We start from the raw sequence: 57,671 nt of genomic DNA on the forward strand, positions 1-57,671 counted from the left end.
TAACGTTTTCTTCAGCATATTTGCCACTAAAGCAAAATTAGGACGACGACCAATATGATAGGCAATAATCTCTCTATTCGCCAAATCCATCATAGGAGACAAATAGAGCTTTTCATCACCCACTATTTTACCACTTATGAAAATGCCTTCAGCTTGCAATTTAGCTCGAATCATCCAATAGCCATCTCGCCCATCATTTTCCTGATGAATAGCGAAAATGTTAGGTTGGCGAATAAGCCCATTGGTACCGTATTTTTCAAAACGTTGCAACCACATAACAACAGAGGAATGCAAAGAGATGGAGAAATAATCTGCCACTTCCCTAACACCCATACGGTTATCTAAAATATGTTGAATGACATGAAACTTAAAAGAAGATGTGTAATGTTTACCCATAACAAAATCTGCACCTTTAATTAGTTGGTTGGTTTGTCCAACTTTTAGGGTGCAGATCATATTTTATAAGCTTATCTTTTAACGCCACGCTTTAAATTGGTTAATTAAACCGTTAGTAGAGCTGTCGTGGCTGGTAATTTGTTCCGCATTTTGTAACTCAGGTAAGATACGATTTGCTAATTGTTTGCCTAACTCTACTCCCCATTGGTCAAAACTGTAGATATTGAAAATTACCCCTTGTACGAAGATCTTATGTTCATACATTGCAATCAGCGCTCCCAAAGTGAACGGTGTAATTTTTTGCACTAAAATTGAGTTTGTCGGTTTATTACCGGTAAATACTTTAAACGGTACGATGTCCGCAACGTCTGCTAAGTCCTTACCTGCCGCCACAAATTCCGCTTCAACAGTCTCTTTTGATTTACCGAACGCAAGTGCTTCTGTTTGTGCAAAGAAGTTAGATAATAGTTTTGCATGGTGATCGCCCACCGGATTATGTGTTTGTGCCGGTGCAATAAAATCACAAGGAACCAGTTTCGTACCTTGGTGAATTAATTGATAAAAAGCGTGCTGACCGTTAGTACCCGGTTCACCCCATACAATTGGGCCGGTTTGGTGTGTTACCGGACTACCGTCACGACCGACAAATTTACCGTTTGATTCCATATTACCTTGCTGGAAATATGCCGCAAAGCGATGTAAATATTGATCATAAGGTAATAATGCTTCGGTTTCCGCACCAAGGAAATTACTATTCCAAATACCAATTAACGCTAATGTTGTCGGGATATTTTGCTCAATCGGCGCAGTACGGAAATGGTTATCCATTGCATGAGCGCCCGAAAGCAATGCTTCAAAGTTCTCAAAGCCTAATGACAAGGCAATAGAAAGACCGATTGCAGACCATAAAGAATAGCGACCGCCTACCCAATCCCAGAATTCAAACATATTTGCCGTATCAATACCGAATTTCGCTACTTCCGCCGCATTTGTCGATAGTGCCGCAAAATGTTTTGCCACTGCCGCTTCATCTTTTGCCGCCGCTAATAACCACTCACGTGCGGTTAACGCATTGGTCATCGTTTCTTGGGTGGTAAAAGTTTTTGATGCAACTAAGACTAATGTTGTTTCAGGATTTACTTTTTTCAGTATTTCCGCAATATGCGTACCATCTACATTCGACACAAAATGCATATTTAAATGATTTTTATATGGCCGTAACGCTTCGGTTACCATATAAGGACCTAAATCCGAACCACCGATACCGATATTAATCACATCAGTAATCGCTGCACCAGTATAGCCTTTCCAGCTTCCAGAAATAATACGCTCACAGAAATCTTTCATTTTGACCAATACAGCATTCACTTCCGGCATCACATCTTTGCCATCCACTATTACTGGTGTATTTGAACGATTACGTAATGCCGTATGCAGTACCGCACGATTCTCGGTACGATTGATTTTTTGACCAGAGAACATAGCTTCAGTCGCAGAAGCTAAGCCACATTCACTTGCTAACTGACGTAATAAGTCTAATGTTTTTTGATTAATAGCATTTTTAGAAAAATCGACAAGAATTTGCTCTTCAAAATTTAAGTGATATTTATCAAAACGATTTGTATCTTCGGCAAATAGCTGAGGAATAGTTAAGTTATCTGCTTTATGCAGTTCTAAAGCAGACCAAGCTGCCGTTTGCGTTGGATTAATATTTTGCATATTAAAGGTCCTTTTGCTAATTAAAATTAAAAATGGGATTAATCTTTTGATTGATGTTTTTCAAGCTTTTCAAGACGTTTTTCTAATTCATTGAGCTTTTCACGTGTACGGAGTAATACTTGAGATTGAACGTCAAATTCTTCTCGGGTCACAATATCAAGTTTAGCTAATTGGGCTTGTAAAATTTGTCTAAATTTTTCTTCAAGATCATTACTGACATTTTTTAAAGGCTGAGGTAATGCATTATGGAGTTGCTGAGCCAAGGACTCAAGGTTCTTTGGATTTAACATTCACTTTCTCCTTATAGAATAGCATTTAATTTTAATTAATTTTTGGCTAAATCTAAAGGAGAGAATAAGAATAATTAGGAATAAATCAAAAATAAAAAACAAATATTAATAAGATAAGCTTTAGATAATAAGAAGGATGGCTGGGGTACTAGGATTCGAACCTAGGGATGCCGAGATCAAAACCCGGTGCCTTACCGCTTGGCGATACCCCAAAAGAAAAAAACTAACATTTAGTTAGCTTTATTATGCGAAATGAAATGGCTGGGGTACTAGGATTCGAACCTAGGGATGCCGAGATCAAAACCCGGTGCCTTACCGCTTGGCGATACCCCAACACTAATTTTTTGTAAGACCATGAATGGTGCGGGAAGAGGGACTTGAACCCACACACCTTGCGGCGCCAGAACCTAAATCTGGTGCGTCTACCAATTTCGCCATTCCCGCAAAATGGTGGCTACAGCGAGATTCGAACTTGCGACCCCAACATTATGAGTGTTGTGCTCTAACCAGCTGAGCTATGTAGCCATTTTTCATTTTTTGCGTTTACCTCATCGGCTTACGGGGTGTATTATGCTGATTTTATTCCGCTTCGTCAAACATTTTTTTAAGAAAAGTGGAGAAATTTGATTATTTGGCTACACATTGCTCACTTTGTCATAAAAACAACTAAAAACTGCTTATTTTATAATAAGTTATAGAATGCTACTTTGCATTTTTCATCTTAAATTTAAGCCTAACGAGAGCTGTGTCTATATCAGGAAATTCATTTTCCCATAGTTTAAAAGCAAAAGCAGCTTGTCCAACTAACATTCCTAGCCCATCTTGATAACGTAGAGCGCCGCAAATACGAGCATAATTTAAAAATGGTGTCTGCATATTAGGCGCATATTGCATATCATAAACTGCAGCGCCTTTTAAAAGGCGAGCAGCAATAGGTACATATTTTCCTTGTAAACCTAATGATGTTGCATTAATGACCAAATCAAACTCTTGTTCAGCGATTTGTTCTAGTGAAGCGGTCTGAATGTTTCCATATTTTACAAATTTTTCTGCTAAATGAACCGCTTTCTCTAAGGTTCGATTATAGATAGTAATCTGCTGTTTCGCTTTTAAAAGAGGAAAAAGTACACCTTTAGTCGCACCGCCAGCACCTAAGATAAGCACACGTTGATTAGGTTCTAGCCAACCTAAACGCTCCAAATCCGAGCAAAGCCCAAAGCCATCGGTATTATCTGCATATAAACGCCCGTCATCCAACTGCTTCAATGTATTACACGCCTCAGCTAATAAACACCCTTCACTATGCTCATCCGCTAATTTAAATGCACGCTCTTTAAATGGCGCTGTAATATTTGCACCTTTAGCACCCTCTGCAAAAAACAGCTTAAGTTGCATTTCAAATTGCTGCTCATCGCCTAACTTAGCCATATAACTAATATCACGCCCTGTCTGTTCCGCAAATAATCGATGAATTTGTGGAGATTTGCTTTGCGCAATCGGGTTTCCCCATACTGCATAATGATTCATGCTTATTATCCTTGTCTAAAAATATGTTGTGTAAAAATATCCCGAATTTCAGAAGGATTGGTTTTCCCTCCCGTATCAGCTTCTAATACCGGAAAATCCGTTCCGAATTGTAATTTTACTTCTTCTGCCGTTCGGCATGGTTCTTGTCCGGTTAAATTGCAACTGGTCGAAGTTAGAGCAAATCCGATACGTTCACAAAGCTCAACAACAGCCGACACACGGCATAAGCGTACAGCAATCGTATCAAATTGCCCGGTCAAATATTGAGGCACTCCCTTTTTAGCGGGCATCACCCAAGTAATCGCCTGCTCGGAAGGCGTTTCAAAAATTTGCCAATGCACTGCTGTTAACTTACTCTCATCAACATAAGGAAGTAATAGATCTTTGGTTGGAGCAATGAGAATAAGCCCTTTTTCTTCCGGGCGTTTTTTTAATTTTAATAAAGCTCGCACAGCTGACTCATTATTAGGATTGCAACCTAGACCAAATACTGCTTCAGTAGGATAAGCAACCACTCTATTCTGTTTTAATTGCTCAACAATATTTTCTAAGTTATTCATTTTCTTTACTAAATAGATATTGGCATGACTTATTCGCACATAGATACATTGATTTTCCACGCTGTTTTTTGAGTGTCACGATTGAACACTGGCACTGAGGACAAGCTTTTGCTATAGGTTTAGCTGCCAAAGTAAACTTACAGCTAGGAAATCCGCTACAGCCATAAAATGTTTTGCCTGAGCGTCCTTTTCGCGGCACTAATTTATGCGTTTTGCACTCTGGGCAATCAAATTCTTCTTGTTCTTCCGCCTCATCATGTACAGTAAAATGGCACTCTGGATAATGACTGCAGCCAATAAAAATCCCAAAATTACCCTGTTTTAATTGCAAAAAATGTCCACATTCAGGACAAATTTCCGTTAAATCTTTAATTACGTGGTTAGTCTGATGTAGTGGTTTTATATAGTTACATTGCGGATAACCGCTACAGCCTAAAAATAAACCTTGTTTCCCTCGCTTAATTTGTAATGCAGAACCACAATCAGGACAAAGTTCTACTTGTTTCGTTGATTTAAAAATACTCATTAAATTAATTCAAACTCAATCACAAAAAAGTCATTATCATTCGGATAAATATCTCTGATGACTTGCTTCAGCTCTGCTAGCGACATATTTTCTTGTTTAGCATGCTGTTCATTTAATTGCTCGAAATGAATTGGCGTAACGGAAATCACTCGAATATGCGCAAAGAAACGATTAGTTTCATTAGTAAAAACCTTTAGTTCTTGCTGAGGTTGAAAATAAGATTCGGATTTATCTCGAATGGTAATAGTTTTCTTACCGGCTAAAATATCAGCCTCGAAACGGCTAAAAAAAGTAATATTATTCATATTCTGCATCATTGTAGTCTATGTCCATTAAATGGCTAAAGTGATCATTATAAAAGCCTCTGCTAAGCATAAAACGCCACATTTTCTGTTTAGCTTTGATATCCCAGACAAGCGGTCGTTTTTTCTCAAAAATTTGCTCGGCAAGTATAAACCAATCAGTCTCGGCATTATCCAATTCTTGGCTTATCAGCCAATCTTTAATCCCTTTGAGCTTCAACTCTTGTTTTAAACGACGAGGCCCAATTCCTTGTTGTGAACGGTAACGAATAAAACTGGCACAATAGCGCTCATCGCTTTGCCAATTATTCGCTTGCGCTCGTTCGATAGCCTGTTCAATTTCCTCTTGATTATATTCCTTTTGAACTAATTTTCGTCGTAAATCCTGTTCACTATAATCACGTTTGGAGAGTAAATATAACAGATAATTTATTGCCGTGTAGTTAGCCATACTTAAAATCATTCAATATAAAAAACAAATGCGGTTTCTACCTTCGCAGAAACCGCATTTTTTACTATAGTTCTTCTTCGTTAAACTCTTCGTCTTCAAAGTCATTCACATCATCAGCATCTAGCACATTTTGTTCACCTGCTGATGTTTTTTCCGGTGTTGAAATGAGTAACTCACGAATTTCTTGTTCAATTTTGTTTGCAATCTCTGTGTTCTCTTTTAACCATTTGATTGCATTATTTTTACCTTGACCGACTTTCGTTCCTTCGTATGAGAACCATGCACCAGCTTTTTGGATAAAGCCGTTCGCTTCAGCCAGAATCAATAGTTCATTCATACGTGAAATACCTTCGCCATACATAATGTCGAATTGAACTTCACGGAACGGCGGTGCAACTTTATTTTTCACAATTTTCACTTTCGTTTCGCTACCAACCACTTCATCGCCATCTTTTACTACGCCTGAACGGCGAATATCTAAACGAACCGAAGCGTAGAATTTAAGTGCATTACCGCCGGTTGTTGTTTCCGGATTACCGAACATCACACCGATTTTCATACGAATTTGGTTGATAAACACCACTAAACAGTTAGTCGCCTTAATGTTTGCGGTTAACTTACGTAATGCTTGTGACATTAAACGTGCTTGTAAGCCCATATGAGAATCGCCCATATCACCTTCAATTTCCGCTTTCGGTGTTAATGCAGCAACCGAATCCACAATAATCACATCAACCGCACCGGAACGAACTAACGCATCACAAATCTCAAGCGCTTGTTCACCGTTATCCGGCTGAGAAATCAATAATGCATCGGTATCCACGCCTAATTTGCGTGCATAAACCGGATCAAGTGCGTGTTCCGCATCGATAAATGCACAAGTTTTACCTGATTTTTGTGCTTGCGCAATGACCGATAAAGTTAGCGTTGTTTTACCTGAAGATTCCGGACCATAGATCTCAACGATACGTCCCATCGGTAAACCACCGATACCTAACGCAGCATCTAAACCGATTGAACCGGTTGAAACCGCTTCAATATCAAGCGCTTGCGTATCACCTAAGCGCATGATAGAGCCTTTACCAAATTGTTTTTCAATTTGGGCAAGAGCAGCTGCTAATGCTTTTTCTTTTTGTTCCGGATCGATTTGTTTTGTTACTGTATTCTTTTGCGCTTTTTTATTGTCAGCTGCCATAGTATTGTCCTTTGCAAACTTTTTTGAAAAAACGACCGCTTGTCGTCAATTAACTGTGTATTATTATAGTGTTTACTTATACAGTTTCAAGCATTTTTTTACTGTTTTTCGATCTATCTAACAAAATTGATCGCCAAAATCGGTAAAGCTCTCTGTAAATCAAAAGGATTAAGCGCATTCACCATCATAATTTGTTCATACTGAGGCAAATCTTGCGGTGTTATTTGCACTAATTGAACTATACCCTCTTCAACCAGTTTGGTTAACTGCGTACCTTTTAATAGATAATCTTGCGAGCTGAACCATAGCCCTTTTCTGCTAAAAAGCAAATTTCCGATCGTACAATCGCTCACTTTGCCATTATTGATAATAATCACTTCATCCGCTTGCAGAGTTTTGAGCAAATCCAACCGCTTGCGATCGCTATATTTAAAACGGTAATCCAAATCCTCGACATAAACACATTGAAAAGTACTGATCTTACGTGGTGTATAAGGGAAAAATTGCTGCTGAAACTCGCTCGCATTGTAATCAATACGGCAGCGAACTCTTCCTTGCTGAAATTCATTCGGCACACAAAGCACATCGGCTAATTGCTGTTGCGGTTGTGTATGAAAATATTGCTTCATCGCACTTTCAAAGCGTTGCTGATGATAAGCTAAATTTTGCGGTTCGCCATTGATAATTGCAATCGTTTCAAACAATGGAAATCGGCACATAAACTTTCTCCAACAGCTCGTTATATTCATCACTTAATACGCTTTTCGCCGTAATGCCGCCACCACTACGAAACAGAAATTGTTCGCCGTTTTGCTCAATAAAACGAATCGCCACCGCACTTTCTAAATGTTTACCGTCAAAATAACCGAAAATACCGGTGTAATAACCTCGTTGCCCAATTTCTGCCTGTTGAATAATCTCTACAGTTTTCTCCTTCGGCGCACCGCTAATTGAACCTGCCGGCAAGAGTTTCGCTAGCAGTGATCCAATACTCGCTTGCCAATTTTCGTTTAGCTCGCCGCAAATTTCGGAACTGGTTTGATAAATCGCACCACGGTAGGTATTCACTTTTTCTAAATAACGATATTTCGTCACCTGAATATTCTGCGAAACTAACGCCAAATCATTGCGAATCAAATCTACAATCGTATTGTGCTCAGTAAATTCTTTGTCCGATTGCATCAGCTTTTCCGCCGCATTCGACTCATTCGCATTAATCGTGCCTTTCATCGGATAAGAGTAGATTTTATTTTGTTGAATCCGCACAAACGTTTCCGGCGAAAAACAGACAAACTGCCCTTTCAACCACAATTTATATTTTGCCGAACTAGCGAAAAACAACTCTTCTAAGCTGTAATTGGTCTGAATTTCAGTCGGGTAAGTCAAATTCAATAAATAACTGTTACCGGCTTGGATTTCCTTTTGAACAAGCTCAAAACCTTGCTGATAGGTTTCAAACGAAATGGGATTGATTTGAAATTCAAACGGTTTACGAACGTTTTGCGGCTGAACATTCGATTTGCAAAAAAAATCGAAAAACAGACCGCTTGTAGCGGTTTGTTCTAATGGGCAAATAATTGGCTTTTGCTGTTCAAAATCAATTAAAAAGAAAAACGGGCTTTTCTGTTGCCCGAGTTGATTGGCGGTTTGGATAAAATGTTGCATAAACTCAAAATGTGACAAATGTTGCTGTTATTCTAGGGGAATTTCCGCCAATTTAGCAACGTTCTTTCGCTTTTCATTTTTCGCCGGATTGCTATAATACTGTATATTTTTCTATTAGATTCAGGTTTACCTTTGTGATTATTGACGAAATATGGTTTTATGTGGCGATTGCCGTGTTACTGGTTATCGCTGTTTTTCTGTTTTTTCTGCAATCACGCTACCAACGTGATGCGTTTGAACTTTCGCAAGATTTGGCTAAAGCACAAGCCGATCTCACTCAAATTAACCAAAAACTTGAGCAACTTTCCGTTGAAAAAAATCAGATCGAACAATGGGCAATTCAATATAAAACCCAAGCCCAAGCCGGTATTGAACGAATCAACGAAAAAGAGGCACAAATTAACCGCTTACACGGCAAAATTGAAGAAGCGGAACAACAAGAACAGCAATTGGAACGCTATATCAATGAGCTGAAAGAGCGTATCGGTGCATTCCAAGCCAAGTCGGAAAGTTTAGAAGAGCAATTACAATTTAATCAAAATTTACTTTCGCATAAAGAGCATGAAAACCAATCGCTTGTTGCCCAACTTAGCCAAACACAAAATGAATTAACCGAATTGCGAACCTCACTTTCAGAAAAACAAGCGAATTTTGAAGCGCAACAACGTAATTTTATTGAGGTAAAACAACAGCTTAATGTTGAGTTTCAACATTTGGCACAGCAAATTTTGGAAGAAAAGGCCAAAAGTTTTACCGCCAGCAATCAATCTTCGTTAGATGCCTTGTTAAAACCGTTTAAAGAACAAATCGAGGGCTTCCAAAAACGGGTAAATGAAGTGCATAGCGAGTCGCTGAAAGGCACGGCAAGTTTAGAAGCTGAACTGAAACGGGTACTACAAATCGGTGTGTCGATGTCGGAAGAAGCACAAAACCTAACCAACGCACTGAAAGGCAACAATAAAATCGCAGGTAATTGGGGTGAAGTACAGCTTGAATCGGCACTACAGGCAGCAGGGCTATTAGCCGGTGAACACTATGTGGCTCAAGAAAGTTTCCGAAATCAGGAAGGCAAACGCTTTGCACCTGATTTTGTGGTGCATTTACCGGATCAAAAACACTTAATTATTGATAGTAAAGTGTCATTACTGGCTTATGATCAAGCGGTCAGATCCGAAGAAAATTTTGCAATTGCTCAAGCCCTAGATGAACATTGTAAATCGCTCCGTACCCACATTGACGGCTTATCGAAAAAGAATTACAGCAGTTTGCAAGGGGTGAAAAGCCCTGATTTCGTATTAATGTTCGTGCCGATTGAGCCAGCCTATATTGAAGCGATGAAGCACGATCCACAGCTGTTTAATTACGGTTATGAACGCAATGTAATTTTGGTTTCTTACACTACATTAATGCCGATTTTACGCACCGTAGCAAATTTATGGCGCATTGAACGAGGTAATGCAGAAGCACGCGAAATCAGCGAAAAAGCAGGCGAAATTTATAATCAAGTTTGTACCGTAGCCGACCGTTTAGCGAAATTGGGCAATACGCTGAATACGGTAAATAACCAATATAATCAGACCGTTACCTCATTGGTTGGTCGCCAAGGCTTAGTTGGTAAAGTAGAACGTTTCCAACAGCTTTCTGCTAAAGCTAGCCAAACGATGCCAGCGGTTGAAATGCTCACCAATGATTTTGATACCAATAAACTCACATTAATTGCAGAAAAGATTGAAGATAGTAATGAAGCAAACAATGATGAAAGCCACTAATTTATTAATTATCGATAACCACGATTCGTTTACTTTCAATCTGGTTGATCTGTTACGTAAAATCGGCGTGCCGGTGAAAGTGGTTTTAGTAGAACAATTAGTGCTTGATGAGGTGGAAAACTTTAGCCATATTCTGATTTCACCCGGCCCGGATGTACCGAGAGCTTATCCGCAAACTTTTGCAATGTTGGAACGTTTTCAGCAAACTAAATCGATTTTAGGCGTCTGTTTAGGTCATCAGACGCTGTGTAAATTTTTTGGTGGTGAGCTATACAATTTGAATGAAGTCAGACACGGGCAACAACGCCCTTTAATTCAAATTAGCGACAACCCGATTTTTAACGGTTTACCCGAGCGTTTTAATATTGGTTTATATCATTCGTGGGCTATTTCGCAAAAATCATTGGAAAATACACCGCTTGTTGCTACAGCAGTTTGTGATCAAGATATCTTAATGGCATTTAAACACCAACATTTGCCGATTTACGGCGTGCAATTCCACCCTGAATCTTTTATTACCGAATACGGTGAGCAAATGCTACGAAATTGGCTAAATGCATAACAGTGAAATTTTGATGTAAGAGAGATAATAGATTGCAGTCTAATATTAGCTTATTTTAACTGAGGACAATCCAATGAAATTAAAAGCTTTACTACTTACGTCTTTATTATTAGCTGCCGGTTATGCGAATGCAGAAACAGACCTGAAACCTGCGGTGTTTAAAAGTAAATTTAGCTTTCAGCAAACAGTAGAAACCTTAGAAGAGACATTTAAAGACAAAGGCATGATGGTCTTTGCAAAAATCGATCACCAAGCAGCGGCAAAAGCTGCCGGTCTTGAAATGCAACCGGCAACCGTGATTATTTACGGCACACCAAAAGCCGGAACACCGCTGATGGTGAAAGATCCAAGCTTAGCATTACAGTTACCTTTAAAAGTGTTAGTAACGGAGCCGAAAACAGGAGAAGTTGAAGTGATGTTAAATCGTGCGGAACAAGTTGTAGCCCATTCAAATACGTCATACCCATCGGTTGAAAACAGCTTAGCCAAAGCAGAAAAATTGATTGAAGCCACCGTAACAAAATAATGATTTATCTAAAAAATAAGGCAAACATACGTTTGCCTTATTTTTTTAACTTGAAAATTCAACCAAACCTGTCGGCTTACCTTCTTTGTTTATTGCTATCAATGAATGAATATGTTGTGCTTTCATCAATTCTTCCGCTTTGGCGATAAACAGATTTTCATCCACCGTTTTCGGATCACTAGTCATCAGTTCACCAGCTGTTTTATGCAGTGTTTCCGCACCAAATTTTGCTAACGCTCGGCGAATATCGCCATCGGTAATAATGCCTTCTAATTTATTATGCTGCATAATCACCGCAATACCCATTCTGCCTTCATTCATTATAGATAAACAATCGGAAAACGGGGTGTCTAATGTCGCTATTGGAAGCTGGCTATTCATCACATCACGCACACGATTCAGCAACTTACGTCCAAGACTACCACCCGGATGAAAACGAGCAAAATCCTCAGATTTAAAATCTCGTGCGTTGATCAAAGCGATTGCCAATGCATCGCCCAATGCCATTGTAACGATAGCTGAGCTTGTGGGCGCTAAATTGTTTGGGCAAGCCTCACGCTCTACATTGATATCAAGAATTACATCTGCGTGCTTACCTAACGTAGAAAGAGGATTTCCAATCATTGCAATAATCTTATTACCAAAGTTTTTCAGACTTGGAATCAGATTATTGACATCATCCGTTTCACCGCTGTTAGAAATCAAAATAACAACATCAATCGGCTTTAGCATTCCTAAATCGCCGTGAAATGCTTCCGTTGGATGTAAGAAAAAACTTGGCGTACCGGTTGAAGCGAGTGTTGCCACTATTTTCTGTCCCACTAGCCCTGATTTACCAATTCCTGTGACAACAACACGTCCTTCACAATTTAGTATCAACTTAATCGCATCATTAAATTCATCCGATAAGTGCTGTTGCAAGCGGTCAATTTCATAGCAATAATTACCAAGGGTTTGTTTCGCACTCTCTAAGTAATTCATAAAATCCTCTTAAACTATTAACAATTCAATATTTTTTGCTCGAATCTGCTCTCGCATTTCCTCGGGTAAATTGCTATCAGTAATAATCGTATGAATCTTATCTAGACCACAAACAATATTCGGGCTCTTACGTCCAAATTTGCTGGAATCGGCTAGCACGACCACTTTTTTTGCCGCATCACACATTAAAGAACTGACTTTATATACTTCATTAAATGTTGTTAAACCAACATCCAAATCAAAACCATCAGTACCAATAAACAATGTATCAAAAGTTGAGCTTTTGAATGCCAATTCCGCAAAATAGCCGTGAAACGATTCTGATTTTTCACGGTAAGAACCGCCGGAAATCAATAAATTATAGGATTTGTTCAGCTTTACAATTTCACGGAAGATGGTTAAACAATTCGTCATAATTGACAAATTGGTCAGATGCGTCAAGTGAGGAATTAATTGTAAAACCGTACTTCCTGCATCAAAAATAATAGAATCGCCTTCATTAATTAAACTCACGGCTTTTTTGCCAATTAACTGCTTTTTCACCAAATTAATTTCGGTCTTTTGCACTAAAGGCTTATCATCACGATCTTCCGCTTGTTTATTTTCAACGTGTTCTTCGCTCACTAATACCACACTGCCGTAAGTGCGTAACACTTTACCTTGGTTTTCAAGCGCAGTTAAGTCTTTGCGAATTGTCGCCCCTGTCAGCTGAAAATAATCTGATAATACATCAACATCTGTGCGACCATTTGAGGCTAAATAGGTTAAAATTTGTTGTCGTCTTTCATAGGGTTTCATTTTTATCTCCCAAACAAGCGGTCATTTTGATACATTTTTATTCAAGTTGCTTTAAATACTCAACCACATCAAGTAACGAGCTAAAACATCCGTCAGCAATGGCAAAACGCTCTTGTTGATAATTCGGATTGACGAGTAACGTTGTTAGGCTTGCCGCTTTAGCAGCAATCAGTCCCGTTACTGTGTCTTCAATCACTAAGCATTCGTGTTTTGGAACACCTAATTTTTCTACTGCTCGAAGATAAACTGCTGGGTGCGGTTTACCATATTCCTCATCGAAAGCTGTACATTGAATTTCAAAATAATTTGCAATATTTAAACGCTCAAATACGGCTTGAATCACTCGATTTGGTGAGGACGTTGCTACGGCTAAACGCAAATTTTTCGATTTTAAATAATCCAGTAGCTCATAAAGCCCTTCCATTGCAGTACCTTCTTGGGCTATTGCATAACAAATACGGTCTAAAATCGCTTCTACCAATACTGTGTTTTCAACTTTCAAATTAAAACGTTGTATCCAAATATCTGCAAGCTGATCAACTCGAGTCCCCCGAGTGTATTTTTCACAATCTTGTTCGGTAATCGTGACACCATATTTCGCCAGCTCGATGATTTGTGCTTCTGTCCATTGTGGTTCAGAATCAATCATCACGCCGTCCATATCAAAAATGACGCTTGTAATATTCATACCAATAAATCCTCGCTATTATCCCACGTTTAATTCTGTTTCAAAATGAAAACTTTTGCAAAATTTCATTTATTTTGAACCGCTATACGATGTTGAAAGTGCTATCTTTAAGGCAAATTGTGAACGCTTGTCAGTTGGAAATACCTTTTCAGGCACAATTTCATCTAAATGCAATCCGATTACTTCGACTAATTTTTGTGGACGAGCAAAAATAGAAAAGCCTTTCATACAAAGGCTATCAATCACTTTTTTATCATCATCAAAAGCAAGCACTACTACAGATTTAGGGTTAAATCGACCACTATTTCTACCGACAGTGATTTTACCTTTGCGGCTAATTTCCATAAATGCTTGATTAAACGCATTCACTTGTCGCCACCCTAAAAAAATTTGTAACAGCCACATTGCGATTGCAAGGGTTATCAGTGCTGTGGTTGAATCCATCTTTATTTCCTTTAAAAAAGTAAGCGGTCGGATTTTAACAAAACTTTACAAAAAATGGGTAAAGTCCAACCGCTTATTGGTTAAAACATTACCTGACCACCAGTAATATTAATTGATTGACCGGTGCAGTATGATGCTTCTTCACTCGCATAGAATTTCAACACATTCAATACATCTTGGTAATCACAACCACGTTTTAGTGGTACTTTGTCAATATAAACTTGCTCAACTTCACTTTCTGGAATCCCTAATTTTTTCGCATATTGTGGAATAAGAGATTGGAACATCGGTGATTTAAGCAGATTGCCTAACATTAACGAATGAACGGTAATACCTTTATCCGCTAAATCTAAAGCAAGCGACTGAGTTAAACCCACGCCACCAAATTTTGCCGCACTATAACCTGAGTTATATTTGCTACCCACTTTACCTGATTTTGAGTTAATTTGGATAATGCGACCTTTAATACCATCACGAATCATCAAGCGAGAGAAATGTTTCGCACTTAAGAAATAGCCCGTTAAATTTACTTTGACTGAAAGATCGAAATCTTTAATATCAAAATCCCAAATTGGAGAAGCTTTTGCCGTACCGGCACTATACACTAGCACATCGGTACGACCGAATGCGTCATCCGTTACTTTAGCCAAAGCCTCAACACTCACTTCATTGGTTGCATCGACTTGTACACCAATTGCATTACCCACTCCTTGTTTCGCATTAATCACGTTCGCTACATTTTGTGCGTTCTCACCATTTAAATCCGCAACCACCACACGGTAACCCACATCCGCTAAACCTTCAGATAAAAATGCACCTAATGTTTGACCGCCGCCAACAACCACAGCTACTTTTTTTACGCTACTCATAATTTGTATCCTCTAAATTTTTAATTTGAAATCTTGATTTGTGCTTATGCACGTTTAATAACTAAAGTTGAATTAACTGCTAAATTTTTAGGTATTTCGCCCGTAAGATGAATCGTTCCGGGATATTCTGCAACGTTAGCGCCATCAAAACGGAAAGTAACGTGTCCAAGTGCATCAAGATTATCTGATGCGACATCGCCAACAGCGGTAATCGGATAAGCAACACCATCAAACTCAGCAATATCGCCCACCCGTAAATTCTCCGATAATGCATTATGACTATGAATAAAACAGTAATCTTCTAAATCGGCAGGAGCGCCTTGCTTGAAGGTAATCAGCATATTTTCCGCTACAGCATCACGAGCAAAATCACCAATTTTGGTAAATGTTGTTTGATAAATAATCGTCATCTGAAATTCCTCTTCGTTTTTTTAACCGTTTTATGGAAACAAGCGGTCTATTTTGTTAAATTTTTTGCAAATCTAACCGCTAGCCTAATCTCTAGTGATAAATGAACGCTGATACCGCCCAAGCAAGTAATACTGTCGGAGCGCCTGTTAAGAAGCGACTCACTAATACTGATGGCACACCGACACGGACGGTATCTTGTTTTGCTTCAGCCATTGAAAGCCCGACCGGGATAAAATCACAGGCAGCTTGTGCGTTAATGGCAAATAATGCTGGTAGAGCTAAATGAGGCGGAATGTTGCCTAAACCAATTTGCGTACCGACTAATACACCGATAACCTGAGCAATAACAGCTCCCGGCCCTAAGAACGGCGAAAGTAGAGGGAACGAACAAATTAAAGCCAGAGTGACCAAACCAATCGGACTATTTGCTAACGGGGTTAAGCCCTGTGCAATAAAGTCTCCTAAACCTGATGCAATGATGATCCCAATCAAAGCGGACACAAACGCCATAAATGGTAATATTGTTTTTAATACCGTATCGATCGTATCTCGCCCCGCTTGGAAAAACAGTGCAGCAACTGCTCCCATTCCCATCCCGATTTTGGCGAGTAAACCATCACTTTGCTCGGTGATTTTTTTCGTTGAATCGTATTCTTTCGCACCACTTGTTTCAGCTTTTGCTGCTTCAGATTTCGAGGTTTCAAGTTCAGCAGATAATGAATCATCAGCGTCAACTAAATAAATGTTGTTTTCTTTCACAGCGGAAACATAAATATCCTCTACAATAAATTCAGCTAAAGGACCTGATTTCCCCGTAGCATGAATATTAATAGTCGGAATATGACGTTTTGGATATAAGCCACAGCGTAATACGCCACCGCAGTCAATAATTGCGATACCAATTTCTTCTGCTGGCGGCTCGCCGTCTTTAAAACCGTCCACCGCTTCCCAACCAGTTAATTCCACAAGTTTATTTACAATCGCCGGACGAGAACCGCCGGTCATATACAACACTTTTTTTCCTTCCACCACAGGGAGAGTTAAAGGACCTCCCCAACCACCATTACCTTTTTCGATATAAATTGCTTTGTTACTCATAATCAGTTCCTTTTATAAAATTTTCATTTTGAAAATTTATCTTTAACAATGGATTAGTGTGATAAATTCACCGTACGATCTAAGGTAATCCCCATCCGTTTCTCAAAAAATGCAGTGGTAAAGTCAGTAATCCAACCACGGAAGAAATTAGTAAACATTCCCACTAACAAATAACTAATTGCTAACGGACCAAGCGGTAAACTTAATGTTGTTAAACCGTTTGCAATACCTAAATAAACAAACAATTCTCCGGGGTTAATATGTGGAAATAAGCCATTCATTGAATGGCAACTATAAGAAGCCACTGCGTAATAACTTGGTTTATAACGTTCTGGCAGAAAACGACCTAAGCTTAATGTCATTGGGTTACAGAACACGAAAGTCCCTATCACCGGTAAAATTAAATAGCGGGAAATCGGGTTACCCGCACTGCGTTGTGCAAGACGTTCGATTCGTTCCTGCCCAACAAATTTAATTAAAGCGTTCATTACAACTAATAGTGAAATGAGCAGCGGTAAAATGCCAGTCATCATTCCGACAAGTGTTTCTCCCCCTTTCTGGAACAAGCCGATAAACCACTCTGCACCATGGGTAATTGCTTCGATCATAAAGACCTCCAATATTTAAAATAAAAGAATCTATTTCATTCCAAATCTGGAACGGAGCAAATAATACATTTATTTTTCAAAATAAAATGTGATCAATCTCACAAAACAGAAAATAATTTATCAAAATAAAATAAAACAAAGCACAAAATGAAACAAAATTCTATAAAATCATTTCAAACACAAAAATTGATAGAAAAATGCTATATAAGGCAATAATTAATTCCAAAAGTATTCAGAATGAAAAAGATATAAAAAAATGAAAATAACTAATTACAGAAAGAAATATCTAGCTGTTGTATGAGGAGTAAAGATGAGAGAAAGATTAGATTTGATAAAAATTACTAGACAAGTTTTTGAAAGAAGGATTCTTCTAAAGAAATGACAAGCGGTCAAACCTTGCAAAAAAATTGCGAAATTTGACCGCTTGTTTGTATCTAAAACAAAATAAGTAATCGGCTAACGCTTATAAATATCCTCACCGTTTCGGCGAGTTTTCAGTAAACGTAAAATCCACACGTATTGCTCCGGATTTTTTGTCACGAAATACTCAATCACTTTATTCATTTCTCGTGCGGATTGCACCAGATCGCCGGAGAATTCTAATGCCGGCAAAATTTCCATTTGATATATGCCCTTTTCCGCATTGTAAATCGGAAACATCGGAATCACGACCGCATTCGCCACTTTTGCCATTTTATTCAACCCCGGTAAAGTCGCTTTTTCCGTCGCAAAGAAATCGGCATAAACGCTAAGATCTTCACCGTAATCTTCATCCGGTAAGAAATAACCGACATCACCTTTACGCACATCATTTAAGAATTTCTTAATACCGTTTTGGCGAGTATGCATTTTGCCGCCAAATCGCTCACGGGCAATATTCCAAAGCCAATCAACAAGTGCATTTCGATGCGGATTATACATTGAAGTCATCGGAAATCCATGGGTGTACATCGCCACACCGGCAGCATCAATTGACCACGTATGTGGCACAAGCAAAATCACATTTTTGCCTTTTTCTCGAGCTTCTCTCACATATTCAAAGCCGTTAAATTCACAGCGTTTTTGTAAATATGCGGTTGAACGCAATGCTGTTTCGCCGATTGCCAGCATTGTTTGAGAAACGGTAATAAACATTTTCTCAATCACTTCCGCACGTTTTTGTTCCGACCACTCAGGAAAGCAATAGCGTAAATTCACATCAGCACGATGATACTGTTTTTTGCCTTTACGTTTTAAATAATTTGCAACGATTCGACCAATCCATACACCTAATTTATCACGCATACGAGCAGGTACATAAGCCAAAACAACCAGTACAAAGACACCAAGCCATACGCCCCAATACTTCGGATACAAAAATTCCGTTAAAAATTTATGTTCATACCCCTCTCGGGCTGTAATTCGATCTGTCATTAGGTTCTCTATTTCTTATCAATTAAATTCTTCACCGCCAAAATTACCCCAAGCCCAATAAATGCACCGGGAGGTAAAATTGCTAGTAATAAACCAGAGTCTAAGTGTAACACATCAATGCGTAAAGATTTTGCCCAATCGCCCAGTAATAAATCTAAACCGTCAAATAAAGTACCGTTGCCGATAACTTCACGCATAGCGCCTAATGCCACAAGGCTTAACGTCATCCCGAGTCCCATTGCAAAACCGTCAAAGGCAGAATGTGAAACCGAGTTTTTAGACGCAAAAGCTTCCGCTCGTCCGATGACAATACAGTTAGTCACAATCAGCGGAATAAAAATCCCGAGAGATTGATAAACCGGATAAGCAAAAGCATTCATTAATAATTGTACTGCTGTTACCACGGTCGCAATCACCATCACATAAATGGGAATACGAATATCATGCGGAGTAAATTTACGAAACAGCGATACTGTGCTATTGGTGCAAACCAACACTAATAATGTTGCAAGCCCTAATCCGAGTGCATTAGTAACATTATTTGAGACCGCCAATAACGGACAAAGCCCTAACAGCTGCACTAAAGCACCGTTATTTTTCCACACACCTTCAGCAAGCAAATTACGCCAAATTGACGGTTCCGCCGACGCGGTGGTATCGATTTCCGTCACCGGAATTTGATTCTCAGTATTCATATGATTATTTCTTATTTACAACTTGCAAAAGTTTCTAATTGTTCGGGAGATTTAGCCAGTTCAGTTACGATCCATTTTGCACTTTGGCGCACATTATTCACCACTGCACGGGGAGTAATGGTCGCGCCGGTAAATTGATCAAACTGACCGCCGTCTTTTTTTACCGCCCATAACGATTCATTTTCTAGGCTAAATAACCTGCCGCTAAAGGACAAAATCCAATCTGAAACACGTGTTTCAATCTTATCACCCAACCCCGGCGTTTCTTTATGTTCTAACGTTCTTACTCCTAGCACTTTGCCGTCCGGTTGAATCCCCATCAGCAAAACAATATTGCCTGAATAACCATCCGGTGCCGTTGCCTGAATAGCATAAGCGGTCAAATTTTCCGATTTTTTTGCAATATAAATACGGTTTAAATAAGGAACGTTCGGCAAATCCACCATTTTACAAGAACCAAGCAAATCATTATCGAAATAGGTTGCCGGTACAACTTCTTGTAAAAATTGGCGTTGCTGAGCAGTGGTCACCTCATCAATACGCCCTTTGGTGAGTACATAAACACCAGTCGAAACAGCTGTACAAATAAACGCAATTGCGCCTAATAATAACGCATACTTAACGGTAATTTTTGAGGTATTCATTATCTTCTGCTTCCATATAATCTCGGTTGAGTGTAGTGATCAATTAACGGTACGCAGATATTTGCCAGTAGCACCGAAAACGCTACCGCATCCGGATAATTGCCGTAATAACGGATTAAATACACAAATAAACCGATTAAGCCGCCGAAAATCAATTTACCTCGAGGTGTAATAGAAGCGGTTACCGGATCTGTTGCAATGAAGAAAGCACCAAACATCATTGCACCGCTGAAAAGCTGGCTAATCACATTTAAGTGTGTATGCGGTAACAATAAATCGGTTAGTCCGCTTAATAAAGCAAACATTGCTAACATCGAGACAGGAATTTGCCAGTGAATAATGCGTTTATAAATTAGCAACAAACCGCCGGCAAGAAACGTCAAATTAATTTGCCACCAACCATTTGCGAACAAGCCGCTAAAAATAGGCGATTGTAATACACCTTCAACCCCTAATTTCTGCATACTGGTTTTTGCACTGTCGAGCGGTGTCGCTTGTGCGATACCGTCTACACTCCCCAACAATTGATGTACACTAAAGCCATCACTAGTTACCCCAGAAAAAACTAATGAAATTGCGTCGCTTAATGTCGGCGGTTCATTTAATAAATCGATAGGCACCAGCCAGCCGGTCATTTGCACCGGAAAAGAAACCAATAATAACGCATAAGCGACCATTGCAGGGTTAAATAAATTCTGCCCTAAACCGCCATATACATGCTTTGCCAGTAATAGAGCGACGCTCACACCAATCACTACGATCCAATAAGGTGTATAAGGCGGAATCGACATCGCTAAAATCAGTGCCGTTAACAAGCCGCTCAAATCAGAAAGATAGAAAACGGTCGGTTTTTGACGTAATTTTGCAAGTGCGATTTCAATCACGACCGCCAGTGACATCGAAATAACCACCTGAATAAACACACCATAGCCGAAGAAATACCATTGCACACCCAATGCCGGTAACATTGCAACCATTACCCACAACATAAATTTCGCCGTTAAATTAGACGAATGGGTATGGGGAGAACTCACCATTTTAAACATCAAATCATTCCTTTCTCGCTTAAATTCTCGGTAAATGTAGATTAAATCGAATCGCTAACAAACGTATTAGAATCACAGTACTAACCGTAGCAATATCCACCCAACGGCTTTCTACACTGGCTGAATAGAACAACAGAAAAATCACGCCGCCAACCAAACTTGCCGTGACATACACTTCTTTTTGTAACACAATCGGCACTTCGTTACGTAAAATATCTCGAATCATACCGCCGAAACAGCCGGTTATTCCGCCTAATGCTATGGCAATCAATGGATGCAAACCGAAATCCAAACCTTTCTGTACACCAATAACGGTAAAAACGCCCAAGCCAATCGCATCAAAAATTAGCAGTCCCGTTTGCCATTCTTTCTTATTGATTTTATCCCTAAAAACAGCAGTAATAATTACCGCAAGAGTAATCATCAATGCATAGATCGGTTGTTTCATCCAAAAAACGGGGGTACTGCCGATCATCACATCACGCAGCGTACCGCCACCGACACCGGTCACAAATGCCAAAATGAACATTCCAAAAATATCCATTTTATGCTGACGAGCCGCCATTGCGCCTGATACGGCAAACACGATAGTGCCGATTAAATCCTGAATGAATAAGAACGACCACGGCTGTGCAGGTAATAAGTTGTCGAATAAATTAGTCATTTTGTATTCCCTGACTCATTTTTTTCGCTCTTGCTCTGGCAATTGCAGCTGCAACTGCTGCTTTACGTGGGTCTTCCGCCTCTGTGGCAGTTGCAACTTTTTCGGTATTTTCGACCGCTTGTGCCGCTTTTTTCGCTTTTGCTCTAGCTAGCGCTGCTGCGACCACTGCTTTACGTGGATCTTCCGCCTCTGTGGCAGTTGCAGCTTTTTCGGTATTTTCGACCGCTTGTTCCGGTGCTTGAGCAGCTTTCTTCGCTCTTGCACGTGCTAATGCCGCTGCTACTGCAGCTTTCTTAGGATCCGTTTCTTCAACCCTTTGTACCGAATTGACCGATAGATTTTCACTTGCCTCCGTTACCGCTTCCGCTTGTTTTGCCAAGCGTCTTGCTCTGCGTTGCGCCATTAATTCGCTATTATCCGGCTCGCCGTTTGCTTTAACTTGCACCGGTTCTACAGTTTGTGCTTCCGCTTTTTTCGCTTTGATACGTGCAAGTGCGGCTGCCACCGGATCCTCTCCAGCAGAACTTGCAATTTCTTCTCGGCGTTTATCCGCTGCTTGTGCGATACGTGCAGTTCGAGCATCTTTTTCTTTTTGTAAGCGAGCTTCTCTAGCTTCAAAACGAATTTTCGCTTCTTCCGCTTTTTTCGCTTTTTCCTCGATCTCCGCTATTTTGGCTTTTTCTTGGCGGAAATATTGAATCAACGGAATATAGCTCGGGCAAACATAAGCGCAAACGCCACATTCGATACAAGCGTCTAAATGATATTCTTTCGATTTATCGTGATCATCCGAACGAGCAAACCAATAAAGTTGTTGCGGCAATAATCCGACCGGACAAGCATCTGAACAACTTGAGCAGCGAATACAGCTACGCTCCGGCTCCGGCGGTGCATATTCAAAATGATCCGGTGCAATAATACAGTTTGCGGTTTTGGTAATCGGCGCTTGTAACGATTGCAGAATAAAACCAGTCATCGGCCCGCCTAAAAAGACCGGAAAACGGCTATCCGCTTGGTAATCCACTTGTTCCAATAAATGCTGAATCGGTGTACCAAGTCTTGCCCACACATTGCCTTTATTGCGAATTTTATCACCGGTCAGCGTCACTACACGTTCAATCAGTGGTTCATCGTCCATAACCGCACGTTTAACCGCAAATGCCGTACCGACATTGTGCATCACAATACCCATTTCGATGGTACGTTTACCTTGCGGAATTTCTAAACCAGTTAAGACTTGCACCAGTTGATCCGATGCACCGGAAGGATATTTGGTCGGAATCGGTTGAACATGAATATCATCCGAACCTTTTAGCGCTTTTTGGATCGCTTTAATCGCTTTCGGTTTGTTATCTTCAATCGCTAGTATCACCTCCTTTGGACGTAATACATAACGTAAAATGCGGATACCTTCGATCAATTCAGCGGTGTAATCTTGCATCAAGCGATCATCGCAAGTGATGTAAGGTTCACATTCCGCACCGTTAATAATTAATAAGTTACAACGCTTATCCGCTAAGCTTAATTTAGACGCGGTAGGGAACACCGCTCCACCCAATCCGGCAATGCCATATTGGTAAACTTTTTGGATAATTTGATCGCTTGTCAATGTTAAGAAATCATCAATCGGCTGGCGTTCTACCCATTCGTCTTTACCGTCCGTTTCAATAATTACCGTAACTTCCGGTAGTCCCGACGGGTGTGATGACACGTGCGGCTCAATCCCGAGTATCATACCGGATGTCGGACTATGCACCGGCAATTGACGAAAGTTGTCGCCTTTGGTTAATGCTTGACCTTTTAAAACTTTATCGCCAACATTGACTATTAATTCGCCAGCCCAGCCCGAGTGTTGAACCACAGGTACATAGAAAAACTTCGGTAAATGTAGGCTGCGAATCGGCTTTTGATTCGATTGCTTTTTATTCTCCATCGGGTGAATACCACCCGGGTATGTCCACAACTTACCGGTTTGTTTGGTTTGGCGAATACGTTCAAGAACTAAATTAGGATTAGGCATTTTTTCTTCCTTTTTCAGTTCCGATAATCATTTTTTTCTGCAACTCCGTAGTATTTACAATAGGGATAATCAGATTCTCATCAAACTGCCAATTCCAAGAACGTACGGTCGGCTTCACTTTAATCATTTCAATACAATTGGTCGGGCAAGGCGCTACGCATAACTCGCAACCAGTACATAAGTCCGCAATAATGGTGTGCATCGCTTTATTTGTGCCGATAATCGCATCCACCGGACAAGCTTGGATACACTTAGTACAGCCGATACACATATCTTCATGCACAAATGCAACCTTTACTTCCGGCTCTTCCGCCCCATCCATTGTTGGCACTTCAACGCCCATTAGATCAGCGATTTTCACCACTAACAGCTGACCGCCGGGTACACATTTAGTGATTTGGTCACCGTTGGCAATCGCTTCCGCATAAGGCTTACAGCCGGGGTAACCACACTGACCGCATTGACTCTGAGGCAACAATGCGTCAATTTGGTCAACAATCGGATCCGATTCAACTTTGAGTTTAATTGATGAATAGCCTAATACCGCCCCAAACACTAAGGCAATTACGGCAATGGCAATTAAGATGTAGGTAATAATTGGTAAGTCTAACATTAGATTTTCACCAATCCTGTAAAGCCCATAAAGGCAAGAGACATTAATCCGGCAGTGATTAAAGCAATTGAAGCACCTTGGAATGGACGCGGCACATCCGCCGCAACAAGGCGCTCACGCAATGCAGCAAAAAGCACTAAGACAAGCGAAAATCCAGCTGCCGCTCCAAAACCATATAGAACGGATTCAACCAAGTTATTCGCTAAATTTACATTCAATAATGCAACACCCAGCACTGCACAGTTGGTGGTAATCAGAGGTAAATAGATCCCAAGTAAGCGATAAAGAATCGGGCTGGTTTTATGAACGATCATTTCCGTTAATTGCACAATAACGGCAATCACTAAGATAAAGACTAAAGTACGTAAAAATTGTGCTTCAAGCGGTACTAAAATGAACGTCTCAACTAAATAAGCCGATAACGATGCCACCGTTAAAACAAAAGTTGTAGCCATTCCCATACCAATCGCAGTTTCTACTTTTTTCGACACGCCCATAAATGGACAAAGTCCTAGGAATTTCACTAGGACAAAGTTGTTTATTAAAGCAGTACTGATAACTAACAATATATAATTGAGCATAGAGTCCACAAAAAGAAAGGTTTAATTAAATATAAAACAAGCGATTGATTCTACGCCAAATTCTGCAAAAAACAGCAAAAATTTGACCGCTTGTAACATGCAAAAGCCAAAAAATTTCGGCTATTATCCTGTCTTTTGCTATTTCTAACAATAAAAAATATTCACTATATTAATCTTTATTAGTTTTGCTTGCATTACTGTATGATTTTTATGAATTTTTTTACGTACTATTTTAGAACCTATTTTCCGTTTTATTGCCTAATGCGTGCTAGAATATTTTCCATCTATTTTATTTCTGCTGAATATGTCTCCATGAAAAAATCTTATTATACTTTATTAAGTGTTGGATTATTTTTATTCGCCCCATCACACTCTCAAGCCGAAAGTTTAAAACAAATTTTGCAATATGCTTTTACGCAACATCCAAATTTAGATGAAGCGAGAGCAAACATTCGTATCGCAGAAAGCCAAACTAAAATTTCAGAAGCCGGTCATCATCCGATTATTTCTCTCAGCCAGAATAAAATACTCGCACAAAAGCATACTTACCAAGGGGAGAGACGCTCCGACCCTAGCATTAACGGCAGAATAAACCTCTATTCTTGGGGAGCAGTAGAAGCTGAAATTGAACGAGATAAACATCGTGTCGAATATTATCAACACAAATTTAGCGAAACGCGTGAAACAATGGGGCAAACAATCGGGCAATATTATTTAAGTGCATTACGCGCAAAAGAAAATATTGCTATATATCAGGAAAGCCTAGCTCGTCATAAAAAATTAATTGAAGATTTAAAAATAATTGTTTCTTATGATCCCGGCAGAACATTTGAATTAAATGAAGCGGTAACTCGCCGTAATCAAGTAGAAACAAATATCGCCCGTCAAGAGCGTATTCTTTATACAAATTTGAGCCAATTAGGACGATACAGTAAAAACGAAGTGGATAAGAATGCGCTTCAAGATCCTTTCTCATCTCAAGATACTCTTGCATTTTTGAAGCGCTATCGTAGCAATAATCTTTCGACAAACCCAACATATCTTGCACAAGAAAAGGAGTTCGAGAGTACGAAAGCCGCCGTTAAAGCAGCTGAAGCCCGCCGATTACCTTCAATTAATTTGGAGGGTTCCGCAAGCCGTCATGAGCGAGAGGTATATGTCGGTGTATCGTGGGATATTTACAACTCCGCGACAAAACATGAAGCGGAAAGAAGCCGTCATTCTCAAACTGCTGCAGATGCAAAACTTCGAAGCATTAAATTAGAAATGGAAGAAAGAGCTCGCACAGCGGAACAAGAAATGTTTCGCTCGCAGAAACTCGCCAAAATTACACAACGGCAAATCAAATTACAGCGCAAAGTCGTTAACGATACCGAACTACAATTTGATATTGCAACAAAATCATTACTTAATTTGCTGGACGCATACCAAGAATTAACCAGTGTACAAGCAGAAGAAGTTGCAGCACGCAATGATTATCGAGATGCTGCTTTACTCTATTTGGTTTCTCAAGCCAAATTAGCAAGTTGGGCTGGTTTTAGCACTCTGAACTTAACGGAAGAAAAAGGTAAATAAATTGAAAGCAATTATTGACCACTTAGCTCATATCACTCAATTACACGGTTCGCCAGTTGCCAAAGAGGCGCTTTCAGCGCAAGTGATACGAGAACAAAACCTCAATGTAAATTTTCAGTCCTTAGTAGAAGTTTTACGTTCACATGGATTTGAAAACCAAATTTCTCGTCGTGACTTAAAAGATATTCCTTCGCTTTCAACCCCGGTATTGGTGGTCTTACAAAATGAAGAAGCGGCGATTGTCACGAAAATTGAAGGTGCAGGTAAGGATAGAATTTATCATCTGTATCAAAATGGCATCACGCATAGCGTATCCGCTGATTCACTTGCTCAGAATTATTTAGGATATTGTTGGTTTATTAAGCCTCAAACGGGTAAAGATCAACGTTCCGAATTGCCGGAATACCATATGCCGAAAGCTTGGTTCTGGAAGGTGATTTGGCGTTTCCGCTCTTATTATTATCAAGTGATCTTAGCAACGTTTATCATCAATTTCTTAGCCTTAGTCAGCTCACTTTATGTGATGAACGTTTATGACCGAGTGATTCCAAATAAAACGTATGAAACCCTTTGGGCATTAAGTATCGGCGTAGTGCTAGCAATTAGTTTTGAATTGGCGGCTAAATTAATTCGAGGACATCTCACTGACATCGCTGGCAAAAAAGCCGATTTACTGATAAGTTCAGCTATTTTTAGACGGGTTGTGGGGCTACGTTTAGTCGATAAACCGGCATCTTCCGGCTCCTATGCTAATAACTTACGAGAATTTGAATCCGTTCGAGAGTTTATGACCAGCGCAAGTTTACTGGTTTTAGTAGACTTACCTTTCGTATTGTTATTTATTTTTGTGATTTTCTTGGTGGGAGGTTCCTTAGCGCTCGTGCCATTGATCATTATCCCAATCGTGATGATTGTCGGTTTTGCGGTACAACCGAAAATTGCCGAAAACATTAATAAAACCATGCGCGAAAGTTCACAGCGACAAGGTTTAGTTGTGGAAGTGATTGACGGTATTGAAACCTTAAAAACCAATAATGCGGCAAATTGGGCGCAACAGCGTTGGGATTCTTATACGGCAAAGACTGCTGCGACACAGATTAAGGTAAAGGACTTAAGCAATTTTGTAGTGAATTTTTCAACGGCGATGCAGCAACTGAATACGGTTTTCTTAGTTGTCGTCGGGACTTACCTTATCCATGCGGAGAATGAGACATCTCGTATTACGATGGGTGCATTGATTGCTTCCGTTATTCTTTCCGGCCGAGCATTGGCGCCATTGTCACAAATTGCCGGACTGGCGACACGTTTCCAACAAGCTCGTCTAGCATTAAAAGGTTTGGATAGTATTATTGAGCGCCCGACCGAGCGAGATCCGGACCGTAAATATATTACGCTGTCATCGGTACAGGGACATATTCAATTTAACCAAGCACATTTCCAATATTCGGCGCAAGGTAACGATATTGTTTCAGGGTTGAATTTACAGATAAAACCGGGTGAAAAAATCGGTATTTTAGGCAGAATCGGAAGCGGCAAAACAACATTACTTAAATTGGCTTCTGGTTTATACGAACCAAGCAAAGGTAACGTTACATTAGATAATGTGGATTTACGCCAAATTGATCCAAACTTCTTACGTAACCAAATAACACTGTTTAGCCAGTCACCTCGCTTATTTTTAGGTTCATTACGTGAAAACTTAGATCTGGCTCGTACAGACAATTTCGCCAGTGACCAAGAGCTATTGCTGGCGCTACGTCGTTTCGGCTTAGATCGCATTATCCAACAGCATCCTCGCGGTTTAGATATGCCTTTAGGTGAAAACGGACAAGGGCTATCCGGTGGTCAAAAGCAATTAGTTGCCTTAGCACGCTTAACCTTAAAAGATCCAAAAGTTGTTTTGCTTGATGAACCGACCAGCGATCTTGACCAAGGCTCGGAAATGATGGTGTTAAACGCTTTAGCGAATTGGACGAAAAATCGTACGATGCTGGTAGTTACACATCGTCCGCAAGTATTACGAATTGTTGAACGAGTAATCGTGGTAGAAAATGGCAAAATCATACTAGATGGTCCTCGTGATACTGTGTTAGCAAAATTGCGTGAGAATGAACAAGCAAAAAAACAACAAAATTCGACCGCTAGTACTAAACAAGCAGAACCTGTAGCAACACAATCTCAAGGAAGTGAAAATAATGAGCAACCAAGAAAAAATTAGCCAAGCGGATCTTGCTTTGATTAACGATCTGAACGCCGCAATGCAAACAGAAAAACATCGTGGCATCTTTACAGTGATTATATTGTTCTTCGCTTTTCTGGTGGTCTTCGTAATCTGGGCATATAACAGCCCGCTAGAGGAAGTGACACGTGGACAAGGTAGCGTTATCCCAAGTAGCCGAGAACAAATCGTGCAAAGCCTTGATCCCGGTATTATTCGCGAAATGAAAGTAAAAGAAGGCGATATTGTCGAAAAAGACCAGATTTTACTTACTTTGGACGATACCCGCAGTTCCGCTATGCTACGAGAAAGTAAAGCAAAGGTGCAAAACTTACAGGCGGTTGCGACTCGTTTACAAGCCGAAGCTTACGGTATGCCGCTGAAATTTGATGCCTCTATACCGGCTGAAATTCAAGCTCGAGAAAAAGCAGCTTATCAAGTTCGCTTACGAGCAATGAGTGATGCAGTAAAAGGACTAACCCATAGCAAAGCATTATTGGACCGTGAAATCGCCCTAACCTCGCCAATGGTTAAAAGAGGGGTAATGTCTGAAGTTGAACTCCTTCGAACCAAACGCCAATCAGCCGATCTGGCTCAACAAATTGCTGAGCGTAAGAATCGCTATGCGGCTGAAGCAAATGAAGAGTTAGTTCGTACGGAATCAGAACTCGCCCAAGCAAAAGAAACGCTTGCGATGTATGCGGATCCGGTGGAACGTTCACAAATTAAAGCGCCACTGCGTGGTATTGTGAAAAATATTAAAATTAATACGGTCGGCGGTGTAGTTCAAGCCGGACAAGATATTTTGGAAATTGTGCCGCTAGATGAAAAATTGTTAGTACAAGCCTATATTAGCCCGAAAGATGTCGCCTTTATACGCAACGGGCAGCCTGCATTGGTTAAAATTAGCGCCTATGATTATGCAATTTATGGCGGACTTGAAGGAAAAGTGACAATCATCAGCCCAGATACGCTACAAGATGACCGTACACAGAATACGTTAAAATTAAATCCGGAAGAATCTTACTATCGTATTTTAATCGAAACCAACGAAAGTAAAATCTTCGATAAAAATGGCAATCCGCTTGAGATTACACCGGGGATGACCGCCACGGTTGATATCCGAACCGGTGAAAAAACGATCTTCCAATATCTCATCAAACCGATTACGCGTATGAAGCAAGCAATGCAAGAGCGCTAAATCATCATCATTTTTATAAGGTTGTCTGATCTTCAGACAACCTTTTTTGTCACAAAAATTTACAATCCGTTATCCGCTTTATTTTTCCATCACTTAGCAAATTGCAACCCCTTCCCTGCAAATTTTTCGATTTTATTTTCAAAAAAAATAACTAAAATACACAACATATTGTGCCAGAGACAAAAAAATAACACAATATATAGCAACAATTTTATAACAAATGAAAAACCTCAGATTCTGCTTGGAACGAATTGTTTGGCAAGAAGTGCCGCGTGAAACCTCACTCGCCTTCTTAATCACTGGCTGCCCGTTAGGCTGTAAAGGCTGTCATAGTACAGAAAGCTGGAAGGTTGGAAGCGGTCAAATCTTGACGAAAAATTATCTCGCCGAGCAATTAAATAAATACCAAGGCTTAGTCAGCTGCGTACTTTTTATGGGTGGAGAATGGCTGCCTGAACAACTTATTCCGCTACTGAGTTACTGCAAACAAAGAGGGCTACAGACTTGCCTTTATACTGGGCTTGAACGAGATGAGCTTTCCGCAGAGTTACTTTCGCAATTAACCTACCTAAAAACAGGGCGTTGGATTGCAGAAAGAGGCGGTTTAGACAGCCTTACCACCAATCAACGTTTTATTGATTTACGCACCGGTGAAAATCTCAATCACTTATTTAGCAAGGGAGTTTAATTACATGATTCGCTTACAACCTAATCAACTTGAAGGCAAGCTAGGCTTTATCGATCATTATCTGCACGCCAAAAACGCAGCGGACGGTTCCAAAATGGACGCAAATGCCAATGTTACTCAAAAAAACATCGCCACTATGGAAAACGAAATGATGAAAGACTTCTTTGTGCAAATTAATCGTGCCAAAGTCAGTCGTAAAATTACCGAATTATTTGATGAAGAGCTTGCCGGTGAATACCTACGCCAAATTGAAGCGCACGAAATTTACGTACACGATGAAACCAGCCTCAAGCCTTATTGCGTATCAGTTACGATGTATCCTTTCTTACGTGACGGACTCACCAAATTGGGTGGCGAATCTAAAGCACCGAAACACCTTGCGTCATTCTGTGGCTCGTTTGTGAATTTTGTATTTGCGGTCAGCTCACAATTTGCTGGTGCGGTTGCCACCGTTGAGTTTCTCACTTATTTTGACTATTTTGCCCGTAAAGATTTTGGCGATAACTACCTTGAAACCCACCGTAGCGAAATCGAAAACTACCTACAACAAGTGATTTACAGTATTAACCAACCGGCTGCCGCACGCGGTTACCAAAGCGTGTTTTGGAATATTTCACTGTATGACAAACACTATTTTGATGCGATGTTCGGTAATTTTGTGTTCCCTGATTTTGAACGCCCGAATTGGGAAACAACCGCCGCGCTACAAATTTTCTTTATGAAATGGTTTAACCAAGAACGTACTAAAGCGATTTTAACTTTCCCGGTGGTCACAGCTGCAATGCTGACTGAAAACGGCAAATGCAAAGACAATGAATTTGCCGAGCAAATGGCGGAAGAGTTGTCACAGGGTAATTCATTTTTTATCTATCAATCTGATAACCCTGATTCACTTGCTTCTTGCTGCCGTTTACGTAATGAAATCTCGGATCACACCTTCTCTTATTCATTAGGTGCTGGCGGCGTGGCGACCGGTTCGATTAACGTCATTACCATCAATATGAACCGTTTAGTGCAAGATGGACGCAATTTAGAAGAAGAAGTTGGCAAAATTCATAAATATCAATACGCTTATCGTAAATTAATGGAAGAATATTTAGCCGCCGGAATGTTACCGGTTTATGACGCTGGATTTATTTCTTTGGATAAGCAATTCCTCACGATTGGTATTAATGGAATGGCGGAGGCTGCCGAATCACAGGGATTAACTGTCGGTTATAACCCAGAGTATATGCAATTTGTACAAAGCCGTTTAAAAGTGATTTTTGAAGCAAATCAAACCGCGTCCAAAAAATATGGCGTGAAATTCAATACCGAATTTGTACCGGCGGAAAATCTTGGCGTGAAAAATGCAAAATGGGATAAACAAGACGGCTATTTTGTGCCTCGTGACTGCTACAACTCCTATTTCTATGTGGTGGAAGATGAAAATACTAATGCTTTGGATAAATTCTTGCTCCACGGAAAAGAGCTAATTGAGTGGTTAGATGGTGGCTCAGCACTTCACCTTAATTTAGATGAAGCATTAACCCAAACTGGCTACCGCTCGTTACTTGATATTGCAGCTAAAACCGGTTGTAACTATTTCTGTATTAACGTGAAAATCACGATTTGTAATGAATGTGCACATATTGATAAACGCACCTTATGCAGTTGTTCAAAATGCGGTTCGCAAAATATTGATTACGGCACACGAGTGATCGGCTACTTAAAACGTGTATCCGCTTTCAGCTCCGCCCGCCAAAAAGAACATAGCTTGCGTTTTTATCATAGAGAAGCGGCGTAATTTAATTTTAATCAAGGAGAGTAAACTATGAAATATTGGCTTGTTGGTGCATCTTGGGGTGGAATTGAACATCAGGATGAAACTTTTATTGAAAATGGTTATTGGATGCTTGGTTGGAAAAAAGATCAGCAGCCTTCACAATTTGCTAAAGGCGATACCATCAAAAAAGGAGATCGCATAGCAATAAAAAAAATGAATGGTAAAGGAGCAAAAGATATTCGGATTTGTCATTTGGGTATCGTAAAAGGTGTTGTCCATGACTCAGGAAAAATCATTTGTATTGTTGATTGGGTTGCGACTAATCTAAATAGAAATGTAGAAAGTAAAGGTTGCTTTGCATCCATTCACGGACCATATGACAAGAATGAATGGATTCAAGAAATATTTTGTATCTAATCCGTATGGGCATCAAGCGGTTTAATTTCTCTCAATTTTTGCAAAAATTTGAAAGAATTTAACCGCTTATTTTTACCCTCATCCATCTGTGGGAAAGAGTATTTGTCATTAAGAAGTTAAGTTAATTAGAAAAGCAATCAAGAAAAAATTATCGTGCTTTTGTAAGCTGATTCATTCTCACATCAAACACATCCATTCCACCGGCAAGGGCAGCTTGGATACCAAGATCGGCATCTTCAAATACAAGGCAGTATTTCGGCTCTACGCCTAAACGCTCAGCACATAATAAAAAGGTTTCAGGTGATGGCTTATGTTGTTTGACATCATCGGCATCAACAATCGTGTTGAAATACGGACGAAGATTAAACTTATCGAGTAATTTATACGCCTGAACACGGTGCGCCCCCGTGCCAACGGCTAATGGCTTTTTGCCTGAATAATGTTGGATAATCTCAAAGGCCGGTAACAGAGAGGAATATTCATAAGTAAGCTCCATCGCAATTTTACGCTTCATTTGTACCACTTCTTCTAGCAATTCCATCGGCATATTTGCTCGTTGCATAATTTCACGCCCGATAGTGTAAGTGGTTGCACCGCCTAGCTCGTACATTACCGAGCTATCCACTTGATAGCCAAAATATTCACCGGTAATCTCCCACGCTTTTGCGTGGCTTGGCATCGTATCAATAATGGTTCCATCCATATCAAAAATTAATGCTTGATATTGATCTAAAGTTTCCGTACTGACTAACATAACGCCCTCCCTAAATATGCCTAGATACGTTCTTTAATGCCGCCAAATTCCTCAATCATTTTTTGAGTAAATAATTTGAGTTCTTCAGTCATTAACAAGAAATCCGCATCGAAACGTTGAGCAATATCTTCTTTTAAAATATCGTCATTCTTCTCACGCACTTCATCGGCAAATTTAACACGGGAAAGGGCTGCATCTTCATTCAATACACACGAGAAATGGTTCTCCCAATCAATTGCAAGTTTTGTAACAAATTTGCCCGCTTGTAAGTGTTGAGCGATCTCCTCGCTTTCTAGATCTTGGCGTTTGCAACGGATTACGCTGTCTGTGTCAAACGATTTCAGCTCAGCTTCTTCTAATAAATTCAACCAATTCGGCGTATGTCCTTTGGCAATCCAGTTCGTCATCACTTCACTCGGCAATAAAGCAAATGAAATTGGCACAACAGGTAGCGATCCTAATGTTTTACGCAATAATGCGAGCGTATCTTCCGCTCGTTTGCTTGAACCGGCATCAACATAAACTAGCTGGGCATCTAAATCCAACCAAATTGCGGTAAGTTGATGTTTACTAAATGCTCGAGGCAACAACATTGCCACCACATCATCTTTGATAGCCTGTTTTTCGGTTTTCTTGAGCTTACGGGCTTCTTTTTCTTCTAAAACGGCTATACGTTCTTCCGTTTCTTTTTTAACCACATTCGCCGGTAACAATTTATCTTCTTTATGTGAAACTAATAGAAACTGTTTGCCCTGTGAAAAATGTAATAATTCCGACCCGGAAAGCGGACTCGCCCAACCGAATTTACTCATATCGCTTTGTGAACAAGGGCTAAATTTAGTTTGTTGAAGTTGCTTCTCCAAAGAATGACTTTCCAACGAAAGCGGCGAAGTCAGGCGATAAATCATGACATTTTTGAACCAGAACATTTTTATGATCCTTTTAGGGTGTTAGAATGGGTAAAATTCTAACAGATTTCTCCTTTAGGCTCTAATCAAATCTCCTTTCCCCTTTTTCTAAAGAAAGGGAGCTTGAGGGAAATTGTGATCTATCCCCTATTTTCCGCCGAAGCGGTTGCATAAACTTTTGAAGGCAACTTTTCGTGTTTGAGTTTGCTTGCAAACGAGTTTGAAAAGTTCGCCTCAAAAGTTAGCAATGTTAGCAATAAGCGTAGGGAGAAGGAAAATCTGGGGTCGCCTTTCTTCAGTTACTTTTTGAGGGTTACTTTCTTTGGTGAAGCAAAGAAAGTGACAAAAAACAGATAAATTTATTAACATCAGCTGGAAAAATAATAATGAAACACTACCCACTTCTAAGCTTTATCGGCACCGGCAATATGGCATACGCCATCATTCAAGGCTTACTAAAAAGCCATTATCCTGCCTCGCAAATCATCGCTTGCAACAAAAGCAATTTAGCTCGCCGAGCGGAATTACAAGCAATCGGCATTGCAACAAATTTTACCAATCGTGAAGCAGTTGAACAGGCGGAAGCCATTGTATTGGCAGTCAAACCACAAATGATGGCTGAAGTTTGCAGCGAATTTTCCAGCATAGATTTTTCGAATAAAACCGTGATTTCTATCGCAGCAGGGATTTCAGTTGCTCGTTTAGAACAGCTTTTACCCACTGCAAAAAATATCATCCGCACCATGCCGAATACGCCCTCGCTGATTGGCGAAGGTATGATCGGGTTATTTGCAAAAAAATCAATAAATTCGACCGCTTGTCAATTTGCGGAGGGCTTAATGTCGGCAGTAGGGAAATGCTATTGGGTCGAGCAAGAACAGCAAATCAATCATATTATTGCAGTGACCGGTTCCAGCCCTGCCTATTTCTTCCGTTTTATGGAAGCAATGCAGAAAAGTGCAATGCAAATGGGATTCAGTGAAGCTGATGCACGTTTATTGGTGCAACAAGCCGCATTAGGCGCAGCAAAATTAGTCGAAGCAAACCCGAATACGCCTCTGTCAACATTACGAGAAAACGTGACTTCAAAAGGTGGAACAACAGCTAAAGCTCTGGAAGTATTTGAACAACACGCATTAACGGAAACGGTTGATCAAGCAATGTGGGCAGCTATTCACCGAGCGGAAGAAATGGAGCAACAACTATGATAAAACTAACCCCATTCCAGTGGGCGGCATTTAATTTCTTTGGTTTCTTTTGCGCTTACGGCGTATTTTTACCATTTATGCCCGTATGGCTAAAACAGCATGGCTATAGCACCGAGATGATCGGTTTACTCGCCTCATTCGGCTATTTATTCCGTTTTGCCGGCGGAATGCTGTCATCACAACAGGTTAAATCGTCCAATCAATTAATTCCAACCGCGCGTGTGCTGACGTTATTAAATCTGATTGCGATTATTCTCATTGTGTGGTCGGTAGATTCTATTTGGTTGCTATTCCCTGCGTTGATGCTTTTCCATATTTTTAACGCCGGTGCAATGCCTATCGGTGACAGCATTGCTTCGCTTTGGCAACAACAAGTCGGCATTGATTACGGCAAAGCCCGTTTATTTGGCTCAATCGCTTTTGTGGTCGGCTCACTGAGTACCGGTTATTTAACCGGCTGGCTGGGTGAAGACTCCATTATTTGGATTATGTTCGGTTTCTTTATCTTATTAGGCTGTGGGCAATTACTTACACCTAAAGTCAGCTTTGAAAATCAACAAGATAAGAACTCTTCATCAACTCTCAGCTATTGGCAAATTCTCAAAGAGCCGACTACGTTACGTATGATGTTTGCCGTTTCATTAATTCTTGGTTCACACGCCGCTTACTATATTTATAGTACGATTCATTGGTCGGCAGCCGGTATTTCCACCCAAACCAGCAGCTTGTTATGGGGATTTGCGGTATGTGCCGAAATTTTATTTTTCTTATTTTCTAACCGCTTATTTAAAGCATGGCGTATTTCTCACTTGATAATCATCGCCAGTGTGATTACGATTATTCGTTGGTCAGTTTTGGCTTCAACTACCGAAATTACTCTGTTGGCAATCTCACAAACATTCCATGCCATCACGTTCGGAATGGCACACTATGCAATGATTCGTTATATTTCAGCCCAAAGTCCGGAGAAAATTACCAAATTGCAGGGCTTATATTTTGCCTTATCGAATTGTGGCTTTACCGCGATCTTTACCTTTGTATCGGGAATGTTATATCAAGATATGCCGAATTTTGTCTTCTGGCTGATGGCGATTATTGTTGTACCGGCAACTTTGATTGTGCCAAAAAAATTTGAAGTGAAACTAGTGCAAGGGGAAAATCATGTCTGAATATAACATTGGTAAAGTGTTTGCATCCGACAAAACCACTTATCAGGCAATTGATCAGCTGCTCGAACAAGAAGGCATTCGTAGAGATAATAATCTTGATTACACTTGTGCGATGTATAACAACGATGATGAAGTGATTGCAACCGGCAGTTGTTTTTCAAATACGCTACGTTGCTTAGCGGTGTCTCATCAACATCAAGGCGAAGGCTTAATGAATCAAATTGTTACGCATTTAATTAATGAACAATTTGAGCGAGGTAATTCACATATTTTTCTCTATACCAAAACCTCCACCAGCCAATTTTTTGCCAATTTAGGCTTTTATGAGATTGCCCGTATAGAAGGGAAAATTTCCTTTATGGAAAATCAGCGCACCGGATTTGCAAATTATTTAGCAAATTTGACCGCTTGTAGTCCGACTCCTCTCGCGACTCAACGGGTGGCGGCGATCGTAATGAATGCCAATCCGTTTACTTTGGGGCACCTTTATTTGGTGGAAAAAGCCGCAAGCGAAAATGATCTGGTACATCTTTTTATTGTGTCTGAAGATAAAAGTTTGGTTCCGTTTGCAGTTCGAAAACAATTGGTAGAACAGGGCGTAGCACATTTAAACAATGTGATTTGCCATGAAAGCGGTTCTTATATTATTAGTTCGGCAACCTTCCCGAGTTACTTCCAAGAGAATGATAATGCGGTCATTGAAAGTAATGCAATGCTCGATCTGCAAATTTTTACACGTATTGCTACTGCGTTAGGCATTCAACGTCGTTACGTTGGCGATGAGCCTTTTAGCCGAGTAACCAATATTTATAACCAAATTATGCAAGACAAATTACCAGAACAAGGTATCAAATGCGTTATCGTGCCTCGCAAAGACGTGGATGAACAAATCATTAGCGCTTCTGCTGTTCGAGAGTTGATTAAAAATGGTGATTTCACTACGATGAAACAGATGGTGCCGGCTTCTACATATCAATTTTTTACCAGCGAAGCAGCAAAACCGGTTATTGCACGTATTCAAGCAACAGATAATGTAAGGCACTATTAAAAAAGAAATGTAAAAAAGAGATGCTAAAAAACAAGCGGTCATATTTTGCAAATTTCTTACAAAATATGACCGCTTGCTTTATACAAGTAAGTTAATCTTTACTTCAATTGTTCTTCGATAACACCGCCACCTAAGCACACTTCGCCTTGGTAGAAGACCGCTGATTGTCCCGGTGTTACCGCAATTTGCGGTTCATCAAAAATAACTCGAATCGTATCATCATCCATTGGTTGAATTTCACACGCGATATCCGTTTGACGATAACGCGTTTTTACCGTGCAACGTATATTTTCACGAATCGGCTGACGATCCACCCAGTGTAGCTGAGTTGCGATTAAACCGCTTGAAAGCAATGCCGAATTATCATGACCTTGTGCCACGACCAGTACATTATTGATGAGGTCTTTTTCGACCACATAAAACGGATCTTCGCTTAACCCTTTCACGCCGCCAATGCCCAGCCCTTTACGCTGTCCGAGAGTGTGGTACATCAACCCATCATGGCGACCGACAACTTTACCATCCACTGTTCTGATTTCACCCGGTTGTGCCGGTAAATAACGCGCTAAGAAATCTTTAAATTTACGTTCACCGATAAAGCAAATACCGGTCGAATCTTTTTTCTTCGCGGTCGCTAAACCTAGATCTTCAGCGATTTGACGTACAATTGGCTTTTCAATATCACCCACTGGGAATAGGCTCTGTCCGACTTGCCTATGGCTTAGAGTGTAAAGGAAATAACTTTGATCTTTATTTGTATCTAAACCGCGCAATAATTGTGCGTTGTTATCATCCCCACTACGGCGTACATAATGGCCGGTTGCAATATAATCCGCACCTAAATCTTCCGCTGCATATTCTAAAAATGCTTTAAATTTGATTTCTTTATTACAAAGAATATCCGGATTTGGTGTACGACCCGCTTTATATTCGTTTAAGAAATGCTCGAAAACATTATCCCAATATTCTGCAGCAAAATTGATTTTGTGCAGTTTCATACCCAGCTTATCCGCCACCGCTTGAGCATCGGCTAAATCCGCCGCTGCGGTACAATAATCGGTATCATCGTCTTCTTCCCAGTTTTTCATAAACAGGCCTTCAACTTGATAACCTTGTTGTTGCAGAATAAAAGCGGATACTGATGAATCCACACCGCCGGACATTCCAATAATCACTTTCTTTTTCGCATTCTCCGCAAATTGCTCAGCGGTTAATTTAGCAAAGTGAGTATCATAAGTTTTTGAGCTTAGTTGAGTTTGATTTGTCATAATTCTCCCGTAACTTCGGTTAAGGCGAAGCACATTGGTTGATTTAACAGATGGTAAATATTTACTTACACATATAGAAAACGGCACAAACCGAATGTTTGTGCCATTAAAATATTGAAAAGAGACTGTAAGGTTTAACAATTTTTAAACCGCTTTCCCCTCTCCCTGATTTTTCTTTTATACAAAGAAAAATCTGTCCCTCTCCCGCAAGGGGAGAGGGATATATGTCCTTTATATTTTATTTTACTTCGTAAAATTGCGGTTCTTTGCTGAAACGAGCCACTTCTTCAGGATCAGCCGTACCATCCGCCATTTTAACTTTCAGATTGTCACAAGGCTCTTCACAGTCACACATTTTTTTCATACCTAATGCAGTAATACCGCCACAGCTGCCTTTGATTGTTTTTCCTTTTACGATAAAACCAATCGACATTGCAAAAATCACGGCAACAAAAAAGCCGAAGGTAATTAATAATGTTTCCATCGTTCACTCCAATTATTTTTGGTTAATTAATTTTTCAAATTCGCTCGACATTTTAGTTTCAAATGTTTCGCCGTTCTTAATAATCAGGAAAACCGCTAACTTTTCACGTTCAGCCACTTCCAGCGCTTTTTCCGGCCCTAATACGAATAAACCTGTTGATAAACCGTCTGCTGTCATTGTAGTCGGGGCAAACACGGTAATCGAAGCTAATTTATGGCTAACCGGACGTAGTTCTTTCGGATTAATAATGTGTGAAAGACGATTACCTTGTTCGTCTTCAAAATAATTGCGGTAATTACCGGAAGTCGCCATACCTAAATTATGTAATGGAACGGTAATCTGTGCCGCTTGTCCTTGCGCTAGCGTTGGTTGCTCAATCGCAATACGCCAATCGGCACCTTGTAAATTTTTCCCTTTACCACGCAACTCGCCACCGATTTCCACCAAGTAATTCGCTAAACCGAGACTTTCGAGATGCTCTGCCAATTTATCTACGCCAAAACCTTTTGCGATAGAAGAAAGATCTAAATAAAGGTTCGGTACAGATTTTGCTAATAAAGATTTATCACTGCCGGTTAATGTTAACTTTTCAATGCCAACTGCCGCCGCACGTTCAGTAACTTGTTCTGCTGAAGGTACTTTATTTAAGCGTTTGTCCGGCCCGAACCCCCATAAGTTAACTAAAGGCCCGACAGTAACATCTAGCGCCCCCTCTGTCACTTTATTTAGTCGAATTGCTTCATTCACAACTTTGGCAAAATCAGGCGAAATTTCAACCGATTTATTAATCTCTTGCATTGCATTAAAACGACTGATTTGCGAATCTTGTTGGTAGGTAGACATTTCATCGTTAACAGTTTTCAATAAACTGTCCAATTGCTTCTGCACTTCATCCGGGGTTCCCAACTGCGCAACTTTTCCGTCATCAATATATTTTACCGTATAGGTTGTGCCCATCGTTTTACCTTGTAAGGTAATTTGCTCCGAGTTTTTATTACAAGCGGTTAAAAAAATTGCCGACATTGCAAAAATTAAAATAGATTTAAGTTTCAAATTAAACCTCTTTATTTTAGTAGGTAATATTTACGGACGAATACATCACTTCGCCCCAACAAAAGAAATTACTATTGAAAAAGACTGTAAAAACAAACTTTTTCACTAACAATTTAAACGACTTCAAGCGGTGTGTTTTACAAAAAATTTGCAAATCACACCGCTTGTAAATCAAGGTACATTTATACCCTGTCCTATTTGGTATTAACCACCGAAGTCATCTAATAAGATGTTTTCGTCTTCAACACCTAAACTCTTCAACATACCAATTACCGCTGCATTCATCACTGGTGGACCACACATATAATATTCACAGTCTTCCGGTGCTTCATGATTTTTCAGATAGTTTTCATAAAGTACGTTGTGAATAAAACCTGTGTAACCTGTCCAATTATCTTCCGGTAACGCATCTGAAAGTGCTACATGCCATACGAAGTTATCGTTTTCAGCCGCTAATTGGTCAAAGTCTTCTTGGTAGAAGATTTCACGTTTAGAGCGAGCACCATACCAGAATGACATTTTACGTTTAGATTTTAAACGTTTTAATTGGTCGAAAATGTGTGAACGCATTGGTGCCATACCTGCACCACCACCAATAAATACCATTTCTGCATCAGTATCTTTCGCAAAGAATTCACCGAACGGGCCCGAAATCGTTACTTTATCACCCGGTTTTAATGACCAAATGTATGAAGACATTTGACCCGGTGGAACATCTGGGTTACGTGGAGGAGGCGTTGCAATACGCACGTTTAGCATAATGATGCCTTTCTCTTCCGGATATGAAGCCATTGAGTAAGCACGGATAATATGCTCGTCCACTTTTGACACATAACGCCATAAGTTAAATTTATCCCAGTCTTCGTGATACTCTTTCGGAATATCGAAGTCTTTATAGTTAACTGTATGAGGTTCCGCTTCAATTTGGATATAACCACCTGCACGGAAAGGTACTTCTTCACCTTCAGGAATTTGAAGTTTAAGCTCTTTGATGAAAGTTGCTTTGTTATCGTTAGAAATAACGGTACATTCCCATTTTTTCACACCAAAGATTTCTTCCGGAAGTTCAACATCCATTGAAGATTTTACGTTTACCTGACATGCTAAACGCCAACCTTCTTTCGCTTCTTTCTTAGAAATGTGCGATAACTCGGTTGGAAGAATTTCACCACCACCAGATTTTACTTGTACTTTACATTGGCCACATGAGCCGCCGCCGCCACAAGCTGACGATACGAAAATACCTTTACTCGCTAAAGCACCAAGTAATTTACCACCCGCCGGAAGCGTAATGCCTTTTTCCGGATCGTTGTTGATTGAGATGGTAATATCACCTGAATCGACTAATTTTGATTTAGCGAAAAGAATGATCACCGCAAGCACTAATACCAGAGCCGTAAATGCGATAATACCGAAAATAAAATTACTATCCACGATATGCTCCTTATAATTGAATGCCTGAGAATGACATGAAACCTAACGCCATTAAGCCTACAGTGATAAAGGTAATACCTAAACCACGTAAACCTGCCGGAACATCAGAATATTTCATTTTTTCAGTTAAACCTGCAAGCGCAACGATTGCTAACATCCAGCCCGTACCAGCACCGATACCATAAACCACGGATTCCGTGAAGTTGTATTCACGTTGAACCATGAATGATACGCCACCGAAGATCGCACAGTTTACGGTAATCAACGGTAAGAAGATACCTAATGCGCTATATAATGCCGGGAAGAACTTATCTAAAATCATTTCTAAGATTTGAACAAGTGCCGCAATCACACCGATGAACGTGATGAAGTTTAAGAAACTTAAATCCACACCTTCAACAAGTGCACCGTCTTTTAATACGTGTGTATAAACTAATTGGTTAGCCGGTACCGCAATACCTAATACTACGATTACCGCAATACCTAAACCAAAAGCAGTTGAAACTTTCTTAGACACCGCAAGGAATGTACACATACCAAGGAAGAAAGAAAGTGCCATATTCTCAATGAATACAGACTTAACAAATAGACTTAAATAATGTTCCATCTTATTTCTCCACTTGCTCTGGTTTCCAGGTACGAATTCCCCAAATCACAAAACCGATAATGAAGAACGCACTTGGTGCTAATAAGAATAAACCGTTTGCTTGATACCAACCGCCGTTTTGAACAGTTTCTAATACGGTAATACCGAAGATTTTACCTGAACCAATTAATTCACGGAAAAATGCCACGATGATTAACATCGCACCGTAACCTAAACCGTTACCGATACCGTCAACGAAACTTTCTACCGGACCTGATTTCATTGCAAATGCTTCAGCACGACCCATTACGATACAGTTAGTAATGATAAGACCTACGAATACAGAAAGCTGTTTTGATAGGTCATATGCATACGCACGTAAAATTTGGTCAACTAAGATTACAAGTGATGCAATGATAGCCATTTGTACAATGATACGAATACTGTTAGGAATAAAGTTACGAATCATTGAAATAAACATACTAGAGAAAGCAGTAACTAAACTTACTGCAATCGCCATTACTACCGCAGTTTGTAACTGAGTAGTTACCGCTAATGCAGAACAGATACCTAAGATCTGTAATGCAATCGGGTTGTTATCCGCGATTGGAGATAACAATAACTTTTTAAGATTGTTACTCGCCATTAGTTAGCTCCCATTGCTGCTTTGAATTTCGCTAAATATGGACCGAAACCGTTAGCGCCGAACCAATATTTGAATGAGCCATCAACACCGTTTGAAGTTAATGTCGCACCAGATAAGCCATCAATACCGTGATCTTTATCTGCTGAAGCGCCTTTACCTACGGTTAACGCCACTTCATTGTTTGCGTTGAATAATTTCTTACCTACAAAGTTTTTCTGCCAATTAGGGTTAGCAATTTCACCACCAAGACCAGCTGTTTCACCTTGTTCATAGTAAGTAATACCATTTACCGTATTAGCATCCGGTTGAACCGCAACAAAGCCGTACATAATTGACCATAAACCGTTACCGTACATAGGAAGTACTACTTGGCTTACTTTACCCGCTTCGTTTTTTACTAAATAAACTTCCGCATATTTAGCACGTACTTTGATGTTTGCTTTATCATCAGCCGGATTAATTGCAACACTAGTTGCTGGATCTTTCGCTGCCGTGCGTGCATCGAAGTTTTGAATACCTTCAACATAATCACCGGTCTCTAAATCAACGATTTTAGGCTCAATGAATTTTGCGTAGGTTTCTTGCACATTTGTTTTTTCTTGCATTAAACCAGCCGCTTGTAAGATATTTTTTTGTTTATCAAGCTGTTTCTGAATATCCTGTGTTGGTTTTAACAACACCGCAGCACCTGCTACGATAAGAGAACAGATCAAACTTAATAAAACCACAACGGTTAGTGTACCACCAACGCTATCTTTATTAAATTTAGCCATTGTTTGCTACCCTCGCTAATCTGCGTTTGATATTACCTTGAACCACTAAGTAGTCGAAGATTGGAGCAAATAAGTTAGCAAATAAGATCGCTAACATCATACCTTCAGGGTATGCCGGATTCACTACACGAATTAAAACGCACATAAAGCCAATTAAGATACCGTAAGCCCATTTACCTTTGTTAGTAAATGCAGCAGAAACAGGATCTGTTGCCATAAAGAACATACCTAATGCAAAACCACCTAAAACTAAGTGCCAGTGCCAAGGCATTGAGAACAATGGGTTAGTGTCTGAGCCGATAACATTAAATAATGTTGCCGTTGCCGCCATACCAACCATTACACCAGCGATGATTCTCCATGATGCAATACGAGCAAATACGATAATTGCTGCACCGATGATCAACATTAGAGTAGAAGTTTCACCGATTGAACCCGGGATATTACCTAAGAAAGCATCCATCCAAGTGATCGTTTCGCCTGTTGCAACGTGTTTTAATGCACCTTGTCCACCTACAGCCCATTGTGAAAGTGCGGTTGCACCTGAGAAACCGTCTGCGGCTGTCCACACCAAATCGCCTGAAATTTGCCCCGGATAAGCGAAGAACAAGAACGCACGTCCTACCAACGCTGGGTTCATAAAGTTTTTACCCACGCCACCGAATACCTCTTTGGCAACCACCACACCGAATGTGGTCGCAAGTGCTGCTTGCCACAATGGTAATGTTGGCGGAACGATTAACGCCAAAAGGATAGACGTTACGAAGAAACCTTCATTGATTTCGTGTTTACGGATCATCGCAAACAACACTTCCCAGAAACCACCTACCGCAAAAATGGTCAGGTAGATTGGTAGGAAGAAGATTGCACCGATCCCCATTTTGCTCAATATGCCAGCGTCTTGTGAAAGGAAACCGAACGTATTTGCAAGGGCAAAGTGCCAGTTATTCGCTACGTTATTTTGTACGTTGGCAGCAAAATCGCCCACGTTTAATGCCGCTAATGATTGAACGCCCACGTTGTACATACCGTAAAACATTGCAGGGAACAATGCGAGCCACACGATTAACATCATACGTTTAGAGTCAATCGCATCACGAACGTGTGCATCTTTACGGGTGACAGTACCGGGTGAATAGAAAATGGTATAAGCCGCCTCAAACAGCGTGTACCATTTTTCATATTTCCCACCTTGATGGAAATGGGGTTCCATTTTTTCAAAAAGATTTTTTAAACCCATTTTTAGCCTTCCTTCTCGATTTTATCTAACGCCTGACGCAATAATGGGCCCCAGTTGTTTTTACCAGAACACACAAAGGTACATAACGCTAAATCTTCTTCATCTAGCTCTAAGCAACCTAATGCCTGAGCAGAATCCGTATCGCCTGCCGCTAAATCACGCAACAATAATGTCGGTAAAATATCTAATGGCATTACACGCTCATACGCCCCTGTCGGCACCATTGCACGCTCGCTACCGTGAACGGCGGTTGTGAAATTAAATAATTTCTTCGCAAAATGACCGAGGGTAGTACGCGTGATCGAGAATTTATCTGAATATGGTGCGATCATACCGAAGAAGATTTTTTCACGACCTTCCGCCAATACAGACACCTGTAAAGCGTAACGCCCTAAATAATCCACCGGCCCCGTCGCCGTTGCACCGCTTAACACTGAACCTGAAATCACACGGTTTTCGCCGTCTTTCAATTCGTTAGCGGTTAATTGAGAAAGGTTCGCCCCAAGACGCGTACGCACCAAGCGAGGATTGTTCACTTGTGGGCCTGCGAGAGAGACCACACGATCCGTATAAAGCTCGCCCGTGGTAAATAATTTACCGATTGCGATTACATCTTGATAATTTAAATGCCATACGGTTTTCGTTAAACCTACCGGATCAATAAAGTGAATGTGAGTACCCACTAAACCTGCCGGGTGACGACCCGCAAATTCGTGTACATTTACACCGCTAACTGAAGGAACGTTCGCACCAGCTGCTTTCACTAAATTCACTTTCACGCCTAAACGAGTTAATACCGTTAAACCGTGTTCGAAATCATTTTTGTATTCGTTAATGATCACCGTCGGATCAGCACTTAACGGATTAGTATCCATTGCATTAACGAAAATTGATGCCGGAGTTGCATCAACTGCAGGAACTTTGCTGAACGGACGAGTACGGAATGCTGTCCATAAACCCGATTCAACAAGATTTGTTCTTACTTGTTCCGCTGATAAAGAGGCTAATTGCGCAGCTTCATAGCTCTTAAAGGTAATTTGCTCATCACCCTCAACTTTAATTACGACTGATTGAAGAACACGTTTTTCACCACGGTTGATCGTTACTACCGTACCGCTTGCTGGGGCTGTAAATACTACGCCAGGGTTCTTTTTATCTTCAAAAAGTACCTGACCTTTTTTCACTACATCGCCTTCACGAACTTTCATTGAAGGACGCATACCCACATATTCTTCACCAAGCATCGCAACTTCATTAACGGTATTGCCGTTATGGATTACTTGTGCCGGCGTACCTGCAATAGGTAAATCCAAGCCTTTTTTGATTGTAATCATATTGTTTGCACTACTTTTCTTTTGGGTTAAAAAATAAGATTGCGAAAAATCGCAATCGCTTCTCTTGAGCCGTAACGTTAATTTAAAAACAAACGAATTCCCCCACTTGTTTCTAAAAAGTTACATTAAGTTCTCAAATCTGGGTTTTTATCTCGGAATTAATTCACAAGCTAAAATAAACGAGGCATTTTACCTTAAAAACGAGCTAACTTTCCACAAAAACACACGATTTTCGGGCGCTAGACCTTGAATATTTGAAATAAATCAATATTTATTAGACAATTTTTTAACATTTACCTCTAAAGGGGTAATCCATATTTCAGTGTCTTAACTCCAAACAAGCGGTCAGATTTTCTAAACTTTTTGCAAAGTTTGTAACAATTGGTAATTACAAAATTTCGAGTAGAAAAAACCGCCTGTAAAGCGTAGAATACCCGATAATTTTACTCAATTTAAATAACGAATTTGGAAACTCATAATGGAACAACAAGAAGTCATTCATATTTCGATTTCTGAAGCGGCACAAGCACACTTTCGCCGTCTTCTAGAGCAACAAGAAGAAAATACCAATATCCGTATTTTCGTGGTAAATCCGGGCAGCCCTAATGCCGAGTGTGGCGTTTCTTATTGCCCGCAAAATGCCGTAGAAGAGACCGATACACAATTTGAATATAATGGTTTCTCTGCATTTGTTGATGAAATTAGCCTACCTTTCTTGGATGAAGCGGAAATTGATTATGTAACGGATCCGATGGGGTCACAACTCACGTTAAAGGCGCCAAATGCGAAAATGCGTAAAGTGGCGGATGACGCACCTTTTATTGAACGCTTAGATTATGTGATTCAAACTCAGGTAAACCCGCAATTAGCAAGCCATGGCGGTCGAGTGACTTTAATCGAAGTGACGGAGGATAAATATGCGATTCTACAATTCGGTGGTGGCTGTAACGGCTGTTCAATGGTGGATGTCACCTTAAAAGAAGGAATCGAGAAACAATTATTAGCCATGTTCCCTGACGAATTAGTCGGAGTGAAAGATGTAACCAAACACCAACACGGCGAACATTCTTACTACTAAATAACATAAAAAAGCACGAGTAACTCAGCTCGTGCTTTTTTTGCAATTTTTCAGCCAAATTTAACCGCTTACTAAAGTAATGTCGGATAACGTTGTTGAATTTCGCTCAATAAGGCTTTTTTATCTTGCTTCGAGAGAAAAGCCGCTTCAACTGCATTAAACAAAAGTTGCAGTGCTTCTTCTTTGGTAAGTTGATAATCGGTTTCCAATAGGTGAAACTCATTTTGCACATTTGTTTGTGAAACGGTCATATTATCGCTATTTAATGTTGCCACCACACCTCGCTCTAAAAATGTGCGTAACGGATAATCTCGTAGATGCTGAACCGTTTTAGTTTGCAGATTACTGCACGGACACATTTCTAATGGTGTTCGACTACCTATCAATTTACGCATCACGCTTTCCGACTGAATTGAACGAATACCATGTCCAATACGTGAAGCGCCAAAATTCAGTGCTTGCTCAACACTCTCTGCGCCTGCAGCTTCTCCAGCATGAAGGGTAAACGGCACACCTAATTCATTTGCATAATCAAATTCTGCACTAAAATTTACCGTCGGAAATATGCCTTCCGCACCGGCTAAATCGACTGCTACCACACCGGCTTCGCCCTCACTTAAATATTTATCGGCTAAACGTACGGTTTCTAAATTTTCCGCATGATTATCCGCTGCTCGCATACAGCATAAAATTAAATTCGCTTTAAATAATCGGGTCTTGGCTAAGCCTTCTTGTAAACCTTTAATCGCTGCTTGTACCACTTGTTCTTGATCCATGCCTTTTTGGGTATGAAATTGTGGCGCAAAGCGAATCTCAACATAAAGCAATCCGGCTTGATCTAATCGTTGTAGAACATCAGTAACGGACGAAGCCAATGCTTCAGGGGTTTGTAATAACGAAATGGGTAACTCGAAACAGCGTAAATATTGATTTAAATCGCTACAATCTTGCGGGACGGAAATAAAAGGAAGTAAGGTTTGCGGGTCAGAGGAAGGGAGTTGAATTTGCTGTTTAGCAGCCCATTCAATCATCCATTGTGGTGATAAAGAACCATCTAAATGCAAATGTAGGTCTATCACCCCATATGTTGCTAAGTTTAAAGCCATATTGTCTCCTTAACTGTTATTGATATTTTATATATGGCTGCACAAAGATTACACAAATTTACGCAAAATAACAATATATAAAACAATAAGCGGTGTAATTTCCGAGAAATGTTACAGATATAAAAACACCACCTTACGGTGGTGCTTACTAGATTTTAATTAACCTTCACAGCTAGAACAACTTAATAAGTTACGGTTAAACACTTGTGCCGCACTCATTGAGTATTGGTAATAAATTGATTTTAAACCGAGTTCCTCTGCAGTTAAGTATAATTGGTTTAAGTCACGAGCCGGTGTTGCAGGGTGAACCATGATATTAATACTTTGACCTTGGTCGATATATTTCTGACGTTGTGCCGCTTGCTGAATCACGCTTAACTGACTGATTTCAGAGAAAGTTTTGAATACTTCTTTTTCTTCGTCGGTTAATTGTTCCAAGTGCTGTACGGAACCGTCATTGTGTAAAATCGATTCCCAAATCTCTTCCGTATCTAAACCTTTTTCTTGGAGTAATTTCTCTAAGAACGGGTTTTTATACACGGTTTTGATTTTCGCTAAATCTTTAACATAGTAGTTAGATTTAAACGGTTCAACCGATGGTGATACGCTACCTAAAATAAAACTACTTGATTTCGTTGGCGCAATACTCATTAGAGTAGTATTACGGCGACCGTAGCCTTTTAAGATTTCCGGCTCACCAAAACGTTTCGCTAACTCTTGTGACGCTTTTAAGGTTTTCTCTTGTAACGTTTTAAAGATTAAGTTGTTTTTTTGCATTGCTTGGAAGCTATCAAACGCAATGTTATTCGCTTGTAAATAGCTATGCCAGCCTAACACGCCTAAGCCTAATGCACGGTGACGAATCGCAAAGCGATGTGCACGATCTAAGAACGGCATATCTTTACTTTTCTCAATAAACTCACTCATTACCACGTCTAAGAAGTAAGTTAATACTTCCGGTGCATCCGTGTCTTTCCACTCATCAAAATAGAGTAAGTTCATTGAAGAAAGACAGCAAACGAAACTTTCATCATTGCTTGATGGAAGCATAATTTCGGTACATAAGTTTGAAGCGTGTACCGTCATATTTTTATCTTTATAAACGTCCGGACGGCCAGCATTTGCATTATCTTTAAAGAATAAATACGGAATACCCGTTTCCGTTTTACGTTGTAACAGTTTTGCCCAAAGTTGACGTTTATACGGGTCACCCGCTTTCATTGATTCTAACCAATCATGACCGACACATACGCCGTAATACATTAATTGGATTGGGTTACCTTCGGTATGAATATCTAACCATTCGTCAATATCGCCGTGTTCAATATCGATATAACCGGCAAATTGGCCTTTACGTGACGTACCTTGAGAAATAACGTCAATCACCGTATCAAACAATTTACTAAAGTTGAATGAACCGTCTGATTTACCGTTATTTTTAATTGCTGAACCACGTGGACGAATATCACCGAAATAAGCGGAAGTACCGCCACCGATTTTACTCATCATCCCCACTTCAGCGGTCGTCACCATAATTTCGTGAATTGAGTCACCGATGTAGCTACCAAAACAAGAAATCGGTAAACCACGATCTAAACCGAAATTCGACCAAATCGGAGAAGAAAGTGAGAAATAACCACGTGCCATATAGTGATAGAATTTATCCGCATAGCCTTCGATACCAAGTTTATGCTCCGCATGTTCAGCGATAAAACGAATACGCTCTAATGCGGTTGTTCCTTCAAGTAAGTAACCACGTTGTAAAAATAAGCGGCTATCTTCATTTAGCCATTCAAAATCAGGGCGAGTATTAGAATAAGTCATCTGCGGTAATCTGCTTCATTTTTTTGCTGTAATCAGTACTACGTTTGTTAAAGAAATCTGTTTCTTTCGTTGACAGAATTTCAATATCAAACCACTCAGTTTCTTTTAGTAATTCAGGATTTACATCGTATGGAGGCTCTAAACCTAGCGTCATTAACGAGTTGTTATAACGGCTACGAATATAGTTTTCTACCGCTTCACGGCTAATAAAACTTAAATCGCCTTCTTCAAAAATCCAATCTAAAATGCCACATTCCGCCTCAAACGCTTGAGTAGATAGGGTCTTTAATTCTTCAAAAAATTCTGGAGTGAAAAGCTCACTGTGTTCATCACGTAAAATTTCGTATAACGCAATACCGAATTTACCATGAATCTCTTCTTCTTTTGACGTTGCTTCAACCGCATTAGAAATCCCTTTAAAGAGGTTTTTATGCTTATTGAACGACATCATAATTAAGAACTGACCGAATAATGAAATATGTTCTACGAAAAGAGAGAATAAAACGAGTGAAAGCACAAATTCACCTTTACCCGCATCTTTATCTTTCATGAACGATTCCATATAACGAATACGGTTCATTAACGGCTCAATGTCTTGGATTTGGCTAAACATTTCGTTTAAGCCTAATTTTTCTAATAAAAACGAGTATGCATCTTTGTGACGAACTTCCGACTCTGCGAATGTACCACCCACATCATCCATTTCCGGTTTTGGGAAATAGCGATATAGTTCACCCCAGAAACGTTTTACGTTTACTTCCACTTGAGAAATCGCCAACATCGCACGAGTTAACACATGACGTTCGTGATCATTGATATCAATACGGTAGTTCTGAATATCACCGGTAAAATTAAACTCCGTATGCAACCAATAAGAATGGCGAATTGCATCTTTAAATTCTAATAATTCAGGGTATTCGTATGGCTTGATGTTCAAGCGTTTTTCAAAAAGATTTCTTTTGGACATACTCGTTAACTCTATCTTTATTCATTAATAATTAAGGCGTGAATTTTAGGGAAAATTTTTTAGTACCACAAGTCTTGACAAACAAGCTTTTTAGCTAGTCATTTGATTTATAAAGAAAAAATTTTTTGTCAATTTATAAATCAATATCTAGTGGTTTATTTGTAAAAATCTACTAGATATTGTATTGCATTAATTATCATCAAATCACAAGCCGAACGTAAAAACCGTGAATTCACAAGCGTTTTATAGTATGATGAGCGAAATTTTGATCCCTTTACAAGCGGTTAAATTTAGCGAAAAATTTACAAAAGATCGGCTAAATGGCACCGCTTGTTATTTTTATTTGTGAATAACTTTATGCAAAATCAATTTTATCGTGGACGTTTTTCCGTTGCGCCAATGCTTGATTGGAGCACCCGTCATTGCCGCTATTTTCATCGTCAATTTAGCCAACACGCTTTGCTTTATACCGAAATGATCACCGCACCGGCGATCATTCACGCCAAATACGATCTGCTTGAATACGATTCTAGTGAAAATCCGGTTGCGTTACAGCTCGGCGGCAGCGATCCGGCTCAACTTGCGCATTGTGCCAAATTAGTTGAAGAACGTGGCTATGCCGAAATCAACTTAAATGTCGGCTGTCCTTCCGACCGTGTGCAAAACGGAATGTTCGGTGCTTGCTTAATGGCAAAAGCCGATTTGGTTGCCGACTGCATCAAAGCCATGCAAGATGCGGTGCAAATTCCGGTGACGGTTAAACATCGTATCGGCATTGATGACTTGGATAGCTACGAATTTTTGTTTGATTTTATTGAGAGAGTACAACCGTATAGTAAGGATTTTATCGTTCATGCTCGCAAAGCGTGGCTTTCCGGTTTAAGTCCGAAACAAAATCGTGAAATTCCACCGCTTGATTATGAGCGTGTTTATCAGCTGAAACGTGACTTTCCACATTTAAATATTTCAATTAACGGCGGAATTAAAACTGTTGAGGAAATCAAACAACACTTGGCATTTGTCGATGGCGTAATGGTGGGGCGTGAAGCCTATCAAAACCCGTCATTGTTAGGTGAAATCGATTCGCAAATTTTCGGTGAAAATCGACCGCTTGTCACCGCCCGTGAAGCGGTGGAAAAGATGTTGCCTTATATTGAAGCGCAAACGCAAAAAGGGGTTTATTTAAACCATATCGTTCGCCATATGTTAGGTGCATTCCAAAACTGTAAAGGTGCACGCCAATGGCGCCGTCACTTAAGCGAAAATGCCACTAAACAAGGGGCAGGTGTTGAAGTGGTAGAACAAGCGCTCAGCTTTGTACAAGAATAATTAAATTTGCTATTTCCCCCTAAGCAGGCATAATGTTTTTATCCTATGTATCTTTCGGAGGAAATATAAATATGAGCATTCATTCAGTCAATCCAAAAGGCAGTTTAGACCAACTCTCACATTTGGAAATGGAATTGCTGACCAAAAACGCACAAGGCAATCTCTATTCACTTTATCGCAATTGTTCGCTTGCCGTGCTTAATTCCGGTGCTGTTACCGATGACAGTCGCGCACTGCTCAATCAATATCAACACTTCGATATAAATCTGATTACCCGTGAAAAAGGGGTAACGCTTGAGTTGCACAACCCGCCGGAAACCGCTTTTGTTGACGGAAAAATGATGCTCAATATTCAATATCATTTATTTGCCGTATTACGTGACATCGTTTTTGTAAACGCCCTTTCTCAATATTTCAAACAAGATCAACCGCAAACCGATTGTCGCTATATCACCAATCAAGTCTTTTCAATTTTACGCAATGCCAAAGCGCTTGAGATTGGTTCTGATCCTAATCTAATTGTTTGCTGGGGCGGTCATTCGATTAACCAAACCGAATATCAATATTGCCGAGCAGTCGGAACCGAATTGGGATTACGTTTACTTAATATTGTCACTGGCTGTGGTACCGGCGTGATGGAAGCGCCAATGAAAGGCGCAGCAATCGGCCATGCGAATCAGCGGTATCAGTATAGCCGTTTTATCGGAATCACCGAGCCGTCTATTATTGCCTCCGAGCCGCCGAATCCGATCGTCAATGAATTAATTATTATGCCCGATATTGAAAAACGGTTAGAAGCCTTCGTGCGTATGGGACATGGCATTGTCATCTTCCCCGGAGGCCCCGGCACATTAGAAGAATTACTTTATATCATTGGTATAAAACTCAATCCGGCTAATAAGTTACAACAATTACCGGTAATTTTGACCGCACCGCCGGAAAGCGCCAATTATTTCACCGCGATTGATGAATTTATAGGTGAAACGCTTGGTAAAGAAGCGCAACAACAGTATGAAATCATCATTGATGATCCGGTTTTAGTCGCCCAAAAAATGGCACATGCGATGAAAGAAGTGAAACGTCAGCGCCAAGCGCTAGCCGATTCATACAGTTTTAACTGGTCGCTAAAAATTGATGACGCTTTTATTTTGCCTTTTGCTCCGACTCACGAAAATATGGCAAATCTTGATCTGCATTTTGGCCAAGCACCGGCACAATTGGCGGCGAATTTACGCCGAGTATTTTCGGGTATTGTTGCCGGTAATATCAAACCGGATACACAAGATATGATTGAGCAATACGGTCCCTTCCAGCTCAAAGGCGATCGCAAATTAATGGAGAAAATCGACTGCTTGTTACAACGCTTTATTCAGCAACATCGTATGAAACTACCGACCGAAGAGGCTTACAAACCTTGTTATCAGATTCATAAATAGCGAGGGGGGATTATGTATTTACAACAGATTGAAATCAGCGGCTTTCGAGGTATTAATCAGCTCACATTACAATTGCGTCCGAATATGGTCTTGATTGGTGAAAACGCTTGGGGTAAATCCAGTTTACTGGATGCTCTCAGCCATATCTTCAATATCAAAGGCGAGCTTTATCAATTTAGTGAATCGGACTTCCACCAACAATATCATGCCACAACTAAGGCGGAGCAAATCCGCCTATTGTTCACCTTCTGTGCCGAACATGAGGACGAATGTCAGGCTGATATTCATCAGCCTTATTGTCACCTTTTTTATCCGGATGAAAAAGGCAAGCTTTGTATTAAGCTGCAAGTTTCCGGTAAACTCCTAAATGGCGTTATTGAAACTGACTACTGTTTTCTAGATAACTCCGCCAAACCGCTAAAGGTTGCCAATCATGAAGAAATTATTCTTTCGATTATCAATCACTCACCCGTTTACCGCTTTAGGGATGCCCGTTTAAATAAATTCTCGCCGCTTGAAACATTTTCTCCTCATATCGAAAATGAGCAAGATACTATCCAAAGCGAATTGCAAGCACTCTCTTTATTATTGCGCTATTACTTTTTAAGTATCAAAAGTCGTCAACAATTAGCCGATGCGCTGCAAGACACTTCCGTGCTATGGGAAAGAGTCAAATCACTTTGCTTACGTTTAAAACAAGATCAAAGCGGAGAACTGACTCATAAGGTACGCACTCACCTTTCCTCACTATTTATAATCAGTCAGAAATTACGCCGTGTTGAAAAGCCGATTATCTTATTTGAAGATCTCGAAGCACGTTTACACCCCCGTATGATTGCGATCTTTTGGGAATTGGTAAATTATTTACCAGTACAACGCATCACCACCACCAATTCAATGGAATTACTTTCTCAAGTGCCGTTACGAGAAATTAGCCGTTTAGTGCGTTATCGAGATCATACCGAGGCATATTCGCTTGCACATAGTTCGTTGGGCAAAGAAGACCTACGTAAACTGACCTTTCATATTCACTACAATCGAGGTTTAGCTTTATTTTCTCGAGCATGGATTTTAGTCGAAGGCGAAACGGAAGTTTGGATTCTAACCGAGCTGGCAAATTTACTGGATATTAATTTGGAAATGGAAGGAATTCGGATAGTGGAATTTGCCCAATGCGGCTTACGCCCGTTAATTAAATACGCCAAAGCGATGGGCATTGAATGGTACGTATTGACCGACGGTGATCAAGCGGGCGAAAAATATGCCGATATTGCCAAAAGCATGTTGCAGGAAAACGAACACCCAAGTAAACATTTGACCGTCATTCCACGCCAAGATATCGAACATTTTTTCTATCACGAAGGACTAAGGGAAGTATTTGTGCGTCTTGCCCGTTGGCAACCGAGAGATCATAAATACCCGACCAAAACCATTATCAAACGAGCGATTCAGTACACCTCAAAACCAGATTTAGCGATTGCGATTTCAACTGAAATCAAACAACGAGGCAATCAAGCGATTCCTCGCTTATTTAGAAAGCTGTTTATTAAAGTCTTGAAACTTATCAAAGAGCAATAAACAACAAGCGGTTAAATTTACAAAATTTTTTGCAAATGTAACCGCTTGTCTGATTCCAAATTAACTATAACTAACGTCGGATTTCGAAGCGTTCGAATTGTTCCGAACCTTGATAACTTTGTTCAATTAAATTACGCACGGCAGATGTCGGAGGGCCTTTTTGTAACCAGCTTCTGAACGCAGCCATTTGCGCTTCGCTACCAATGGCAACCACTTCCACCGAGCCTTCAGGGCGATTTTTCACATAACCTTTAATGCCGATTTTTCCTGCCTCTTGTAGCGTGAAGAATCGAAAGCCAACACCTTGTACGTGCCCGGTCACAATAAACAGTTTCTGCTGCATAAGCCCTCCGTCAATTTCTACATTTTCAATTTAATTAAACGTGCGACATTTTCTGCGCTAGACTCCAAGTTTTCTCGTCCTTGTTTTAAGGTTTCTTCAAGTGAGTTTAATTGACGAATAATCGGGAATACCGCATCAATGCCATGTTGATAGACCACATTGTAATCTTCTCGTAAGCAACCGACAATCGCAATCACCGGCACACCAAATTGTTTTGCCGTTTTTGCCACACCGACCGGTGTTTTACCGGCAATACTTTGTGCGTCCATACGTCCCTCGCCGGTAATCACTAAATCCGCATCTTGGATATGCTCCGCCAAACGAGTCGCTTCGATAATGATTTGTACACCTGCTTTAAGCTGCACGTTCGGCAGTAATAATAAACCACCGCCCATACCGCCTGCTGCACCTGCGCCGGCATGATTAGCTATCGCAATCCCTTGCTGAGCTAATGCGATATCCGCAAAATGCGCCAAAGCATTATCCAAGGTTTGAACCATCTCCGGCGTTGCACCTTTTTGCGGACCAAACACTGCCGAAGCACCACGCTCGCCACATAATGGGTTATTTACATCGCACGCCACTTCAAACTCAACACTTTGTAAACGAGGATCTAAATTTTCTAACGAAATCTGGCTGATTTGTTGTAGCTGTTCGCCCCCAAAACCGATTTCCTCACCTGCGGCATTTTTGAAAGAAGCACCGAGCGCTTGTAACATACCGACACCACCATCATTGGTCGCACTACCACCAATGCCTAACAGAATTTTTTTCACGCCCAAATCTAACGCTTTTTTGATTAATTCACCAGTACCAAAACTGGTGGTTTTAAGCGGATTACGTTGCTCAAAAGGTACAAGATGTAAACCGGAAGCCGCCGCCATTTCAATAAAAGCGGTCTGTTTATCACCCGAAACACCCAAAAAACCGGTCGCTTTATTGCCGAGCGGCGCAGTGACTTTAACTTCTAACAGCTCACCTTTAGTCGCATCAATTAATGACTGAACCGAACCTTCACCGCCATCTGCCATCGGCACCTTGATGTATTGCGCATCAGGGAAAATACGTCTGAAACCGCCTTCAATAGATTGCGCTACTTCAAGCGCAGTAAGGCTTTCTTTAAATGAATCGGGAGCAATAACAATTTTCATATTTTACCTCTTAGAATAATTTAAACACG

Annotated in this window: 59 protein-coding genes, 4 tRNA genes and 1 pseudogene (1 of these 64 running past the window's edge); 16 read left to right on the plus strand and 48 right to left on the minus strand. The window is 40.2% G+C overall.

Going from position 1 to position 57,671, the window contains the following annotated elements; translation table 11 throughout:
- From C228_RS15130 to C228_RS0102655, 15 genes and pseudogenes are all read right to left on the minus strand, one after another.
- Nucleotides 1–456: pseudogene (locus C228_RS15130) on the minus strand (hypothetical protein); the annotation flags it as partial.
- Nucleotides 457–474: 18 nt separating this feature from the next.
- Nucleotides 475–2,115 (minus strand): glucose-6-phosphate isomerase, encoded by a 1,641-nt coding sequence (gene pgi, locus C228_RS0102590; RefSeq protein ID WP_018651148.1) that lies wholly within the window; start codon nt 2,113–2,115, stop codon nt 475–477.
- Between the two features lie 38 nt (nt 2,116–2,153).
- The gene (ubiK, locus tag C228_RS0102595; RefSeq protein ID WP_018651149.1) at nt 2,154–2,405 is read right to left on the minus strand and encodes a ubiquinone biosynthesis accessory factor UbiK; all 252 of its coding nucleotides are present in this window, start codon (nt 2,403–2,405) and stop codon (nt 2,154–2,156) included.
- Nucleotides 2,406–2,542: 137 nt separating this feature from the next.
- Nucleotides 2,543–2,617: transfer RNA gene (locus tag C228_RS0102600), tRNA-Gln, on the minus strand.
- Nucleotides 2,618–2,663: 46 nt separating this feature from the next.
- Nucleotides 2,664–2,738: transfer RNA gene (locus C228_RS0102605), tRNA-Gln, on the minus strand.
- Nucleotides 2,739–2,764: 26 nt separating this feature from the next.
- Nucleotides 2,765–2,849 (minus strand) — tRNA-Leu (locus C228_RS0102610).
- Between the two features lie 4 nt (nt 2,850–2,853).
- Nucleotides 2,854–2,930, minus strand: a tRNA-Met gene (locus C228_RS0102615).
- A 177-nt stretch (nt 2,931–3,107) separates the two neighbouring features.
- Nucleotides 3,108–3,932, minus strand: coding sequence for a shikimate dehydrogenase (aroE, locus tag C228_RS0102620; RefSeq protein ID WP_018651150.1), 825 nt, complete (start codon nt 3,930–3,932; stop codon nt 3,108–3,110).
- 5 nt (nt 3,933–3,937) lie between these two features.
- Nucleotides 3,938–4,492, minus strand: coding sequence for an L-threonylcarbamoyladenylate synthase type 1 TsaC (gene tsaC, locus C228_RS0102625; protein ID WP_018651151.1), 555 nt, complete (start codon nt 4,490–4,492; stop codon nt 3,938–3,940).
- Complete coding sequence (locus C228_RS0102630; protein WP_018651152.1) at nt 4,485–5,018, minus strand: DNA topoisomerase family protein; 534 nt, start codon at nt 5,016–5,018, stop codon at nt 4,485–4,487. Before C228_RS0102630 ends, tsaC begins: the two co-directional genes overlap by 8 nt.
- Nucleotides 5,018–5,323 (minus strand): N(4)-acetylcytidine aminohydrolase, encoded by a 306-nt coding sequence (yqfB, locus tag C228_RS0102635; protein WP_026313159.1) that lies wholly within the window; start codon nt 5,321–5,323, stop codon nt 5,018–5,020. Before yqfB ends, C228_RS0102630 begins: the two co-directional genes overlap by 1 nt.
- Nucleotides 5,316–5,771, minus strand: a complete 456-nt coding sequence (gene recX / locus C228_RS0102640) for a recombination regulator RecX (RefSeq protein WP_026313160.1) — start codon at nt 5,769–5,771, stop codon at nt 5,316–5,318. The genes yqfB and recX overlap by 8 nt, the downstream gene beginning before the upstream one ends.
- Nucleotides 5,772–5,835: 64 nt before the next feature.
- Nucleotides 5,836–6,966: a recombinase RecA gene (gene recA / locus C228_RS0102645; protein ID WP_018651155.1), complete on the minus strand. Its 1,131-nt coding sequence runs from the start codon at nt 6,964–6,966 to the stop codon at nt 5,836–5,838.
- Nucleotides 6,967–7,079: 113 nt separating this feature from the next.
- Nucleotides 7,080–7,685, minus strand: a complete 606-nt coding sequence (locus C228_RS0102650; protein ID WP_018651156.1) for an aminotransferase class IV family protein — start codon at nt 7,683–7,685, stop codon at nt 7,080–7,082.
- Nucleotides 7,663–8,631 (minus strand): aminodeoxychorismate synthase component I, encoded by a 969-nt coding sequence (locus tag C228_RS0102655; protein WP_018651157.1) that lies wholly within the window; start codon nt 8,629–8,631, stop codon nt 7,663–7,665. The genes C228_RS0102650 and C228_RS0102655 overlap by 23 nt, the downstream gene beginning before the upstream one ends.
- Before the next feature lie 134 nt (nt 8,632–8,765).
- Between C228_RS0102655 and C228_RS0102660 the strand changes: the two genes are divergently transcribed.
- The 3 genes from C228_RS0102660 to C228_RS0102670 all read left to right on the plus strand — a co-directional run bounded on the left by C228_RS0102660 (nt 8,766) and on the right by C228_RS0102670 (nt 11,488).
- Complete coding sequence (locus C228_RS0102660) at nt 8,766–10,400, plus strand: DNA recombination protein RmuC (RefSeq protein ID WP_018651158.1); 1,635 nt, start codon at nt 8,766–8,768, stop codon at nt 10,398–10,400.
- Nucleotides 10,372–10,962 (plus strand): anthranilate synthase component II, encoded by a 591-nt coding sequence (locus C228_RS0102665; protein WP_026313162.1) that lies wholly within the window; start codon nt 10,372–10,374, stop codon nt 10,960–10,962. The genes C228_RS0102660 and C228_RS0102665 overlap by 29 nt, the downstream gene beginning before the upstream one ends.
- Before the next feature lie 73 nt (nt 10,963–11,035).
- The gene (locus C228_RS0102670; protein ID WP_018651160.1) at nt 11,036–11,488 is read left to right on the plus strand and encodes a DUF302 domain-containing protein; all 453 of its coding nucleotides are present in this window, start codon (nt 11,036–11,038) and stop codon (nt 11,486–11,488) included.
- Nucleotides 11,489–11,533: 45 nt separating this feature from the next.
- Here C228_RS0102670 and C228_RS0102675 read toward each other — a convergent pair whose 3' ends face one another.
- The 16 genes from C228_RS0102675 to rsxA form a co-directional block, all read right to left on the minus strand.
- Nucleotides 11,534–12,469, minus strand: coding sequence for a KpsF/GutQ family sugar-phosphate isomerase (locus C228_RS0102675; RefSeq protein ID WP_018651161.1), 936 nt, complete (start codon nt 12,467–12,469; stop codon nt 11,534–11,536).
- Nucleotides 12,470–12,478: 9 nt separating this feature from the next.
- Nucleotides 12,479–13,267 (minus strand): glucitol operon DNA-binding transcriptional repressor SrlR, encoded by a 789-nt coding sequence (gene srlR / locus C228_RS0102680; protein WP_018651162.1) that lies wholly within the window; start codon nt 13,265–13,267, stop codon nt 12,479–12,481.
- A gap of 37 nt (nt 13,268–13,304) precedes the next feature.
- Nucleotides 13,305–13,955 (minus strand): HAD family hydrolase, encoded by a 651-nt coding sequence (locus tag C228_RS0102685; RefSeq protein ID WP_018651163.1) that lies wholly within the window; start codon nt 13,953–13,955, stop codon nt 13,305–13,307.
- 69 nt (nt 13,956–14,024) lie between these two features.
- Entirely contained in the window at nt 14,025–14,399 is a 375-nt protein-coding gene (gene gutM / locus C228_RS0102690; RefSeq protein ID WP_018651164.1) for a transcriptional regulator GutM, read from the minus strand.
- 80 nt (nt 14,400–14,479) lie between these two features.
- Nucleotides 14,480–15,268, minus strand: coding sequence for a sorbitol-6-phosphate dehydrogenase (gene srlD / locus C228_RS0102695; protein ID WP_018651165.1), 789 nt, complete (start codon nt 15,266–15,268; stop codon nt 14,480–14,482).
- A 44-nt stretch (nt 15,269–15,312) separates the two neighbouring features.
- A complete protein-coding gene (srlB, locus tag C228_RS0102700; RefSeq protein WP_018651166.1) occupies nt 15,313–15,678 on the minus strand; it encodes a PTS glucitol/sorbitol transporter subunit IIA in 366 nt (121 codons plus the stop codon).
- 91 nt (nt 15,679–15,769) lie between these two features.
- The gene (gene srlE, locus C228_RS0102705) at nt 15,770–16,777 is read right to left on the minus strand and encodes a PTS glucitol/sorbitol transporter subunit IIB (protein ID WP_018651167.1); all 1,008 of its coding nucleotides are present in this window, start codon (nt 16,775–16,777) and stop codon (nt 15,770–15,772) included.
- Between the two features lie 53 nt (nt 16,778–16,830).
- Nucleotides 16,831–17,385, minus strand: a complete 555-nt coding sequence (gene srlA / locus C228_RS0102710; RefSeq protein WP_018651168.1) for a PTS glucitol/sorbitol transporter subunit IIC — start codon at nt 17,383–17,385, stop codon at nt 16,831–16,833.
- A 456-nt stretch (nt 17,386–17,841) separates the two neighbouring features.
- Nucleotides 17,842–18,798 (minus strand): lauroyl-Kdo(2)-lipid IV(A) myristoyltransferase, encoded by a 957-nt coding sequence (gene lpxM, locus C228_RS0102715; protein ID WP_018651169.1) that lies wholly within the window; start codon nt 18,796–18,798, stop codon nt 17,842–17,844.
- An 8-nt stretch (nt 18,799–18,806) separates the two neighbouring features.
- Entirely contained in the window at nt 18,807–19,493 is a 687-nt protein-coding gene (locus tag C228_RS0102720; RefSeq protein WP_018651170.1) for an electron transport complex subunit E, read from the minus strand.
- A gap of 11 nt (nt 19,494–19,504) precedes the next feature.
- Nucleotides 19,505–20,137 carry an electron transport complex subunit RsxG gene (gene rsxG, locus C228_RS0102725; protein ID WP_018651171.1) on the minus strand — a complete coding sequence of 211 codons (633 nt, stop codon included), beginning with the start codon at nt 20,135–20,137 and terminating at the stop codon, nt 19,505–19,507.
- Nucleotides 20,137–21,183, minus strand: coding sequence for an electron transport complex subunit RsxD (rsxD, locus tag C228_RS0102730; protein WP_018651172.1), 1,047 nt, complete (start codon nt 21,181–21,183; stop codon nt 20,137–20,139). The genes rsxG and rsxD overlap by 1 nt, the downstream gene beginning before the upstream one ends.
- 19 nt (nt 21,184–21,202) lie before the next feature.
- On the minus strand, nt 21,203–21,847 hold the full coding sequence (locus C228_RS0102735) for a trimeric intracellular cation channel family protein (protein WP_018651173.1): 645 nt from the start codon (nt 21,845–21,847) through the stop codon (nt 21,203–21,205).
- Entirely contained in the window at nt 21,840–23,867 is a 2,028-nt protein-coding gene (gene rsxC, locus C228_RS0102740; RefSeq protein ID WP_018651174.1) for an electron transport complex subunit RsxC, read from the minus strand. The genes C228_RS0102735 and rsxC overlap by 8 nt, the downstream gene beginning before the upstream one ends.
- Nucleotides 23,860–24,480 (minus strand): electron transport complex subunit RsxB, encoded by a 621-nt coding sequence (gene rsxB, locus C228_RS0102745; RefSeq protein WP_018651175.1) that lies wholly within the window; start codon nt 24,478–24,480, stop codon nt 23,860–23,862. The genes rsxC and rsxB overlap by 8 nt, the downstream gene beginning before the upstream one ends.
- Nucleotides 24,480–25,061 carry an electron transport complex subunit RsxA gene (gene rsxA, locus C228_RS0102750; protein WP_026313163.1) on the minus strand — a complete coding sequence of 194 codons (582 nt, stop codon included), beginning with the start codon at nt 25,059–25,061 and terminating at the stop codon, nt 24,480–24,482. The genes rsxB and rsxA overlap by 1 nt, the downstream gene beginning before the upstream one ends.
- Before the next feature lie 312 nt (nt 25,062–25,373).
- Between rsxA and C228_RS0102755 the strand changes: the two genes are divergently transcribed.
- The 6 genes from C228_RS0102755 (at nt 25,374) to C228_RS0102780 (ending at nt 32,925) form a co-directional block, all read left to right on the plus strand.
- Nucleotides 25,374–26,636, plus strand: coding sequence for a TolC family protein (locus C228_RS0102755; RefSeq protein ID WP_018651177.1), 1,263 nt, complete (start codon nt 25,374–25,376; stop codon nt 26,634–26,636).
- Nucleotide 26,637: 1 nt separating this feature from the next.
- On the plus strand, nt 26,638–28,854 hold the full coding sequence (locus tag C228_RS0102760) for a type I secretion system permease/ATPase (protein WP_018651178.1): 2,217 nt from the start codon (nt 26,638–26,640) through the stop codon (nt 28,852–28,854).
- Entirely contained in the window at nt 28,832–30,055 is a 1,224-nt protein-coding gene (locus C228_RS0102765) for an HlyD family type I secretion periplasmic adaptor subunit (RefSeq protein ID WP_018651179.1), read from the plus strand. Before C228_RS0102760 ends, C228_RS0102765 begins: the two co-directional genes overlap by 23 nt.
- A 220-nt stretch (nt 30,056–30,275) precedes the next feature.
- Entirely contained in the window at nt 30,276–30,743 is a 468-nt protein-coding gene (nrdG, locus tag C228_RS0102770) for an anaerobic ribonucleoside-triphosphate reductase activating protein (protein WP_018651180.1), read from the plus strand.
- A 4-nt stretch (nt 30,744–30,747) separates the two neighbouring features.
- Nucleotides 30,748–32,529 (plus strand): anaerobic ribonucleoside-triphosphate reductase, encoded by a 1,782-nt coding sequence (gene nrdD, locus C228_RS0102775; protein ID WP_018651181.1) that lies wholly within the window; start codon nt 30,748–30,750, stop codon nt 32,527–32,529.
- Nucleotides 32,530–32,556: 27 nt separating this feature from the next.
- Nucleotides 32,557–32,925, plus strand: coding sequence for a hypothetical protein (locus C228_RS0102780; protein ID WP_018651182.1), 369 nt, complete (start codon nt 32,557–32,559; stop codon nt 32,923–32,925).
- Nucleotides 32,926–33,073: 148 nt separating this feature from the next.
- Here the strand turns inward: C228_RS0102780 and C228_RS0102785 are convergent, their stop codons facing one another.
- Nucleotides 33,074–33,679 carry a beta-phosphoglucomutase family hydrolase gene (locus C228_RS0102785; protein ID WP_018651183.1) on the minus strand — a complete coding sequence of 202 codons (606 nt, stop codon included), beginning with the start codon at nt 33,677–33,679 and terminating at the stop codon, nt 33,074–33,076.
- A 20-nt stretch (nt 33,680–33,699) separates the two neighbouring features.
- On the minus strand, nt 33,700–34,608 hold the full coding sequence (gene rdgC / locus C228_RS0102790; protein WP_018651184.1) for a recombination-associated protein RdgC: 909 nt from the start codon (nt 34,606–34,608) through the stop codon (nt 33,700–33,702).
- A gap of 365 nt (nt 34,609–34,973) precedes the next feature.
- Here rdgC and proC point away from each other — a divergent pair, with 365 nt between their 5' ends.
- From proC to citC, 3 genes are read left to right on the plus strand one after another with little or no spacing between them, the layout of a single operon-like run.
- Nucleotides 34,974–35,795: a pyrroline-5-carboxylate reductase gene (gene proC, locus C228_RS0102795; protein ID WP_018651185.1), complete on the plus strand. Its 822-nt coding sequence runs from the start codon at nt 34,974–34,976 to the stop codon at nt 35,793–35,795.
- The gene (locus C228_RS0102800) at nt 35,792–36,964 is read left to right on the plus strand and encodes a 3-phenylpropionate MFS transporter (protein ID WP_018651186.1); all 1,173 of its coding nucleotides are present in this window, start codon (nt 35,792–35,794) and stop codon (nt 36,962–36,964) included. The genes proC and C228_RS0102800 overlap by 4 nt, the downstream gene beginning before the upstream one ends.
- Complete coding sequence (gene citC / locus C228_RS0102805) at nt 36,957–38,012, plus strand: [citrate (pro-3S)-lyase] ligase (protein WP_018651187.1); 1,056 nt, start codon at nt 36,957–36,959, stop codon at nt 38,010–38,012. Before C228_RS0102800 ends, citC begins: the two co-directional genes overlap by 8 nt.
- A gap of 98 nt (nt 38,013–38,110) precedes the next feature.
- Here citC and mnmA read toward each other — a convergent pair whose 3' ends face one another.
- The 9 genes from mnmA to C228_RS0102850 all read right to left on the minus strand — a co-directional run bounded on the left by mnmA (nt 38,111) and on the right by C228_RS0102850 (nt 46,830).
- Nucleotides 38,111–39,280, minus strand: coding sequence for a tRNA 2-thiouridine(34) synthase MnmA (gene mnmA, locus C228_RS0102810; protein WP_018651188.1), 1,170 nt, complete (start codon nt 39,278–39,280; stop codon nt 38,111–38,113).
- A 238-nt stretch (nt 39,281–39,518) separates the two neighbouring features.
- On the minus strand, nt 39,519–39,764 hold the full coding sequence (nqrM, locus tag C228_RS0102815; protein WP_018651189.1) for a (Na+)-NQR maturation NqrM: 246 nt from the start codon (nt 39,762–39,764) through the stop codon (nt 39,519–39,521).
- Between the two features lie 12 nt (nt 39,765–39,776).
- A complete protein-coding gene (locus tag C228_RS0102820; RefSeq protein ID WP_018651190.1) occupies nt 39,777–40,817 on the minus strand; it encodes an FAD:protein FMN transferase in 1,041 nt (346 codons plus the stop codon).
- Between the two features lie 204 nt (nt 40,818–41,021).
- Nucleotides 41,022–42,251: an NADH:ubiquinone reductase (Na(+)-transporting) subunit F gene (gene nqrF, locus C228_RS0102825; protein ID WP_018651191.1), complete on the minus strand. Its 1,230-nt coding sequence runs from the start codon at nt 42,249–42,251 to the stop codon at nt 41,022–41,024.
- A gap of 10 nt (nt 42,252–42,261) precedes the next feature.
- Nucleotides 42,262–42,858, minus strand: a complete 597-nt coding sequence (gene nqrE / locus C228_RS0102830; protein ID WP_005624085.1) for an NADH:ubiquinone reductase (Na(+)-transporting) subunit E — start codon at nt 42,856–42,858, stop codon at nt 42,262–42,264.
- Nucleotide 42,859: 1 nt separating this feature from the next.
- Nucleotides 42,860–43,483: an NADH:ubiquinone reductase (Na(+)-transporting) subunit D gene (locus C228_RS0102835; RefSeq protein WP_005624087.1), complete on the minus strand. Its 624-nt coding sequence runs from the start codon at nt 43,481–43,483 to the stop codon at nt 42,860–42,862.
- Complete coding sequence (locus C228_RS0102840; RefSeq protein WP_018651192.1) at nt 43,483–44,256, minus strand: Na(+)-translocating NADH-quinone reductase subunit C; 774 nt, start codon at nt 44,254–44,256, stop codon at nt 43,483–43,485. The genes C228_RS0102835 and C228_RS0102840 overlap by 1 nt, the downstream gene beginning before the upstream one ends.
- Nucleotides 44,249–45,496 carry an NADH:ubiquinone reductase (Na(+)-transporting) subunit B gene (locus C228_RS0102845; protein ID WP_018651193.1) on the minus strand — a complete coding sequence of 416 codons (1,248 nt, stop codon included), beginning with the start codon at nt 45,494–45,496 and terminating at the stop codon, nt 44,249–44,251. Before C228_RS0102845 ends, C228_RS0102840 begins: the two co-directional genes overlap by 8 nt.
- 2 nt (nt 45,497–45,498) lie before the next feature.
- Nucleotides 45,499–46,830 (minus strand): Na(+)-translocating NADH-quinone reductase subunit A, encoded by a 1,332-nt coding sequence (locus C228_RS0102850; RefSeq protein WP_018651194.1) that lies wholly within the window; start codon nt 46,828–46,830, stop codon nt 45,499–45,501.
- Between the two features lie 478 nt (nt 46,831–47,308).
- Here C228_RS0102850 and nfuA point away from each other — a divergent pair, with 478 nt between their 5' ends.
- Nucleotides 47,309–47,908: a Fe-S biogenesis protein NfuA gene (nfuA, locus tag C228_RS0102855; RefSeq protein ID WP_018651195.1), complete on the plus strand. Its 600-nt coding sequence runs from the start codon at nt 47,309–47,311 to the stop codon at nt 47,906–47,908.
- 71 nt (nt 47,909–47,979) lie between these two features.
- Here the strand turns inward: nfuA and add are convergent, their stop codons facing one another.
- The 3 genes from add to C228_RS0102870 all read right to left on the minus strand — a co-directional run bounded on the left by add (nt 47,980) and on the right by C228_RS0102870 (nt 51,805).
- Nucleotides 47,980–49,014 carry an adenosine deaminase gene (gene add, locus C228_RS0102860; RefSeq protein WP_018651196.1) on the minus strand — a complete coding sequence of 345 codons (1,035 nt, stop codon included), beginning with the start codon at nt 49,012–49,014 and terminating at the stop codon, nt 47,980–47,982.
- A gap of 159 nt (nt 49,015–49,173) precedes the next feature.
- Nucleotides 49,174–50,838: a ribonucleoside-diphosphate reductase subunit alpha gene (locus tag C228_RS0102865; RefSeq protein WP_018651197.1), complete on the minus strand. Its 1,665-nt coding sequence runs from the start codon at nt 50,836–50,838 to the stop codon at nt 49,174–49,176.
- The gene (locus C228_RS0102870) at nt 50,825–51,805 is read right to left on the minus strand and encodes a ribonucleotide-diphosphate reductase subunit beta (RefSeq protein ID WP_005624106.1); all 981 of its coding nucleotides are present in this window, start codon (nt 51,803–51,805) and stop codon (nt 50,825–50,827) included. The genes C228_RS0102865 and C228_RS0102870 overlap by 14 nt, the downstream gene beginning before the upstream one ends.
- Nucleotides 51,806–52,162: 357 nt before the next feature.
- On the opposite strand from C228_RS0102870, the gene dusA reads away from it, so the two are divergent.
- The 3 genes from dusA to C228_RS0102890 all read left to right on the plus strand — a co-directional run bounded on the left by dusA (nt 52,163) and on the right by C228_RS0102890 (nt 56,148).
- Complete coding sequence (gene dusA / locus C228_RS0102880) at nt 52,163–53,134, plus strand: tRNA dihydrouridine(20/20a) synthase DusA (RefSeq protein WP_026313164.1); 972 nt, start codon at nt 52,163–52,165, stop codon at nt 53,132–53,134.
- Nucleotides 53,135–53,205: 71 nt separating this feature from the next.
- Complete coding sequence (gene ppnN, locus C228_RS0102885; RefSeq protein WP_018651200.1) at nt 53,206–54,570, plus strand: nucleotide 5'-monophosphate nucleosidase PpnN; 1,365 nt, start codon at nt 53,206–53,208, stop codon at nt 54,568–54,570.
- A gap of 12 nt (nt 54,571–54,582) precedes the next feature.
- Complete coding sequence (locus tag C228_RS0102890; RefSeq protein WP_018651201.1) at nt 54,583–56,148, plus strand: DUF2813 domain-containing protein; 1,566 nt, start codon at nt 54,583–54,585, stop codon at nt 56,146–56,148.
- A 70-nt stretch (nt 56,149–56,218) separates the two neighbouring features.
- Here the strand turns inward: C228_RS0102890 and C228_RS0102895 are convergent, their stop codons facing one another.
- The 3 genes in view from C228_RS0102895 to C228_RS0102905 are tightly spaced (at most 17 nt apart) and all read right to left on the minus strand, a layout consistent with a single transcriptional unit that may run on beyond the window.
- Nucleotides 56,219–56,491 carry an acylphosphatase gene (locus C228_RS0102895; RefSeq protein WP_018651202.1) on the minus strand — a complete coding sequence of 91 codons (273 nt, stop codon included), beginning with the start codon at nt 56,489–56,491 and terminating at the stop codon, nt 56,219–56,221.
- Between the two features lie 17 nt (nt 56,492–56,508).
- On the minus strand, nt 56,509–57,642 hold the full coding sequence (locus C228_RS0102900) for a glycerate kinase (RefSeq protein ID WP_018651203.1): 1,134 nt from the start codon (nt 57,640–57,642) through the stop codon (nt 56,509–56,511).
- A 10-nt stretch (nt 57,643–57,652) separates the two neighbouring features.
- A protein-coding gene (locus C228_RS0102905; protein WP_018651204.1) for a GntP family permease crosses the window boundary here: on the minus strand, nt 57,653–57,671 show its 3' end. Its footprint extends 1,244 nt past the window's final position; only the last 19 of its 1,263 coding nucleotides appear in the window; its start codon lies off the right edge, out of view; its stop codon occupies nt 57,653–57,655.

This window comes from Actinobacillus capsulatus DSM 19761, from assembly GCF_000374285.1.
Classification (GTDB): Bacteria; Pseudomonadota; Gammaproteobacteria; order Enterobacterales; family Pasteurellaceae; genus Actinobacillus; species Actinobacillus capsulatus.

Bases quoted from the DNA above. Each gene is read 5' to 3' on its own strand.
- C228_RS0102850 (WP_018651194.1), bottom strand. From the start codon at position 46,830: ATGATTACAATCAAAAAAGGCTTGGATTTACCTATTGCAGGTACGCCG.
- rsxA (WP_026313163.1), bottom strand. From the start codon at position 25,061: ATGCTCAATTATATATTGTTAGTTATCAGTACTGCTTTAATAAACAAC.
- yqfB (WP_026313159.1), bottom strand. From the start codon at position 5,323: ATGAATAATATTACTTTTTTTAGCCGTTTCGAGGCTGATATTTTAGCC.
- proC (WP_018651185.1), top strand. From the start codon at position 34,974: ATGAAACACTACCCACTTCTAAGCTTTATCGGCACCGGCAATATGGCA.
- C228_RS0102890 (WP_018651201.1), top strand. From the start codon at position 54,583: ATGTATTTACAACAGATTGAAATCAGCGGCTTTCGAGGTATTAATCAG.
- C228_RS0102675 (WP_018651161.1), bottom strand. From the start codon at position 12,469: ATGAATTACTTAGAGAGTGCGAAACAAACCCTTGGTAATTATTGCTAT.
- C228_RS0102845 (WP_018651193.1), bottom strand. From the start codon at position 45,496: ATGGGTTTAAAAAATCTTTTTGAAAAAATGGAACCCCATTTCCATCAA.
- C228_RS0102900 (WP_018651203.1), bottom strand. From the start codon at position 57,642: ATGAAAATTGTTATTGCTCCCGATTCATTTAAAGAAAGCCTTACTGCG.
- C228_RS0102665 (WP_026313162.1), top strand. From the start codon at position 10,372: ATGAAGCAAACAATGATGAAAGCCACTAATTTATTAATTATCGATAAC.
- rsxG (WP_018651171.1), bottom strand. From the start codon at position 20,137: ATGAATACCTCAAAAATTACCGTTAAGTATGCGTTATTATTAGGCGCA.
- mnmA (WP_018651188.1), bottom strand. From the start codon at position 39,280: ATGACAAATCAAACTCAACTAAGCTCAAAAACTTATGATACTCACTTT.
- C228_RS0102755 (WP_018651177.1), top strand. From the start codon at position 25,374: ATGAAAAAATCTTATTATACTTTATTAAGTGTTGGATTATTTTTATTC.
- srlD (WP_018651165.1), bottom strand. From the start codon at position 15,268: ATGAGTAGCGTAAAAAAAGTAGCTGTGGTTGTTGGCGGCGGTCAAACA.
- C228_RS0102735 (WP_018651173.1), bottom strand. From the start codon at position 21,847: ATGACTAATTTATTCGACAACTTATTACCTGCACAGCCGTGGTCGTTC.
- C228_RS0102670 (WP_018651160.1), top strand. From the start codon at position 11,036: ATGAAATTAAAAGCTTTACTACTTACGTCTTTATTATTAGCTGCCGGT.
- C228_RS0102720 (WP_018651170.1), bottom strand. From the start codon at position 19,493: ATGAATACTGAGAATCAAATTCCGGTGACGGAAATCGATACCACCGCG.
- dusA (WP_026313164.1), top strand. From the start codon at position 52,163: ATGCAAAATCAATTTTATCGTGGACGTTTTTCCGTTGCGCCAATGCTT.
- pgi (WP_018651148.1), bottom strand. From the start codon at position 2,115: ATGCAAAATATTAATCCAACGCAAACGGCAGCTTGGTCTGCTTTAGAA.
- nrdD (WP_018651181.1), top strand. From the start codon at position 30,748: ATGATTCGCTTACAACCTAATCAACTTGAAGGCAAGCTAGGCTTTATC.
- C228_RS0102685 (WP_018651163.1), bottom strand. From the start codon at position 13,955: ATGAATATTACAAGCGTCATTTTTGATATGGACGGCGTGATGATTGAT.
- rsxB (WP_018651175.1), bottom strand. From the start codon at position 24,480: ATGTTAGACTTACCAATTATTACCTACATCTTAATTGCCATTGCCGTA.
- C228_RS0102870 (WP_005624106.1), bottom strand. From the start codon at position 51,805: ATGTCCAAAAGAAATCTTTTTGAAAAACGCTTGAACATCAAGCCATAC.
- nfuA (WP_018651195.1), top strand. From the start codon at position 47,309: ATGGAACAACAAGAAGTCATTCATATTTCGATTTCTGAAGCGGCACAA.
- C228_RS0102800 (WP_018651186.1), top strand. From the start codon at position 35,792: ATGATAAAACTAACCCCATTCCAGTGGGCGGCATTTAATTTCTTTGGT.
- aroE (WP_018651150.1), bottom strand. From the start codon at position 3,932: ATGAATCATTATGCAGTATGGGGAAACCCGATTGCGCAAAGCAAATCT.
- add (WP_018651196.1), bottom strand. From the start codon at position 49,014: ATGGCTTTAAACTTAGCAACATATGGGGTGATAGACCTACATTTGCAT.
- C228_RS0102895 (WP_018651202.1), bottom strand. From the start codon at position 56,491: ATGCAGCAGAAACTGTTTATTGTGACCGGGCACGTACAAGGTGTTGGC.
- C228_RS0102840 (WP_018651192.1), bottom strand. From the start codon at position 44,256: ATGGCTAAATTTAATAAAGATAGCGTTGGTGGTACACTAACCGTTGTG.
- lpxM (WP_018651169.1), bottom strand. From the start codon at position 18,798: ATGACAGATCGAATTACAGCCCGAGAGGGGTATGAACATAAATTTTTA.
- srlA (WP_018651168.1), bottom strand. From the start codon at position 17,385: ATGATCGAAGCAATTACCCATGGTGCAGAGTGGTTTATCGGCTTGTTC.
- rdgC (WP_018651184.1), bottom strand. From the start codon at position 34,608: ATGTTCTGGTTCAAAAATGTCATGATTTATCGCCTGACTTCGCCGCTT.
- C228_RS0102785 (WP_018651183.1), bottom strand. From the start codon at position 33,679: ATGTTAGTCAGTACGGAAACTTTAGATCAATATCAAGCATTAATTTTT.
- C228_RS0102780 (WP_018651182.1), top strand. From the start codon at position 32,557: ATGAAATATTGGCTTGTTGGTGCATCTTGGGGTGGAATTGAACATCAG.
- srlB (WP_018651166.1), bottom strand. From the start codon at position 15,678: ATGACGATTATTTATCAAACAACATTTACCAAAATTGGTGATTTTGCT.
- C228_RS0102655 (WP_018651157.1), bottom strand. From the start codon at position 8,631: ATGCAACATTTTATCCAAACCGCCAATCAACTCGGGCAACAGAAAAGC.
- C228_RS0102765 (WP_018651179.1), top strand. From the start codon at position 28,832: ATGAGCAACCAAGAAAAAATTAGCCAAGCGGATCTTGCTTTGATTAAC.
- ubiK (WP_018651149.1), bottom strand. From the start codon at position 2,405: ATGTTAAATCCAAAGAACCTTGAGTCCTTGGCTCAGCAACTCCATAAT.
- C228_RS0102865 (WP_018651197.1), bottom strand. From the start codon at position 50,838: ATGACTTATTCTAATACTCGCCCTGATTTTGAATGGCTAAATGAAGAT.
- nqrE (WP_005624085.1), bottom strand. From the start codon at position 42,858: ATGGAACATTATTTAAGTCTATTTGTTAAGTCTGTATTCATTGAGAAT.
- C228_RS0102835 (WP_005624087.1), bottom strand. From the start codon at position 43,483: ATGGCGAGTAACAATCTTAAAAAGTTATTGTTATCTCCAATCGCGGAT.
- tsaC (WP_018651151.1), bottom strand. From the start codon at position 4,492: ATGAATAACTTAGAAAATATTGTTGAGCAATTAAAACAGAATAGAGTG.
- recA (WP_018651155.1), bottom strand. From the start codon at position 6,966: ATGGCAGCTGACAATAAAAAAGCGCAAAAGAATACAGTAACAAAACAA.
- rsxC (WP_018651174.1), bottom strand. From the start codon at position 23,867: ATGCCTAATCCTAATTTAGTTCTTGAACGTATTCGCCAAACCAAACAA.
- nrdG (WP_018651180.1), top strand. From the start codon at position 30,276: ATGAAAAACCTCAGATTCTGCTTGGAACGAATTGTTTGGCAAGAAGTG.
- gutM (WP_018651164.1), bottom strand. From the start codon at position 14,399: ATGGATTCAACCACAGCACTGATAACCCTTGCAATCGCAATGTGGCTG.
- recX (WP_026313160.1), bottom strand. From the start codon at position 5,771: ATGGCTAACTACACGGCAATAAATTATCTGTTATATTTACTCTCCAAA.
- nqrM (WP_018651189.1), bottom strand. From the start codon at position 39,764: ATGGAAACATTATTAATTACCTTCGGCTTTTTTGTTGCCGTGATTTTT.
- citC (WP_018651187.1), top strand. From the start codon at position 36,957: ATGTCTGAATATAACATTGGTAAAGTGTTTGCATCCGACAAAACCACT.
- C228_RS0102630 (WP_018651152.1), bottom strand. From the start codon at position 5,018: ATGAGTATTTTTAAATCAACGAAACAAGTAGAACTTTGTCCTGATTGT.
- C228_RS0102650 (WP_018651156.1), bottom strand. From the start codon at position 7,685: ATGTGCCGATTTCCATTGTTTGAAACGATTGCAATTATCAATGGCGAA.
- srlE (WP_018651167.1), bottom strand. From the start codon at position 16,777: ATGAGTAACAAAGCAATTTATATCGAAAAAGGTAATGGTGGTTGGGGA.
- ppnN (WP_018651200.1), top strand. From the start codon at position 53,206: ATGAGCATTCATTCAGTCAATCCAAAAGGCAGTTTAGACCAACTCTCA.
- srlR (WP_018651162.1), bottom strand. From the start codon at position 13,267: ATGAAACCCTATGAAAGACGACAACAAATTTTAACCTATTTAGCCTCA.
- rsxD (WP_018651172.1), bottom strand. From the start codon at position 21,183: ATGTTTAAAATGGTGAGTTCTCCCCATACCCATTCGTCTAATTTAACG.